This is a genomic window from Candidatus Hydrogenedentota bacterium, assembly GCA_035416745.1.
Classification (GTDB): domain Bacteria; phylum Hydrogenedentota; class Hydrogenedentia; order Hydrogenedentales; family SLHB01; genus UBA2224.
The window spans coordinates 73875-118982 of record DAOLNV010000004.1 but is presented as its reverse complement, the minus strand read 5'-3'; the positions used below and the strand labels follow the sequence as shown (position 1 = coordinate 118982).

The window sequence follows — 45108 nt, the reverse complement described above, 5'->3', positions numbered from 1 at the left end:
GGCGCGCGTGGATTCCGGCGAGCGCGCGGAGTGGCCGTTCCCTCCGGAATTCACCCAACAAGCCAAACGTATCGAGGATGAGTTCTACGCCACCCCGCTGGCCGAAATGGCGCCACAAACGCCACGCGGTCCTGATGAAATGGCCGAATCCCTGCGCCAGCTCGAGTCGCTCGCCGCACAAGTCCTCAAACTGCCGGATGCAGGCTGAGGCGGCCACCTGGCCGGCTATCGTCCGCCGCCGCAGTTGCTCCCTTGTTCCGACGGGGCGGGGCAAGGGAGCTAAATCGATAGCCGCCGGCAATTTACGGGGCTTGCGGGGCGCTTGATACTTCTCCCCCTGCGATGCGCCCATTAACTTATCTCAATGCATTGAGTAGGATGGCTCAGTGCATTGAGCAAATTGAAATAGGTGTAGGCCCAACCTGCGGGGTGACAATCATGCGCGCGACAATTTCATGCATTCTGTTGACGGGTGTTGCGGTGGGGGCGGCTGCCGGGGAAACGCCGGCGCCGCAGGCTCGCATCAAGGCTTTCTGCATCGACTTCAATTGGGCTGCCGAGGGATTCGCGCCCCCGGGCATGTACGCCCAGGCGTCGCCCAAGGCGCATCTCGAGTGGTACCGCGACATGGGCGTCAACACCATCCAGACGTTCTGCGTGAGTTGCCCCGGCTATGCGTGGTACCGCAGCGAAGTGGCCCCGGTGCAACCGGGCATACAAGGCGATTTCCTCGCGGAACTGACGCGGCTGGGCCACGAGGCCGGAATGCGCGTCATGGGCTATTTCTGCATCGGCGCTAACGCCTACTGGAGCAAAACGCACCCGGACGAGGTCCACGACCTGCCAAACGCCATCGCCATCCCGTTCACCAACACGTATCTCGATTACCTGGACCGCGTCATCCGCGAGGTGCTGACGAAGACCGGCATCGACGGGTTTATGATCGATTGGGTGTACAACGCGTCTCATTTCTATCCTGATAAACAATACACCTGGCTGGATTGCGAGAAGCAGATGTACCAGGAGCTGTTCAATGCGCCCTTTCCGGGTGCTGAGGCTATGGACGAAGCAGCCATCACCGAATTCAACCGCCGCGCCGTCGACCGCTGCTGGAAACGCATCCGTACCGCTGCCAAATCGACGAAACCCGATTGCGTCATCTGGCTGACCTGCTTCGATCTCCAGCATCCCCAGGTTGCTGGCTCGGCCATGTTGCGCGAGGTCGACTGGCTCATGAACGAACATTCGGACTCCAGCAAACTCCAAGCCGTCAAGGACGCCGTCGGGCCGAATACCCGGCTTATCCAGTGCATCTGCGGCTGGGGCGACGCGCACAACGCGGCCGCCGTGCTGGCCGACCCGGCATTCGCGGAAGCCGGCATGTACGGATTCGCGCGGCCCGACCCCGAGACCACCCTTCCGCCTGACGACGGTTCCGGCAACGCCCGCAACATCGCCGCCATGCGAAAGGCCTTTAACGAATAGGCAGGGAAGGCAGTGCGGTCAGGCAGCACTTTCGCCCGGTCCAGCTTGTCCATTGCGTCCACGCAACGAAAGCGAAGCCCCTAGGCGGGACAACGGTACTGCACGCGTGCCGCTCATCGTGCGGGTGCTCGTTTCCCGCGTCAAACGTTATTGCTCTGTTTGCATTGTCTTGTCTATGCTGAAATGCACAGGAGGAACCGCCCATGCGCGGTCACGGCGAAGTTGAGAATAAACAGAGAAGTCCCTTCTTCCGGGTTGTCTCCTGGCCATTCCGTCATTGGCGCTGGCTGGCGGTGGCGCTCGTCTGCCTGTTGGCGGTTTATGCGGCAATCGACCAGCTCCTTGTGAAGAGGCTTGCGGCGCAATTGGACCGCTTGCGCGAGGCGGGCAGGCCGGCTACTTTCGCCGAGTTGGGCGTGGGAAACCTGCCGCCCATGGAAAACGCCGCGCTCATCTATCGCGCGGCAGGGCAGAATATCGAGGCCGCGCTGGCGGCCACCGGCCGGGAGGAGCTGCGCGAGCGGTTCGCCGACGTTACCGCCTGCGCACGGCGCCGGAAGGACGACAACCGCAATTACGCCCCGCTCTCCGAAGATGAGTTGCGCGTGATTGAAGCTCACATGCTGGCCATGGAGCCCGAGCTGGCAAAGGTACTCGAGGCCCGTACGATGCCCGGATGCGAGTTCGGCAACTACGCCTCTCTGACGGGCCCGGCGGCAAACCCCGCCGCCGTCTTGCCCGACTTAGCCGTAGTGCGCGACCTCGCGCGCAACATAGCGTACAAGGCGGTCTGGGAGGCGGAACAGGGCAACACCGAGGAAGCGCTGAAATGGGTCGCCGTCAACATGCGGCTGGCAAACGACCTCAAAGGCGATCCCCTGCTCATCACGGGGCTGGTGCATGCGGCAGCCGCCTCCATCGCCCTGAACTCGCTCGAACGCATCCTGCACGGCCACGAACTGCCTTCAGCCGTGCCCAAGGAACTCTATGCGGAGTTGGAAGCGCTGCGAGAACGCGAAAACCTGGTGCGTTTCATTAACGGCGAGCGGTGTTTTGTGGCGGCATACTCGGGGCGCCCGCAGGCAGGACGCAACCTGCTCACCCGGGTATTTTACTATACACCCGGAGTGACCGCCCTGAACGGAGTCGCGTCAACTCTCGCCGAAGCCCTCCAGGAAGAAGACTATGCGAAACGGCGGGCGCTCATGGCGCCGCTCGAGGCCATTGACGCCAAACAAGGCCGTTTCGTGTTGCCCTGGAAAGCGATGGTGCAGATCACGGCGCCCGCACTCGTGAGAGCCTCCCAGGCATTCGAGCGCCACATCGCCCTCGCCGACTTGGCGCGAATCGCCCTCGCAATCAAAACGTTTCAGCGCGATACCGGCAAGTATCCTGAAATACTCGGACAGCTTGCACCGCAATACCTGGAGAATCTGCCCCTCGATACTTTCTCGGGGAATTCTTACATCTACAAGACCGACGAAAGCGGTTTTCTGCTTTACAGCGTCGGACCCAATGGCATGGACGATGCCGGGATGCCTCTGACCGGCAGCGGCGGTCTTCAAGGCGATATCGTCTGGTGCGGCGGTATCGAGCCCGCGCCATGAAGACTGTCGCAGGGTTCCCTGAAGGGATTCCGGCCGCCACCTCAGAATGCGGCGGATTTGCGCCCCGCCCCAATACGCGAGGACCTCGGAACGGCCTCCTTGGCAGCCGCGCCCCCCGTTCGTGGCAAAGCCGCTATGACAACGCGGCGGCCTCCTTGTCCCAGTCGACTTCCTCAAGGGCCCTTTTCAGGCGGGCGAACTCGGTGAGAAGTTCTTTGCCGTAGCGCTCCTGAGCTTCCGCCAAGCGGTCCTCTTTCGCGGCCGTCTCGATCTCCAGGGCAATCTCGTTGACACGGGCGCCGCCCAGAGAGGCCGCGGCGCTCTTGAGGGCGTGGGCCTTTCGCTGAACGAGCTCGCGCTGTCCTTCCGCAAGCGCGTCCGCCAGTTCTGCCACCTGTTTTGGGAAGTTCTCGAGGAACACGCTGGTAACACGTTTGAGGATTCTCGGGCTCCCGCCCGCCACGTCCAGCGCGCGGGATTTATCGAGCACCATCGGCTCATCTGCGGCGGATTCCTTTCCTCCCGCCGATTCGTTCTTCTCGGGCATGACGGTCTCCTTAATCGGCATGCCTTCCTCCGGCACGCCGGCAGGTTGTTTATAAAGCCAGCGCATGAGCAAGCCCATCAGCACGTGGGGTTCGACCGGTTTCACGATATGGTCGTCCATCCCTGACGCAATGGACTTGGCCTGTTCGAGGTCAGACGCGTGACCCGTCATCGCAATAATGGGCACGTGGCTCGCCTTGCCCTCGCCTTGCCGAATCGCGCGGGCCGCCTCGTACCCGTCCAGGACCGGCATTTCGCAATCCATCAAGACGGCGTCGAACTGGCCTTCGCGATATCTCTCGATGCCCTCGCGGCCATTGCCAGCCACGGTAACCTGGCATCCCAGCGCATTGAGCACCTCGATCGCGACTTCCCGATTCACCGGCTCGTCGTCAACCACCAGAATACTCGCGTTGATATAGGGTTTCGGCCGGGATTCCCTCACCTTTCCCGTTTCACGGGCCTCGGCGATGGTGTGGCGCGTGATGAGCCCGCCTTTCTTGCCGCTGGTATGGGCCGACCAGACCGCGCAGAGCATAGCATGCAATTCGCTGCTGCGCAGGATGCCGCTCAAGTAGGCGGCAAATCCCGCCGCGGCCGCACGGGCCGCATCTCCGCGCTGACCCGACCGCGAAAGCATCACCAACACGGTCTTCTCGATATCCGGCGACGCCTTAATGGCCTCGCCCAGCTCGATGGCGTCCAATTGGCCGGGTTGATGGCTGATGAGGGTCATATGAAAGGGATCGCCCTCGCGCTCCATGGCCCGCAACCCCGCCAATGCCTTTTCGCGGGTCGATGCCGTCTCGCTGCGAAGTTTCCAACTGCTTATCTGTTCATAGAGAATGTGCTGGCTTACCTGGCTCGGGTCCACAATGAGAATCCGCAAACCGGCCAAATCGCCGTGCCCGCCAACGGGAATGAGAGCGGCCTCTTGATCCAGCGCGAACGGCAGCGTCACCCGGAAACGCGACCCGCCGCCTTCCTTGCTCTTGACCCCAATCCGTCCGCCCATCATTCGTGCCAGCTTGTGCGTAATGGGCAATCCCAGCCCCGTGCCGCCGTAGTGCTGGTACGTGATGTTGTCGGCCTGAACGAACTGGCGGAAAATGTCGTTCATCCGCGATTCGGGAATCCCGATTCCCGTATCCTCGACGGCGATTCGGAGAATGGCCCGCTCCTCATCCATGCCGAGGCACTCGGTATTTACCAGGACATGGCCCTGGTGGGTGAACTTGATGGCGTTACCGATAAGGTTGGTCAGGATTTGACGCATGCGCCCCGCGTCACCAATCAGCCTCCGGGGAGCATTGGGCGCATAGCGCATGATAAGGGCCAGGCCCTTTTCTTCCGCGCGGGGCGCCAGCAGTTCCACAACATCCGTGATCGTCACCTCAAGGTCGAAGGGGATTGGAGTGATGGTGAGGCGCCCCGCCTCGATCCGCGAGTAGTCCAGAATGTCGCCCACCAGCGCCAGCAAGGCGCGCCCGGAACGCTGAATGGTCTCGACGTAGCGCCGCTGGATTGGAGTCAGACCGGTATCCAGAAGCAGGTCAGTCATGGCGATCACGCCGTTCATGGGCGTGCGGATTTCGTGGCTGGTGTTGGCCAGAAACAGGTTCTTGGCGCGGCTGGCCTGAATGGCGGCTTCTCTCATGGCCGCCATGTTGTGATAGGCAGCTTCCCTTTCCTGGACCTGCCGCTGGTACTCGTGCACCTGGCGGTGGAGCGCATTGGTGCGAAGCGCGATGCGCTCCTCGAGTTGCGACTGGGCCTCCTGAAGGTCCCTGTCGCGCCGCCGCACTTGCTCGAGCACGTCGATCAGGCGCTCGAAGAACAGGCCCATCTGCCCGTCGGTCTGGTTCGCCATTTCGTAGGCGTGGCGCTGCATCTCGTCAATGACGGCCGCGAATTGCGCGTTGCGCTCGCGCATGCACGCCGGGCACAACCGGCGATAGGCCGTCTCCCGCACGTGCTCGTGACAGATTGCTCCCCCGCAATTGGCGCAGGTCTCGGCGCAGTCTTCGCAAAGCAGTTTCTTGCACTCGACGCAGAAGCCCACGGAACCGTGGACCCCACACCACTCGCACTTCATGAATACCGTGTTCTCCCTGACCAGAAAAAAGAAAGAGGCTGGCCTATCCCTTCTTCTTCCCCCACAACGTCACATTATCAACGATGCCGGTATCGTCAAACGAGCCGAATCCCACCTTCCCGTAAAGGAACGTCTTGTCTTCAGCGGTCATGATCGGCTTGCTCATGTCGTCGAAAAACACCTTGATGGAGCCGGACGTACAATCGCGCTCGACGCGCACCTTGTGATACACGCCGGAGCCCCAATCCGTGCCATCCGTGCGCTCTCTGGCGATCGAGAGGCGCGGTTCGTTATTGACGATGAACACAGAATTCGCGTGCTCGTCGGCTTTGGTCGCAATGTGCACGTAATAGAAATGGGAGGGATCCTGATATCCGAAGAAGATGCACATGTCCCGATGCCCATATTCCGTGCCCGTCTGTTTCATGTCCGCCTGAAGAACGAAATCGGTCACATCGAGTGTGGTGAGAAGCGAGATGTTTAGGGGAGACCGTACGGGCGGGTTGTAATCGCTCTTGCCCTGCAAGGCATAGGCGTGGCCTTGCTCCGTCTCGACGATGGCCCACGCCTTGGGATCAGTCGGTTTCCACTGGTTCAGTGTTTCCGCGGGGTCTTTTTCGAACGCCTCGAAATGCAGCAGCGGCAAACCCTTCATTTCCGCGGGGGGCGATGCCGTCGTCTCGCCATCGGCGCTGTCTCCTTCGGCGCCCAGTGCCGGAAATACAAGCGCGATCCATACCATCGCCCCACAGATAAGCCGCGCGGCCCAATACGTTGAACATCGCATCCGAGAACGCTCCTTCCCTTGTCCGACAGATAGAATGACGCTATCGGCACGCTGTGCAGGCCCGCCGGTTCTACTCTTTTCGATGCGTCACAGCCTGACTAATCGTAACGCAACGGTCACCCTTGACGCAACGCCGTTGACCCGTCGTCGCCCCGGGCCTTTGCGCGCATCACCGTCACAAGCGCTTGATAAAAAAACGCTTATACATTAGGATCTCAGTGCGCAAAACCCCAAAACGTGCTGCGAAAGAAGGAAGAACCGCTGTCTTCTGACCAGGGAGGCCCGCAATATGCGAACCATCGTTGCCTTAATCGTGATATCGAGCCTGTGCTGGGCCGCCTCGGAAGGATGGGCGCAGTCCCCGGCCGCGGTAAGGTGCCTGCCCTCGACGGTGCGCCTCCGTCCCACCGATACGACCCAGGGTGACGCAACCGCAACCATCAGCGCCGCGAAAAACGAGACGGAGTCCTTTCAGGTCGCGGTCTTCGCCGAAGGAACAGTGCTCACGAATGTCCAAGTGGCCATAGACCCCCTGAAGAACGGCGACTACGTCATCCCCGAAGCCAACGTGCGCCTGTTTCGCGAAGAGTGCGTGCCCATTCGCCGTGGAGGGTACAAGGCCACCGAGGGACCGGGGCTCGTGCCCGACCCGCTTGTTCCTTTCGTGAACCCCTATACGGGAGAAGCGCTCGGAAAACCGCGCTGGAACGGCGAGGAAGGCACGTTACAGCCTGGACGTTTCGGCGGCAACGGCTTCGACGTCTGGCAAGGCCGGAATCAGGTAGTCTGGGTGGACGTGACCGTTCCCAAGGACGCCCCCGCCGGAGCCTATACCAGTGCCGTGCGGGTTTCGGGAGCGGGGATAGCCGGCGTCGAGCTCCCCGTCGCGCTGACGGTATGGAACTTCGCGCTTCCCGACGGGCCCACCCACGAAAACCATTTCGGCGGCGTTGACGGTGTGGCCTCATATCTCGGCATGGACCGAAACTCGGAGGATTTCCGGGATATCGAGGAACGCTGCGAAGCCATGCTGGCGGAACACCGCATCAATCCGGCATTCCCCCGTCGTTTATGGCCCGCGGTTCAGGAAGACGGTACGGCGGACTTCTCGGCGGTGGACGCCGAAATCACTGCTTTCGTGGAACGTTATCACGTGACCAATCTCGAGATTCCGCGCGCGCCCTTTGACGACGTGACGGGCGCCAACCGCGACAAGGCACTGAACTTCTTCCGGTCCTGGTACGCCTATCTGAAGAGCAAGGGCTGGGCGGAACGCTCGTACCACTACATGCTCGATGAGCCCAACACCCCCGAGGAGTACGAGAGGGTTCGCACCCTCGGTGCGATGGTCCAGGAAGCCGAACCGGGTATCCGCCGTCTCGTGGTCGAGCAGCCGTACACCCAAAATCCTGAATGGGGCATGCTGGACGATGCCATCGATATCTGGTGCCCCCTGTTCGGTTTCATCCATGAGCCCAGTGTCAAGGAAAAACAGGCCCAGGGCGACGACGTGTGGAGCTACACCGCTCTTGTCCAGCGCGCCCCCGCCTACCATCCCGAATACGAGCAGGTAAAGGAAAACGATCCGCCGTATTGGCAGCTCGATTTTCCCCTCGTGAGTTACCGCATCGCGCCATGGCTCAACCGGCGGTACGGCATCACGGGCCTTCTCTACTGGTCAACGTGCTATTGGGGCAGCCCGGAGCGCAATCCGTGGGACGAACCCGGCTTTCGCGGCTACTGGAACGGCGAAGGCGCACTGCTCTATCCGGGAAGTGATGCGGGCATCGAGGGGCCTGTAGCTTCCATGCGCCTCAAGAGCCTCCGGGACGGCATGGAAGATTATGAATACTTCGTTCTCCTCGAACAGCGCGGCGGCGCAGCCGCGGTCGAGGAAATCGTGCGGGAAGCCGTCCCCACATGGGCGGCATGCACCCAGGATCCCTACGCCCTCCCGCAACTGCGCCAAAGGCTCGCGGAAGCGATTCAAGCCCGTACGCCATAACGGCCGAAGGAGAGTCCCATGCCGAACGAGAAACAAGTCCTCGACTCGATGCGTCACATCATCGACCCTGACCTCGGACGCGATATTGTGTCCTGCGGGTTTATCAAGAATCTTCAGATCGACGGCGGCAACGTTCGTTTTACCTTGGAGCTGACGACGCCCGCTTGCCCGATGAAAAGCCATTTCGTGGAGTCGTGCAAAAAGGCGGTGGGCGCCCTGCGGGGCGTCAAGAACGTCGACATCGAGATGAGTGCTCAGGCCCCGCGGCGTTATCAGGGGCAAGGCGCGCCGCAGGTCACCGAGAACCTCAAGAGTGTCGAGACCGTTATCGCGGTGTCTGCGTGCAAAGGCGGGGTCGGCAAGTCGACGGTGGCCGCCCACCTCGCCATGGCCATGGTGCGCGAGGGTCATGCCGTCGGTCTGTTGGATACCGACATTTACGGGCCGTCATTTCCCACCCTGTTCAATGTTCATCGCCCCCAAGTAAGGGGCCGGAACAACAAGATCGTTCCCTTGGACATTCACGGCATGAAGGTGATGTCGCTCGGGTTCGTGCTGGGCGAATCGCCTGCCGTTATGCGCGGGCCCATGGTTTCGAACTACACGTCCCAGATTCTCGCGATGACCGATTGGGGCAAACTCGATTACCTCATCATCGATATGCCGCCCGGCACCGGCGACGTGCAATTGACCATCGTGCAACGGGCCGCCCTCGACGGCGCGGTAATCGTGAGCACGCCGCAAGCCCTGTCGCTGGTAGATGTCGCGAAGGGCATCCTCATGTTCGAGACGGTCAACGTGCCCGTGCTCGGCGTGGTCGAGAACATGTGCTCGTTCACGTGCGACGAGTGCGGAAAGACCCACTACCCCTTCGGCCGCAGCCAAGGGACGTTGCAGGAGCGCTTCGGGCTCCAGACGCTTGCCGAATTGCCGATCGTGCTGGGATTATCCGACTTGTCGATGCCCGACGCCGGCGCCGGCCTCGAGGTGATGGCGCGACTGGCCGAGAGCGTCCATAGGGCGGTCGGGGCGAGCCGTGCGGGCAAACAGAAGATGCCGGACGTCATCGAACTCGAGCATGCGGTGAAGATCGCGTGGCCGGACGGCTTCGAGGCGACGGTCCCGAACAAGGCGTTGCGGGCGGCGTGTCCCTGCGCCGTATGTATTGACGAATACACGGGCACAAGACTGCTCGATCCCGGCACGGTCCCGGACGATATCCGGTTCTCGAAGATCAACTACCTCGGCAACTACGCCGTGTCGTTCGAGTGGTCCGACGGCCACACCACCGGCATCTATTCGTGGGATTACCTCCGGAATCTCGCGCAAATGGTCCGGGCGGAGAACGAAGGGTAGCGGGGACAGCTGCGGTTCTTATTCAGGGAGCATACGGACCCCCAATCACGCTGAAAACGCGAGGCAGCCGTTCGCGGCGGTCAAAGCAACGGCCCGCCGCCCGCCGAAAAAGACCACGGCTCCCTGCGCCACACGGGCACGGGGAGCCGTAGCTGGTCTTCTGGCCGGATGTCTAGCTTATCTTCACGCGGATACTGCGCGTCTTAGCCTCCGCAGTCTTGGGCAAGGTCACCGTAAGCACGCCCTTCCTATACTTGGCCGTGCTCTTGCCCGCCTCGACGTCGCAGGGGAGAGGCACCGAGCGGTAGAATGAACCATAGGCGCACTCGGAATAGTGATACAGCCGCCCCTTCTCCTCGTGCGAGGCTTTTCTTTCGCCGCGCAGAATCAGACGCTGCCCCTCGACCTCGACGTTGAAGTCGCTCTTGTCGAGTCCCGGCAATTCCGCGGTTACGACGATATCGTCATCGGTTTCCTCGAGGTCGATAACGGGCCCGCGCCCGGCAAAAACGCTCGAGGGCCGGTTGCGCAGGTCCACGGGCGATTCGCGGCGCCAGTTCTCGGGCAGCCACCGGTCGAACGTGTGCATGACGCGGTCTCTGAGTTCGTCGACCGAACTGCGCCAGTTTGCCGGAAGCAGTTTCGTCATGTCGCGTCACCTCCTTTTCTCGGGTTCATCGCGCGGACGGGCGGCGCGTGCCGCCGCGCCGCCCCGCTCTGCCGCGTATCACGATACCTGCACCGTAATCTGCTTGGGCTTGGTCTCCTCGCGCTTCGGCAGGTTGATGATCAACACGCCGTGCTTCATCTCGGCCTTGATCTTGTCCTGGTCGACCTCTTCGCTGAGCTGGAACTGGCGGAAGTAGTTCCTCAGTTCATACTCGTGGCGGAGCGGTTCCCCGGGCAGCTCGCTCTTGGCCGCGGCTTTAAGCGTGAGGATGTTGTTCTCGACCCGCACGTCGGCGTCTTCCTTCTTGACACCGGGCAGGTCCGCCACCACAACCAGCCCATCCTTGTTCTCGAATATATCCACCGGGGGCGCCAGCGTACGCGATTCTTCGCGCGTGTCAGGCACCTCGGGGTGCTGCTGGGTCTTCTCCGGGACAGTTGCTTCTTTCATGGTCAACACCTCCTTGCTGAAAACATGCCGCCGTCACATTGCCCGCGGTCAGCCCACCGAAACCTCGATCTGTTTCGGCTTGGCCTCCTCTGCCTTTGGCAGCGTAATGGTCAACAAGCCGTTCGCGTATTTCGCCTTCACCTTGCCTGCGTCCACACCTGTGGGGAGGCTCAGCGTCCGCACGAACCGTCCCGCGCTGCGTTCATTGCGATGGAACGCCTCTGCCTCGATATCGGGGTTCACGGACGGCTTCTCGCCAGCGATACGCAGCACGTCATCACGCACGGTGATGTCAAGCGACTCGGCATCCAGACCCGGCGCCAAGGCTTCCACGTAGACGTTGTCGGCATCTTCATTGACGTTTACCAAGGGATACCCCCGCGCGGCCAATCCCGGCAGAAACGCCGTGCGCGAAAACGGCCACCGGCCGCCGCGGTAATCCTCAAATACCCGTTCCACCTGGTGGCGCAACGCCTCCAATTCCTGGAAGGGGTCCCATGTCCAACGAGTCATAGTCAATCCCTCCTTTGGCATGCGCTTCGAGCGCTTCTACTACTCCCTCGTTTACTGTGAATTGCCACCAATGGCCTCTTCTTTCCAGAGGAGCAAATCCAGTGCCAAGACGCCCGCAGATACCCTGGCTGGCCCGGATCGCATAACCCCCGCAAATTCAATCACTTGCGCCACAAGGTTTCCGCACTCCCGCAAGCCCCTGACCAGGATGGCCCGAGCCATCGCAACCCGCAACGGCAAACCGTTTCAATTTGAAACGATTTCACCCGCGATTGGCCCTTTTTCGGCGGCCGCCGCGCACCTGGCGACGGCACACGTGAAAGCCCCGGACAGGTCATCCTGCCCGGGGCCGAATCTATAGTAAGCGCCCGAAGCGCGTAGAGCCGGTCAGCTCTTCAGCCGCCGCTCGAAAGCCCGCCGCTTCGGATACATGGCGGGGTCGTCGAGCGCCTTGAGTCTCTTTACAATTTCCCGCTGTTCGCGCGTGAGCCGCTTGGGCACTTCGACCACGACGCGCACAATCTGATCGCCTTTGCCCGTTCCATGGATTCCGGGCAGGCCCATCGCGCGCAAACGGAACGATTGCCCGGACTGCGTTCCCTCGGGAATCTTGAGGTCGGCCTTGCCGGTCAGCGTAGGAACCCGCAGCGTGGCGCCCAGGGCCGCTTCAGCGAATGTCACGGGCACTTCACACGTGATATCCCGGCCGTCGCGCTCGAATATCTCGTCGGGCTTGACGGTCACGACGACATACAGGTCTCCGTTCGGGCCGCCGCGCACGCCGGCATCGCCCTGGCCGGCAAGGCGGAGCCGGGTGTCCGTGTCGACTCCCGCCGGGATGCCCACCGTCACGGTCCGGCTCCCTTTCGTTACGCCCGACCCGTGACAGGATTCGCAGGGGGACCCGATCGTCGTGCCCTCGCCCCGGCAGTGCGGACAGGTCTGCGAGATGAAGAACGCGCCGCCGCCGCGGGAAACCTGGCCGGTGCCGCCGCAGGCCTTACACGGTTGCGGCTGGGTGCCCGCCTTCGCGCCCGAACCGCCGCACGACGAACACGCCGCCGTATAGGGCACGCGGATCGACTTGCTGACGCCCGTGGCCGCTTCGAGCAGCGTGATTGTCAACCGGCCCTCGACATCGTTGCCAGGAACGGGACCTTGGCGGCGGGGCCGCTGCGCCCGCGCCCCAAATATGCTGCCCAATCCGCCGAAAATGTCGCCCAGATCGGCCGTGAACCCGCCCGGGCCGCCTCCAAACCCGTGAAAATCAAATCCGGGGCCTCCTGCCCCGCTGGCATACGGGCCGCCCGCGCCGCCGAACGGCGAGGCCCGCATTGCGTCATATTCTTTGCGCCGTTCGGCGTTCTTGAGCGTGTCGTAGGCCTCGTTGATCGCCTTGAGCTTCTCCTCGGCGGCCTTGTCGCCTCCTGTCTTGTCCGGATGGTACTTCTTGGCGAGCTTGAGATAGGCCTTGCGGATCTCGTCCTGCGAGGCTTCGGGCGAAACACCCAGGAGTTCGTAATAATCTCTTGTGGCCGTACCCGGCATCGTTACTGTTCACCTCCTCAAACCCGTCTGCTCCGGCCGGAAGGCCGGGCACGGGCCGTTCCGAACCCGCGCCCGGAGAATATGCCCTTTCCGGACCCGTCTATGTGCTTCTTTCGAAGCCAACCGGCGCGAACGGCAGACGTATTACGACTTCTCGTCTTCGTCCACGACCGTGAAATCGGCGTCCACCGAGTCATTGCCGGGACGCGCGCCCGCGGGACGGCTCTCGGCGTGAGGACCCGCCTGGGACCCCGCCTGTTCCTGTGCCGCGGCCTTGTACATCGCCTCAGCCATCCTGTGCGACGTCTCGGCCACCTTCTTTGTGGCGGCCTCGATGGCGGCCGTGTCCTCGCGCTTGAGGGCGTCGCGGAGCTCGTCCAATGCCGATTCGACGGCGCTTCTGGACGCCGCATCGATCTTGCCGGCATTCTCCTTGAGCGTCTTCTCGGTGGTATAGAGCAGCTGGTCGCCCATGTTGCGCACCTCGATCTTGCGGCGGCGCTCCTTGTCTTCCTGGGCGTGCGATTCGGCGTCCTTGACCATACGGTTGATTTCCGCCTCGTTCAGCCCGGAAGAAGCTTCGATACGAATCTTCTGTTCCTTGCCGGTCGCGAGGTCGCGGGCGGAGACGTGCAGGATGCCGTCGGCATCGATGTCAAACGCCACTTCGATCTGGGGCAACCCGCGCGGCGCGGGAGGAAGCCCCTCGAGGTTGAAGCGCCCGAGGGTCCGGTTGTCGGATGCCATTTCGCGCTCGCCCTGAAGTACGTGCACGGTCACCGCGGTCTGGCTGTCCTCGGCCGTGGAGAAGACCTGCTTCTTCGACACCGGGATCGTGGTATTGCGCTCGATCAGCTTGGTAAACACTCCGCCAAGGGTCTCGATGCCCAGCGACAACGGGGTGACGTCGAGCAACAGCACGTCTTTCACGTCGCCGCTCAACACCCCCGCCTGAATGGCCGCGCCAACGGCTACGACCTCGTCGGGATTCACGCCGCGATGCGGGTCTTTCCCGAAGATTTCCTGCACCACCGTGCCCACGGCCGGCATACGGGTCATCCCGCCCACCAGGATCACCTCGTCGATGTCATTGGGTTTCAACCCGGCATCGGCGAGCGCTTTCCGGCAGGGCTCCTTGGTGCGGTCCAGCAGATCGCCGCAGAGCTGTTCGAGCTTCGCGCGCGTCAGACGCATGTTCAAGTGCTTCGGCCCGGAGGCGTCCGCCGTGATGAACGGCAGGTTCACGTCGGTCTGGAGGGCCGTCGAAAGTTCGCACTTGGCTTTCTCGGCGGCTTCTTTCAGCCGCTGGAGAGCCATAGGGTCTTTCCGCAGGTCCATGCCCTGCTCTTTCCTGAATTCGTCCGCGAGCCAGTCGATTACCCGCTGGTCGAAGTCGTCGCCGCCAAGATGGGTGTCGCCGTTCGTGCTCAGCACCTCGAAACTGTCCTCTTGAATCGACAGGATCGAGATGTCGAACGTGCCGCCGCCAAGGTCATACACCGCGACCTTCTCGTTCTTCTTCTTATCGAGCCCGTAGGCCAATGCGGCCGCGGTTGGCTCGTTGATGATGCGCGCCACGTCCAGGCCCGCGATCCTGCCGGCATCCTTCGTCGCCTGGCGCTGCGCGTCGTTGAAGTACGCGGGGACGGTAATGACCGCCTTCTCGACCTTCTCGCCCAGGTACTGCTCGGCCGCTTCCTTCAACTTCTGTAGAATCATGGCCGAAATCTCGGGCGGCCGGAAACTCTTGCCCTGCGCCTCCACCCGGCAGTCGCCCGACGAAGTCCGGGCAACTTTGTACGGCACCAACCTGATTTCTTCGCCGACTTCCTCGTGCCGCCGGCCCATAAAACGCTTGATCGAGAAAATCGTATTCGCCGGATTAGTCACCGCCTGGCGTCTAGCCGCGGCACCCACCAACCGCTCGCCGTCTTTCGTAAACGCCACAACCGACGGAGTGGTCCGGCTACCTTCCGGATTTGTAATGACGGACGGTTCGCCGCCTTCCATCACCGCGACGCACGAGTTCGTCGTTCCCAGGTCTATTCCTATCATCTTCTTCGCCATGTCCAAAGCCTCCAATACAGTACGCCGGGCGAATGAAATACTCGGCAACCCCGCCCGGCAGGATTTCCCATCTCTACCTACTCTCATTCGCCTTTGAAAAAGCACCTTTCATGCCAAGACAGCTGACGCGGCTCGCCGTCGGGCATCTGCGCATAATCTCTTTCAACGCAATGAGTTAGGGAGCTGTGAGCGCATCAGGCAAGGGGCGCCGAACCGGGATGGACTGAAGAACTGTTCTGATTTGAAACGCCTCTTTCCAGTTTCAAACGCGCCAAGGAGGGGTACCTGGGCAACTGGAGACGGGATGAGCTTGTGCGGGCGGACCGGAACCCTTGTCCCTCGTCGTGGGACCGGGGCCCTTGGCGATCGAAACCAGCAAAGCATCGCCAGCGCCCTGCAGCCGCCGAATGTATCTGTCTTCGTGACTCCCGGCATGACCCAAGTTTGTCAGGCGTGACCACTTTTGATTGGTCAGTAGTTTGTCACCGGTGAATAACCACGAGAAGATACCCGCTGCCAAACTCCTCCTTCCAAGGGGCACGGACTTCGTAAGACTGTGCTATGGGCCGTATTACAGTGGCCTCTCAGAATTGGCCCGGTTCTTGCTCTCTTCACGTCGGCTGGTAAACATCATTAGGGCGCAAGGGGTGCATCACTTACCGTCAATGAGGGGAGTGGAACCTCAGCAAGGAGTCACTATGGCAAAAAGACTATGTGCAACACTTTTGGCTTTGGTCTTGGCGGGCGGAGTTGCTTCGGCTCTAGACCTGGGCAACAACATTACTATCAGTGACGGAGTGGGCACGGGCACGGGGTGGTATTCCATTAATCGCGAAGACCAGGAGGTCGAACCCAACTGTGTGGCTGCCCAGATCTGGGATCTCGAGGGCTTTTTCCTCGACGCCAACATGCTGAGTCTGGTCAGCGGCTACGACCTCGAGAACGGCGAAACGGGCAACGGCATGTTGTTCGAGTACGGGGACCTGTTCATCGACGTGGATGGCAATGCGGTGTACGGTCCGGCCGCTTCCGGGAGCGGCGGGGACCAGAGTTATCCTCTCATTGTCGCCAACACGTTTGGCTACGATTACGTTCTGACATACGCAGGGGCGTCCGATCCCGTAACGGGAGATCCGCTTTTCAACGCATATGCGCTGAATACCGGTGACACCACCCTTCGCGTATATTACAACCAGAACGACGAGTCGAACCCGTGGCGCTACAACGCGGGCGGCGACCTGGTCTACTCGGGCAGTTTCAGGTACTTTTCGGGCCTGGCCGATGCCGAGGTGGCCAACCTGCAGGGCGGCTCTCACTACGCAGCGCAGGTCGACCTGGGATTCCTGGCGGACTTGGGCGTCAGGGACTTCATCAGTCACTTCACCTACGAGTGCGGCAACGACAACCTGATGGGCGCGGGGACGTTGATCATTCCCGAGCCAGCTACCATGACCTTGGTGGGTCTGGGCATCGCCGGGTTCGCGATTCGGCGCATGCGCAAAGCCGCCTGATCCCGCACATTCGGAAGAGCGAACAGTGAAACGGCCGGGGGCCTGGCTCCCGGCCGTTGTGTATATCTCCGCGGGAAACCCCGTTAATCCTGTCTCCCCTCGATGGCGCACATCAGAACCGCCGCGGCGAACGCGAGCCGCCGGTCTAAAATGCGGTCCCGGTCCATGGAGAAATCGAGGTCGAGCTTCAGCACAAACGGGTTGAAATGCTGCGCCAACGTGAACACCTCGCGTCCATTCACCTCGGCGTGGAACTTTTGCGGCACCAGGGCGGTGAGGAACCGGCGTATGAGCGCGAGCGCGGTGCTGTCCTCAACGATCTTGCCGATTTCTTCCTCGGCGGGCCCCAGAATGACCCATTCGTCGCGTATGAGGGATTTCAAGCCTTTGCGGCGCAACGCGCCCACCCGCTGGCCGGTCTGGGCATCGATGACGTCGTACGTGGAGGAGATGTCCAGAATCTTGCGGGCATGAATAGTCAGGAGCTCGGTCTGCATGTCCTCGCCCGTGTAGAGTCTGATGTCTTCCTTGAGCTTGAACGCCTTCAACCGGGAATACAGGATGAGCTGGCCCGAGGCGTCGTAGATGTGGAATGCGCCGCCAAACAGTTTGAACACCTTTTTGCGAACCAGGAACTTGTCGCCGATTAATGAGGGCGGCGGCCCCTGAACCGGTTGCGTCATGATAGATATCCCCCTTTTGTATCTCCGCGGCTATTCTATAGCGCTGCGTCAAGAGCCATCTTACCACATGTCTCTGTTTTCACGGCTCCCGCGAAGAGCGAGCAGGGGAGCTGCCGCAAGGCAATCATCCCCCCGTCTGGGCTTTGATCAGGTTCAATGCCGACCCCGCCCTGAACCACTCGATCTGGGCCTCATTGTAACTGTGCTTGACGGGGAACTCGTGGGCCGAGCCATCGGCGTGATGGAGCACTACGGTCAACGGTTTCGAGGGCGCGAATTCGGTCAAGCCCACGATGTCGAGCACGTCGTCCTCCTGCACTGCGTCGTAATCGGCGGGATTCGCGAAGGTGAGGGCCAACATGCCCTGTTTCTTGAGGTTGGTCTCGTGGATGCGCGCGAACGATTTGACCAGGATTGCCCGGACCCCGAGATGGCGCGGTTCCATGGCCGCGTGCTCGCGCGATGACCCCTCGCCGTAGTTCTCGTCGCCTACGACGACCGTGCCGATGCCTTCGGCCTTGTAATGGCGCTGCACCTTGGGCACTTCACCGTATTCGCCAGTGAGCTGGTTCTTGACTTTGTTCGCCTCGCCGTTGAACGCGTTGATCGCGCCGATGAAGCAGTTGTTCGAGATGTTGTCGAGATGCCCGCGGTACCGCAGCCAAGGCCCCGCCATCGAGATGTGGTCGGTCGTGCACTTGCCTCTCGCCTTGAGAAGCAGCCGCAGCCCCGTGAAATCGTTCCCTTCCCACGGCGCAAAAGGTTCGAGCCGCTGCAAACGCTCCGAATCCGCACGGATAACCACCTCGACGACGCTGCCGTCCGCTGCCGGGGCCTGGTAGCCCGGGTCCTCGACGGCGAACCCGCCCGGCGGCAATTCCCGGCCCACGGGCGGGTCGAGCTTGACTGCTTCGCCGTCTTCGTTTACCAGCGTGTCGGCCGCCGGGTTGAACCCGAGTTCTCCGGCCAGCGCCAGCGCCGTCACCATGTCTGGCGATGCCACAAACGCGTGGGTCTTCGGGTTGCCGTCGTTGCGTTTGGCGAAATTGCGGTTGAACGACGTGACAATCGTGTTCGGTTCGTCCTGGGGTCCCGTCCGGTGCCGCGCCCATTGTCCAATGCAGGGACCGCACGCGTTGGCCAGCACGACGCCGCCAATGGCCTCGAAATCCTTGAGCAGGCCGTCGCGTTCGATCGTGTACCGCACGGTCTCGGAACCCGGCGTGATGATGAACTCGGACTTTGCCGCAAGCTTTTTCTCGCGGGCCTGGCGGGCTATCGAAGCCGCCCGAGTCATGTCTTCGTAGGACGCATTGGTGCACGACCCGATGAGGCCCACCTCGACTTTTGCGGGCCAGCCGTTCATCCGGGCCGTCTCGCGCATCTTCGAGACCGGCGTGGCCAGATCCGGGGTGAACGGGCCGTTCAAATGCGGCTCAAGGGTCGAAAGATCGAGTTCGAGCACCTCGTCGTAGAACTTCTCGGGATGCTCGTACACCTCGGGATCGGGGCGAAGGTGGTCGCGCACGGCCGCGGCGGCATCTGCGACCTCCTCACGGCCGGTCGCCTTCAGAAACCGCACCATCGAGTCGTCAAAAGCGAACGTGGACGCGGTTGCTCCGATTTCCGCGCCCATGTTGCAGATGGTGCCTTTACCGGTGCACGAGATGCCCTCGGCCCCTGGTCCGAAATATTCGACGATGCTGCCCGTGCCGCCCTTGACGGTCAAGATTCCCGCCACCTTGAGGATCACGTCCTTGGGAGCGGTCCATCCGCTCATTTCGCCGGTCAGTCTCACGCCGATGAGTTTCGGAAACTTCAATTCCCAGGCCATGCCTGCCATCACGTCGACGGCGTCCGCGCCGCCGACCCCGATAGCTACCATGCCCAGGCCGCCAGCATTGGGGGTGTGCGAATCGGTGCCGATCATCATGCCGCCGGGAAATGCGTAGTTCTCGAGCACAACCTGGTGGATGATTCCCGCGCCCGGTTTCCAGAAGCCTATGCCGTACTTGTTGGAGACCGACGCCAGAAACTCGAAGACCTCCTTGTTCATCTCCAGCGACGCCGCCAGATCGGCTTTTGCGCCGGATTTCGCCAGGATCAGGTGGTCGCAGTGGACCGTCGAAGGCACGGCCGTGCGTTTCTTGCCCGCCTGCATGAACTGCAGCAGGGCCATCTGGGCGGTGGCGTCCTGCATGGCCACGCGGTCGGGACGGAAATCGGCGTACGACTTGCCGCGCACGAACGGCTTCTCCGGAAGCTGGCCGAAGAGATGGCTGTAGAGCACCTTCTCGCTGAGCGTCAAAGGCCGCCCGAGGAGTTTTCGGGCGGCCTGCACCCCCTTCGGCATCCGCGCGTACACGTCCTTAATCATGTCGAGATCGAACAGCATGAGATTCCCTTTCCCTGTGATTCCGGGCCGCCTGGGAGCCGGGTGCTTACTTCTTACCTACGTATGCGCACCCGGCAATTGCAGCAAACGCGAGCACAACCGCTCGTGTGAAGGCTTCAATGATACAATGCTTCTGAAAGGCCCCGCAATTCCCGCGAGCGGTATTTCCGCCTTCTGCCCGGCAGAGAATCCGCTTTCCGACAAGATTATAAGGGGCCAGTTCAGTTTTTCGTGCCCGTATACTCGTACGCGCCAATGTCGGGGGCGCTGCCCTGTGGAACGGGCGTCCCTTCGAAATCCGCCGTGCGCGGGAAAAGCGCCTGCACCGCTTGAGCTGCATCGATGCACGGCGATTCGGGCGTGAGGTGGAGATCCGGGTCTTGCATGCCTACGAGGCCGGGTATCGCGACAATGGAATGCGGTTCGAGGCCAGTCAGCGCCTGGTATGCCGCGAACTCGGCCATTGAGAACGGATGGTCCTTCAGCGCGACCATGGTTCCCTCGGCCTGGTACCAGCAGTTGTTGTCCATGATCATGCTCTTCACTTGCTCCAAAGGCCACGCCGGGGCATAGAACGCATTCGTCTTGGCTTCGTAGAAGATGTTGTTCATGATGCAGACGCCGGATTGCCGGGCCGGGCTGGTGTAGAAGCAGAGGTGGCGCCCGCTCGGGTCGGGCCGCTGGGCATGGCCCCAGCCGTGCCCGGCGTTGATGCAGGTGTTGTTGATGAACCAGATGTCGCGGGTGGTCGAGGTCTCGGGGCGGTTCCAGTATTCGAACGAGTATTCGCAGTTCCACACCAGGTTGTTCTGGTACACGATATTGTACTCCTGGACGTCGCCTCCGCTGCTCTGGTGGGTCATGGCGGCGTCGTAGACTTCCCAGAACCGGCACCGTTCGACGAGGCAGTCGTGGGCAGGTCCCCAGAACTCGACGCCGTTGCCGAAGCGTACCGTGCGCTCGCCTCCCATTTGATCGCCGCCGCCGATGTACCCGAAATCGCAGTCGCGCACAATGATGTGGTGGGTGCTGCCGCCGCCTACGCCATGGGCCGCGCCGTACAGGCACGCGAGGTTCTCGTAAATCACATAGTGCTGGTTCTGCTGGTTGATGATGTGGTCGCGGATGGCGCATTCGATGGATTCGTAGCGGTCTGCCGGGTTGGCATCTGAAAAGACGTAGAGGGCGAATCCCGCTTCGTCGTACCAATACTCGTCCTGCTGGTCGAGGTCTTCGCGGTTCCACACCTTGACTCCGCATACGGGGCCATGGTTGAAGATGATGTTGCCGACATCGTGCGGGATCAGGCCCGAGCCAAGGCGTTCCAGGCGGATGCTGTCAAGATAGAGCGTGACGCCCGCCGGCAACGCGCCGCCGAGGATGATGTTGAGCCGTGCGTCTTCGGCGGTTTCCGTGGCGCCGTAGAGGAACGTGTGGACCGCCCATTCGGCGGTTACGGAGATGTTCCGAGGATCGCGCGGCTGGGCGTAACGCGACCACGGGGGCCCCTGTTTCATGATCGTGGGCTGGTACATCTCGAACGGTGCGGAAGCCCGCGCCGCGAGCGTAAGGCGGTAAATGGCGCCGCGCGCGACGGCGAATCCGCCGGTGTAGAACTGGATGTGGTACGGCTCGGCGCCCGATGACGTGCAGGCAATTCGTAATGCACCCGGCCCCGTCTCGAATTGCTCCGTATCGATCCCCTGCGCCGCTTGTGCGCCCTGTTCGGTGTGGAGCGCCCAGCCGTTGGCATCCGAGTCGAAGTCCGAGTTCGCAAGCAGGTTCTGGACGCTGTTGGTGCCGGAAAGCTCGATACCGCCCGTTGACCAGATGTTCCCGCCCTCGTCTTTCCAATCCTCCGGGGCGTCCTTCGCGAGCGAGCCCAGCAGCAGGGGTTTGGGCCCTTCGCCGTACGCGCCGTACGTGATGAATCCGCCTTCTTCACTGCCGCTCTGGGACACGAGTTGCCCGCGCCAGCTGTCGCCACGCCTGAACAGGACCGAATCGCCCGGCGCCAGTTGGTGCGCGTTGACCCGGGTCAGCGTGGCCCACGGCTCCTCGGCGGACAGGCCCGAATTCGCGTCGGCCCCCCCGTTCGCCACGTAGTATGTCGCCGCCAGCGCAGGGGGGGACGCGGCAAACCAGAGAATCGCCGCACACAGGGCTGCGCGGCACGGCAACTGGATGCGGCGAAGAGACGCTGACTGCATAGCGATCGGACTCCTTCGGGCGGGCCCCACGGCCCGATGTCGGGGGAAAGCACGGCGCTGCCGGGGCTATGCCAGCGCTCTCCCGGTGCTGCTCATCGACAACGTGGCGTGCAACACGCCTTTGAGCTGGTGGAGGGCGTCGGCCAGCGCGCGAATCTGCTTGGCCCGTCCCCGCACCATGATCATCTCCGCGCAGAGGTGGTGCGTGAGATGCACGTGTGTGCTGGCCATGATGGTTCCTTCGAAATCGTGCTGCAACTCCAGCAGCTTGTCGGTCAGATTCCGCGAATGGTGCTCGAACAGGATCGTGACGGTGCCGAGGGCCTCTTCATTCTTTTCCCATTCCTCGGCGACGAGCCGGTCGCGGATCATGTCGCGAATGAACTCCGAGCGGTTGCCGTAATTGCCCTCGGCTATCATGCGTTCGAGACGGTCCAGCAGCGGTTTCTCGATCGAAAAACTCAAGCGCGCCAGCTCCGACATCACCCTTCTCCCCGTAACGCGGCATCTGCGTCTTCTGCTTCCAGACGCCACTCCGAACGCAACTGGACCACTCCTTCGCGATGAGGCAACTCGTCGCCGGCTGTTACTGGAGCCACGGTCAGGGGGATGCCCTCGATGAAATCGACGTTTTCGGGGCCCGCATCGACCCGGATGTCCAGGCGGTACTGTCCGGGGCTGAACACGTTTTTCAGGCGCGCGGTAAGGGCGTATACGCCGCCTTCCTGCATGTCCAGACGGTCGAGGACATAGGTTGTGCCGACCGTGCCGAGGACAAGTCCGTCATCGCGGCGAAACTGGATGCTGACGGCGTAATCCGGCCGGGCTTTATGCGCGCGGCAATGCAGTTGGAGGCCAAAAGGCTCCTCCATCAAGACAAACCCCGCGGGATTGCCGTGACGGTTCAAGACATCTACGCGGAACACCTCGAGGTCGCACGGGTAGCGCCGGTGGCAGCTGGGCGGAATTTCCGTGCCGGGTTCGACGGCCGTTGCGCGTGCAAGATACGCCTCGACCACCTCCCCGATGGGACCCCGCTGTGCGATACGCCCGTGCTCGAGCAGAATGCCCGAGTCACACAGCGCTTTGACCGCTTGCATGTTGTGCGAGACAAACAGGACCGTGCGCCCGCCTCCGGCCACGTCTTTCATCTTGCCGATGCATTTCTTCTGGAACTCGGCGTCGCCCACGGAGAGGACCTCGTCCACGATGAGGATTTCCGGTTCGAGGTGTGCGGCGACCGCAAACGCCAGGCGCACCCGCATGCCGTTGGAGTAGCGTTTCACGGGAGTGTCGAGAAACTCGTCAACTCCCGCGAAGTCGACGATGGCGTCAAACTTCTGGCGGATCTCGGCTTTCCGCATGCCCAGAATCGCCCCGCTGAGATAGATGTTCTCACGGCCGCTCAATTCGAGATGAAAGCCGGTGCCGACCTCGAGCAGCGACCCCACGCGTCCGTGAATCTCGGCCCGCCCCTTGGTGGGTTCGGTGATGCGCGCGAGGATCTTGAGGAGCGTGGACTTCCCCGCGCCGTTGCGCCCTACAATGCCGAGCACATCGCCGTCGTGGATGTCGAGATCGATGTCCCGCAGCGCCCAGAAAGTGCCCGGGGGCGTCTCGGGGTCGCAGGCGCCGCTGTTTGCCGCGCTGCGTTCGCGCGCCTTGTGGCGCAGCCACGCGGGCAAGGTCACGAGCGTATCGCGGAAAGTGCGGTATACCTCGTGGGTCTCGCCCAAGCGGTACCGTTTGCCCAACCCGCGAACTTGAATGGCAATGTTGTTGGCGTTCATCCGTCCCGACTGCTGCACTCGCCGCATTGCAACGCCCGCGGACACCTGGCCGGGCCCGGCTCGTTCAGACAATGTCCGCGAAGGTGCGTTCCATGCGTTTGAAATAGTATATACCAACGGCCAGCATCACGATGGTGACCGCCGTTCCCAACACGAAGAGGTCCCACGGCGGCCCAGCCGCAATGGTGACGGGCTGGCCTTCCACCAATTCGGCACCATTCAGATGGCGGAACAGCGCCCACCGCGAGCCTTCGACTACCGCCGCCATGGGGTTCAGGCCATAAACATAGCGCCAGGGGCCAAGGGCGTCTTTCACGGCGCTGTACGGCGTGATGACCGTGAGAAACATCCAGATCTGGACGAGGAAAGGGATGATGTGGCGCACGTCGCGGTATTTCACGTTCAACGCCGCAAGGAAAGACCCCGCCCCGAAGGCCGACGCACAGGCCAGCACCATGAACACCGGCAGGAGGAACCATGCCGCGCTGGGAATAATCCCGTAGAAAAAGGTCAACACAAGAAACATGGCCAGCGCGATGGCGAAATCCACGAACGCGGCCGCACACGGCGTCGCGGGCACCAGTAAGCGGGGAAAATAGATCTTCGTGAGCATTGGCGCATTCTGCACCATGCTGTTGCTCGCCTGGGTGATCGACGAAGCGAAATAGTTCCATGGCAACAGTCCCGCGAAATAAAACAACGGTCCGGGTAGCCCATCAGACGAGAAGTTGGCCACCCGCTGAAAGAGGATGGTGAATACGGCCATCTGGCACAGCGGCACGAGTACAGCCCACGCGGCCCCAAGAAGCGTCTGCTTGTACTTGATCTTGATGTCGCGCCAGACCAGATACCCGAACAGTTCGCGGTTCTGCCACAGTTCACGCCAGCGGATGTGCATCCAACCGCGCGACGGTTCTATAACGTATACTTCGCGGGGCGCGTCGTCTGCGGAATGGTCCATGACTCTCCCGGGGCCTTTGCTGGTGGCACTGCTCGTTAACGTGATTGTATGCGCTGGGTCGGAGGCGGCGCAAACACGCACCAGCGAAGGGACCAACGCCAGCGCCAGTCCATCGTGTGTCTCACCTTGTCTCGGGGACCCTGAACCTGAAATACTGCGGGGAAAAGAAAAGGGATTCGAATCATGCGTTGGCGAAATGCGCAACCGGTCCTCTCAACCGCCGTGGTGCTCATGCTCCTGCCGTGTGCAAGCGTCCGCGCCGCGGGTACGGAAAACCCGGCGCCTTTCCCTTGTCTTCACCTCACTTTTGACGGCTGCGATGACGGTCTGGTGTGGGACCAGTCCGGCTATGGCAACCTCGGTTACGCGTCAAATGCTGCAATTGTCCCGGGGGTGGAGGGGGCTGGGCTTGGGTTCGAGGGGCGCGGCTCATCTCTGCGATGTGCGCCCGTCTCGGGCCTCGGCGAGCGGACCGCTCTCACAATCGCCGCATGGGTGAAGCTGGATTCCCTGGACTTCCGCCTCTTTCCGGCCATTGTCCGGCAGGAAGGCGCGTTTGCCCTGCGTTTTGCGGAAGACCGGGTGGGTTTCGTTCTGTGGTTTGACACGAAACCCCTCGGCGTCACCGCCAAGAAGACGGACTGGCAAACCGGCACGTGGTATCACGTCGCCGCGACGTACGACGGTGCGCGCGCGCGGATCTATGTTGACGGCGCTCTGGAAGGGGAGTTGGGGGAACTCGCGCACGGCGGTTTCGATTTTTCGCCTGACCCATGCTGGCTTGGCGCGTGCGGCGGCCTGTACCCGTTGCAGGGGGTTCTCGACGAGGTCCGCCTGTACAATGCCGCATTATCCGCGGCAGCCGTCGCCGAACTCCATCGCCAGGGGCGCGCGGCATTGTCCAAAGCGCCGCCGGAGAATATCGCGGAAACGGCCGTAGACTTCTCCCGCAAACCCATCAAGAAACCCGCACGGGATATCGTTATGGTGGAAGACGGGTATCTCTGGATCGATGCAGAAGACTTCATTGACTACGGCGAGTGGACCTGCGATACCCAGTTCATACACCTCATGGGTTCCGCGTATCTCATTGCGGCGGGCGCAGGCAAACCCCTCGCCGACGCCTGGACCACGTTCGAAGTGCCGAAACCCGGCCGGTACCGGTTGTGGGTGCGCGCGCGCAACTGGTTCCTGCCCTATTCCCCCGGAACGTTCACCGTAGTGATCAACGATGCGCCCGTTGGCCGGATTTTCGGTGCGGCAGACGTGCAGGACTGGGCCTGGGAACAGGGCGGGGAATTCGAGCTTCCAGCCGGCGAGATACGCATGGCGCTGCGCGATCTGACGGGCTATTACGGCCGATGCGACGCGCTTCTGCTGACCACCGACCTCGATTACACCCCGCCGAACGCGCTTGACGCGGTGCGCCTCGAACGCGCGAGGCTGACCGGCCTGTCCCTCGAACCACGCCAGGCGGGCGATTTCGACGTGGTCGTGGTCGGGGCCGGCGCGGCGGGGTCGGTCGCGGCACTGGCCTCGGCACGGTCCGGCGCGCGCACGGCGCTAATCCAGAACCGGCCTGTCCTCGGCGGCAATGCGAGCGACGAGTTGGGCGTGTCCATCAATGGGGCTGCGAGCGCTCATCCCAATGCCCGCGAGACAGGCATCATCGAGGAGGTCGGCCGGATCAAGGCCCGCTATGGCTTCTCGAAGATGAGCGAACCTTTCCGCCTCGCGGCCGGGGACGAACGGAACCTCTCCGTCTTCCTCAATCAGCACGTCGTGGCGGTAGACAAGGACGGCGACGCGCGCATTCGTTCCGTAACGGCCGTGGATACTCTGACCGGCGCAATGACCACCTACGGGGGCCTCGTGTTTGTCGACGGCACGGGCGACGGCTGGGTGGGCTATTATGCGGGCGCCGATTGCCGCACCGGCCGCGAAGCGCGCAACGAGTACAACGAAAGCCATGCCCCGGAAACCGCGGATTCGCTGACCATGAGCGGCTGTCTCATGGGGGGAGACTCAGTATCGTACCGTGCCGCGGACCTGGGCCGTCCCGTGGCCTACCAGGCGCCGGAATGGGCCATCACGATGCCCCCGGCGGGGGAATTCGGCCGAACGCCGCGCAATATCGTCACGGGCGAATGGTGGCTCGAACACCCCAACGACATTGATGATGTCTGGAACGCGGAATGGGCCCGCGACACGCTCATCCGCATCACTTACGGCTATTGGGATTTCATCAAGAACGCCTGGCCCGAGCGGGAACGCGCGGCGAATTTCGCGTTGATCGAAGTGCCGATCATAGACGCCAAACGGGAGTCGCGCCGTCTGCTCGGCGATTACGTGCTGACGCAGAACGACGTGCAAGCCGGGCGCGTTTTCGAAGACCGCATCTCGTACGGCGGCTGGCCGCTCGACGTGCATCATCCCGGGGGGATCCTGTCGGGCAAAGAAGGGCCGTTTCACAGCAACGACCGGCTGCCCATCTACACCATCCCGTTCCGGTGCCTTTACTCGCGCAACATCGACAACCTGCTATTGGCGGGACGCGATATGAGCGTTACGCACATGGCTCTGGGCACGGTGCGCGTGCAGGGCACGCTGGCGGCCCTCGGCCAGGCTGCGGGAACCGCCGCCGCCGAATGCGCCTTGCACCACATGACCCCGCGTGACATCTATCGCGGCCAGATGGACGCCTTTCAGCAGCGGTTGCTCAAGGACGACCAGTACATCCCCGGACTTCAGAACGAGGATCCCGAAGACGTGGCCCGGACCGCCACCGTCACTGCGTCGAGCACGCGCACCTTCGACGAATTCAGCAAGATGGAGGTCCAGCCGGGAGAAATGCATCCGCTCAACATGCCCCGGGCGGTCCAATTCCCCACCGGAACCCAAAGGACCATCGGCGTGTTTTACGCCTTGCTGCGGTCCGAGCGCACGGAACCGGCCGATGTCGAACTCCACCTGCGTGGAGCGAACGAGACAGGCGATTTCTCGTCTGCTTCGGACCTTGCCGCGGTCACGGCCACGGCGCTGCCCGAGGTGGAGACCTGGGTCGCGTTCCCGCTGGATGTCCCCGCGGAATTCCCCTTCGCGTGGGTGTGGCTGGCTCCCGCTAAAGGCATCTCCTGGCGGCTCATGTCGAAAGCGCCCCTCGGAACCTGCCGCGCCTACGGCGGCGACGGACGCTGGACGGCCGTTCCCGGCGAACAGTACGCGTTCCACACCGAACCGCCCATCGCGGTCCCCGCGCGGTACGATGCCGGCAATATTGTCAACGGCGTGACGCGCATCATCGGCGGCGCACGCAACCAATGGGCGTCCGACCCCTATCAGGCCCTGCCGCAATGGCTCGAACTCGACTTGGGCGATGCGAAACGGTTCACGGCCGTGTACCTGACCTTCGATACCGACCTGAACGAGAAGTGCCATACCGTGCCGCTCGTGCCTCAATGCGTTCGCGACTATGAACTGGCCGCATACGATGACGGGGAATGGCGCACGCTCGCGACGGTCCGGGGCAATTTCCAACGCCGCCGCATCCACCGGTTCGAACCGGTTACGGCGCAACGCCTGCGACTCACGGTCCACGCCACGAACGGCGACCCCTCGGCCCGCGTGTTTGAGATGCGGGTCTACGGCGAATAGGGAAGGACGCCGGCGCGGGGGCCGCGCAAGAAGCCGGGTCACTCCGCGGCGAGGTCGGCGCAGACCAATTCCTGGTCGTTTCGCGCGAAGACGCAACGGTTGGCATACGCGGGGTGCGACCAGCACACGCCGTCCCCCCGGCCAAGCTGTCCGGTGGTGGGTCCGATGAGTTGCGCCCGGCTGATTTGCCGGCAGCCCTCAGGCGAAAGGGTGGCGATGATCAGCTCGCCGGTTTCGTTGAACATCCAGGTGGTAGCGCCGTTCTGGACCATGTGAATCGTGCCCCAGCGCCGTTGCGGCACAAGGGTCAAATCTTCCCACACCCGGTCGCCGTTTTTCGGCTCGAGACACCGCACCTGGCCGTAACAGTCGACCCCGTAGACGTATTCTCCGAGCATCAGGGGCGTGCTGATCATGGCGTGGATGGCATCGCTCTTGATCTCGCTTTCGCCTGCCCTGTGCCAGAGGAGCTCGACCGTTGGCGCGTCCTGCCCGAGACGGAACAAGTACGAGCCCTCATACACCGATGTCAGGAACATCCGGTCCCCCGCGATGACCGGCGTAGGAACGTTAATGACATCCCTCGAACGCGGCGTGGCAACCTTCCAATAGAGCTCGCCGGTCAGCGGATTGAGGCCCGCGACGTTATCGCCCGTCCAGCAGATCACCACACGCCGTCCCGCCTGCTCGGTTACCACGGGGGCCGAGTAGGAAGCGGGGTCGTCGAGCGCGCGCCAGCGTTCCTGGCCGGTCCGCTTGTCCCATGCCATGAGGCATCCGCCGTTTCGCGCGCCGATCTGGGCGATCACGAGCTCGCCATCGACCAGCGGCGCCGCCGCGATGCCCCAGGTGGGCAACTCGACCTCGTAACCGGCGCCGGGGTCTTTCTTCCACACCAACTCGCCGCTGGCCGCATCGAGGCATCGGAGGTGTCCGACCGCACCAAGCGAATAGGCCAGCCCGTCCGCGATCGTAACGGACGCCCGGGGGCCGTCCTTGTAACTGAGCGGACCGTAAGGCGCCGCATAGGCATGGACCCATACCGGCGCGCCGGTTTCCGCGTCGAAACAGAGTACGCGCTCGGTCTCTTCGGGGGCTTCGACGCGATCCGTGACGTAGACGCGCCCGGCTGCGACGGTCGGCCCCGAATAGCCGTTCGAGACGGTTGCGCGCCATTTCAGGGGAATCTGGGGGGCCGAGAAGCTCGAGACAAGCCCCGTTTCCGCCCAGGCGCCGTCCCGGTTGGGCCCCCGCCACTGCGGCCAGTCGCTGGCAGCTGCGTGCCATCCGCCAACGGTTAGAATTACGAGTGCGAATGCCTGTCTTAAACTGGAACCGTTCCCGTGCATGCCATTCTCCGTGTGCGAAATGCCTGTATCCGGCCTCATTATTGCCAGTCGAAACGGGTGCCGCAAGTCCGGTATGCCTGAACTGCGGTCCCGTAGACATTCCGAGGGTCTCGTGCTAGACTGAAGTTGGAGACCGCAATCGGGAAGGAAGAGGCAATGGAATGTTCCAAGTGCAATTTCCGGAGTGCCATAGGCTACTGCGGCATTACGCACGAATTGCTCTGCGAGGAATGCGGCGTCCATTGCGACCAGTGCGGCATGTTTGTGGGCGCCGAACATGTCTATGAGACCCGCAAAGGCGTGAAACTCTGCCCCAAATGCCAGGACGAGCGCAGAGCGCGCAAGTCGGACAAGCACAAGAAGCATCCTCACGATCGCGAGCCTGCCCCGGCACAGAAGGGAAGCGACACGAGTCTGGCCGCGCTTGAGAGTGAAGCCCCTCTGCCCGGCGAGCTCGAGGACGAAGAGGTGGCGGCTGACGAGGTGGTGCTGAGCCGCAGCGGGTACCGGAAATGGCAGCCCTGGCAGTTCAGCATGCTTCTGGCCGTTTTTGGCGTGATTGGCGCCACCCTGATCATCGTCTTTCCTTCGTTTCGGGGTATTACGCTGGGCGATGGGTCCTATTTCCCCATGGCCTATATCGTGGTTTTTCTGCCCATCCTTGCCTTTGTGTGGGCATTCATCGGCCTGACCTACGCGAAGTTCTGGGAAGACCGGGAAAAGTGCCTGGCAAGCTCGGGGCTTGGCATTCTGGCCATCATCATGCTGTTCGGCTCGTGGTTTACGGACCCTGTTCGATATGTGGAGCAACAGACCGAAATCGCCGTCAAAACGCGCGACGACATGAATTCCAAAGAACTTGACCGATGGCGCGAAGGCGTTCTGGACCGGTACCGCTAGCCAGGGGCATCGACATGACTTGGATTGCGGAAGTCTACGACTTCTTTCTGGCAAATAAGTGGTGGTTGGTGGCCTTGATTCCGCTGGTGCTGGCGGTTCTTGCGGTCAAGCTCTCGCGATAATGCATCTTCCCATCGGGCGGCGCTTATCCAGGGGTGCTTCCCGCTGACAATTCTCTCATCGCGGTTGAAACACGACTTGAGGAGCAGGGTATCCGGATGAGACGCACCGTGTTTGTTCTCGCGGGCATCCTTTTGTTGGGCGCGTTCTTTGGAATTGCATCCGTACGCACGCAGGAAGGTTCTGTCGACTGGCCCGCAGCCGCCGTTCGCGCGGGCATCGCGACCGCCGCCATGGCGGTGTTCTTTCTCCTGTTTCCGCGCTGGTTCAAGCTTCCCACGCAGATCTTCCTGGCGATGGCGGCCGGCGTGTTCGCGGGATGGGCTTTCAAGGTCATGGGCGCGGAATCGTTTGCTGTCGACTACCTCAATATCTTTGGCACGATATTTATCCTCTTGCTCAAACTCGTCGTTACGCCGCTCATTTTCGTCTCGATCATATGCGGCGTTTCGGGGATCGGCAACCCGCGCAAGCTCGGCTCAGTCGGGTTCAAGGCTATCGCGTACTACCTTATAACGACATGCATAGCGGTCCTGATAGGGATGGCGTGCGTAAGCGTGATCCGCCCCGGGGCAGGCAAGAGCGAGCTGCAATTGTCGCAGGGCGCGCTTTCGCCGGCTCCGGGAACATCCGCGGAAGGCCGTTCCGTGGGCCGTCTCATCCAGGAAGAAGCACTGCCGGCGGTCATCGAAAATCCCATCATGGCGGGCCAGAATCCGTTGGCCGTGATTTTCCTCGCCATCCTGCTTGGGGGCGCCCTTGCTTCGCTGGGCGCTCGCGCTCGGGCCGCTCTCGATGTGTTTCGGGTGCTCGACAAAGCCCTGATCCAGCTTGTGCTGGGGATCATGTATCTTGCGCCTATCGGCGTGTTCACATTGATGAGCAAAGCCATCGCTGAACTCGGCATCGACTATGTCGTATCCCTCGCCTGGTACGTGGTGACCGTGGTGACGGGTCTGGGACTGCATTTCGCGCTTCTCGTATGCGTCGTGCTGCCCCTTGCGGCACGCGTTTCGCCGTGGCGATTCATTGCAGGCTTTGCCCCGGCCATCGAACTTTCGTTCAGCACCTCGTCGAGTTCCGCAACGCTGCCCGTTACAATCGATTGCACGTCGCGGCGCATCGGCGCCGATGAGAACATCGCCAATTTCATGCTCCCCATTGGCGCCACGGTAAACATGGACGGTACCGCTCTTTATCAGGCCGTGGCGGTTTTGTTCATTGCGCAGGTTCTCAACAAAGACCTGACAATTGCCCAGCAGTTCGGTGTATTCTTGTCGGCGATCATGGTCTCGATTGGCACTGCGGGCATACCGGGCGGCAGTATTGCGTTGATGCCCCTGGTGCTGAAACAAGCCGGCATCGGCGCCGAGTACATAGGTATCATTATCGGCGTAGACCGGTTTCTCGACATGTGCCGGACCGTAGTGAACATCACGGGTGACAGTGTGGGCGCACTCGTCGTGTCGCGGTCGGAGGGCGCAATCATCAAACCCCGCTCCAGCGGTGGCGCGTGTGAAGACGGAGACTGCCTTGCGGATTAGACATATCGTTTGGGACTGGAACGGCACGTTGCTCGACGACCTCGAACTGTGCCTGACGGCCCTGCATGAATTGAGCCGGGCCAGGGGAATTCCGCTGGTCGATCTGGCCACCTATCGCGAGCGATTCACGTTCCCGGTCATCGAGTATTACAAGGCCCTCGGTTTCGACCCTTCGCCCGAAGCCTTCGAACAAGCTGCGCGCGAGTGGATCAAGATGTATAGCGAGAATGTCTATTCGGCTGCCGCCCTGTACGACGGCGCCGTCGAAACGCTCGCGCGGCTTCGCGATGCCGGGTTGCGCCAATGCCTGATTTCGGCGCACCAGCATGACATGCTGCTCCACGCCGTCAACCATTTTGGCGTGACGCAGTACTTCAATACGATCCGCGGCCTCCACAATCACTATGCCGAGAGCAAGGCCGACTTGGGAAGGCAATGGCTGAGCGAGACCAATCCGCTTCAAGACTCCGTGCTCATGATTGGAGATACCCTGCACGATTTCGAAGTGGCCGGGGAATTGCGGGTCCGATGTGTCCTGGTCGCTCAGGGTCACCAATCGGAAAGCCGCTTGCGCGCAACCGGAGCGCCTGTTCTTGCCTCGATCCGCGATGTCCCCGCCTTCTTGAACATCTGACGCTCTGCGGAGACCGTTCACGCTACGAATCGAGAATGCTGCGCACCTTCTCGGTCAGGGTTTGGACGGTGAAGGGTTTCTGCAGAAAAGCGGAGTCAGCTCCCGGGCTTGAGCGGTCGGAGACGATCTCGTTCAAATAGCCGGACATGAACAGCACCTTCATCCCGGGCTGACGGGGCGCCAATTGCTCGTACAGTTCCCGTCCGTTCATCCCAGGCATGACGATGTCGGTTAACAGGAGCTGGATAGGCTGGCCGCAGCTTGCCGCCACCGCAAGAGCTGTTTCTCCATCCTCGGCGGTCAGCACCACGTAGCCGTGCCTTTGCAGGACGTTGCTGGTCAGATCCCGCACCATCTCCTCGTCTTCGACTACCAGAATCGTCTCTGTGCCTCGGGCGTCAGTGTCCGGAACCTTGGGTTGCGCATCTCTTTCCGGTGCTTGGTCTACGGCAGGGAAATACACCTGAAAACGCGACCCCTTCCCCGGAGTGCTCTCCGCGGAGATGTACCCGCCATGCTGCTTTACGATGCCGTATACGGTTGCGAGACCAAGCCCCGTGCCTTCTCCGGCAGCTTTCGTAGTGAAGAAGGGGTCAAATACGCGGTCGAGTACTCCGGACTCCATGCCTGTTCCGGTGTCCGAAACGGATATCGTGCTGTACTCGCCCGGCGCGGGACAATTGGGCGGTTGGCCGCGGTCGGGCTTGTCGATGATGGCGCAACGCGTGGCGATGGTCAGTATCCCGCCGTCGGGCATGGCGTCGCGCCCATTGACGACCAGGTTCATCATGATTTGTTGAACCTGAGAGGCGTCCGCCTGCACGGGCCGCAAGCTATCATCCAGTTCCAGACGCAGTTCGATGCGCTCGCTTATCAAGCGCTCGAACATCGGCCCCATTTCCCGAAGAACCGCGTTCAAGTCGATCACGCGCATTTCCATGATCTGGCGCCTGCTGAACGCGAGCAATTGCTGCGTCAGATGGCTCGCCCGCTCGCCCGCTTGCCCGATCTCATGAATCATCGCGTACTTCGGGTCGCTGGAGTCCATGCCGCGAAGGAGCAGATCGCTGTACGATAGAATAACCGACAAGATGTTGTTGAAGTCATGGGCGATTCCGCCCGCGAGAAGCCCCACCGACTCCATGCGTTGTGCCAGCATCAACTGCTGCTGCAGTTGCTTTTCTTCGGTCACGTCCTGCACCGTTCCCAGGACTTTGGAGATGCGCCCCGCATCGTCTTCGACGCCTTGCGCAAGCGAATGCACGGTACGCGTGGTCTTATCGGTTTGCCGGATGATGCGGTATTCGACATCGTAGGTATCCACCGCACCACTCACAAAATCGCCGAACGCCGCCACGATACGGTCTCGATCGGCCGGATGAATCACCTCGCTGAGCTCCGTCAACGTCACTGCTTCGATGTCTTCGGAGAATCCGAAGATCCGGCTTGTCTCAAACGACCCGCGCAGCTTCCCGTCGGAAACGTCATAATCCCAGCTCCCCACATGAGCAAATTCCTGGGCGCGCCTGTATTGTTCCTCGCGCCGCTGCACGGCCTCGATGAAGAAACAGCGGGTAATGAAGGTCCCTGTTTCCGACGCAACGGCCGTTTCCGCCTCGAGCGCGTCACGGTTCTCACGGCCGCTTGACGATGCCAGCACCAGATATCCTACGAGCCGGTCGCCGGACACGCACGACACCACGTGCGCGCCTTGATAGTTCCGCAGCTCGGGCACGGCCAGAAAGTCCCACGCCAGGGAACCGAGCGCTACGGGCCGCCCCGCGGACAGTGCCGCCAACACATCTTCTTCTTCTGTGGGCAGGCTTTCCAGGGCCTTTGCGGCGGCGTATGGCAAATGCTGGCGCGCGCGCAGAACCGGCCGCCCGCGGGTAACCACATAGACTGCGCCCTCTCGCCACCCCGCCATCTCCATCACTGTCTGCAAGGCCTCGTTAAGACCCGCATTCAGCGACTGCGCGCTATCGAGCGTCTTTGCCAGCCCCCGCATCCGCTCGTGGAGATGCGCCGCGCGGGCAAGTGCGGTCTCGGCTTCTTTGCGCCTCGTAATGTCCCGCAACGACCCCACAACCCGGGGAGGCGCGTCCTGCGTGCCGGCAACAAGAGTCGCCGAGATGCAAAAATCGGCTTCGCGGCCGTTGCCCAGCCGAAAATGCATATCAAGGCCCTCGACGCGGCCCTGTTCGCGGATACGTCGGCGCAATTCCGCGCGTTCCTCGGGGCGCGCATAGAAGTCATCGGCAATTCGTCCGATCACTTCTTCGCGGGACAAGCCTGTCACGCGCTGCACCGACGGGCTCACGTCCAGAATGCGGCCTTCGGGACTTACCTCGAAATAGACGTCGTCCACGTGTTGGAACATCCGTTTGTACCGGCCTTCATCGGCCACGCGGCCCCGGCGCAGGCGGACGGTCTCGAGCATGTCGCGCGTGAGAGCCTGGTCTATCAACAAGACCATGCCAAAATACGCGTACTCAATAAGGTAAATGAATTTATACATGCCCACGGTGACGGCCATATCGTTGGCGACACCGAACACAAACAGCAAGATGGCCCATAACAAAACCCGCGCCTTGGTCTTATGGCCGGCCCGGTAAAAACGCAGGCAAGCCCGTAGTATGTACGCCAGGAAAACAAGGCCTATGGCGCTGGTAATCTCGACCAGCGGCCCCGGCGCCATCTCTTGATACACCACGTGCCAGCCAAACGGAAGGTTTATATGCTTCACGGAAGGGCGATCGCCCGGCCAGGAAAGACCGCTGCGGTCAAACCACAACACCAGACTGCTCAGCGCGTAGTAAATCGAGAACGTGTTGCGGATGAAACCCGCAAGCTGCCCCGTGTACAGCGAGATGAACCACACGAACGCAATCGCTGCGTAGATGACCGCCGTGACCTGCAAGCGCTGCCAGAACTGGCCGTCTTCCGGTGACGCGGCACTGTACAGCCCTGCCGTGGCCGCGGCATACAGCGCGATAAACAAACACGTTACGGCAAACGCGAGGTGTTCACGCCGGTCACGAACGCGGAGATATACAAGGATGTTGTGGGCGCACATGCATACCACCGCGCCGGCCATAAATACCGCGGGTATTGAGACGATGCTCATGGCGTTCCCCTATCCTCGCACACCCGGCACTCCCACCCCTCAAGCTCGAACATCGCACATGTCACGGCGTCACCGCCTCGCCGATGAACGGTCAAACCTGCATCATTATGCCTCATGTGGCGAAATCATGCACTTACCATCGCAAATACTATACACGGCGCGGGGCAATCTGAGGGGTATTTGTGTCCAGAAAGAAGGGACCCCACGGACCGAAGAAACTCAAGAGGGCGCGGCCTGCTGAGAGCAGACTCCCCCCGGGACCGCCGGGGTCCAGCCCGGCGAATCCGGCATCCCCACCTCTGGCGCGCCTTGATCGGGAGCACCCGGAAGAGCCGGTTTCAGCCAACGGCGGCCGCGGCGCTCCTTTTTGTTCCCGGGGTCCCTTGGTCTCCGAATCCGTCGTTTTCGTCCGCGGGGACCAGACACCGGGGCCACGAAACGACACCATGCCGCCCACGCCACAGGGGCGGAGCCACGGGTCACGTCCCAGGCCTGACTTTCACAATGCGCCAGCCTCGCGGTATACTGGATTCCATAGATCCGGGGCTCGTTCTTCTTCGCATCATGAGCCTTGTTCTACCGCTGGAGGGATTAGCAGAGATGACAAGCATAATGATAGCGCTACTTTCAGGCGTCGGATTCGTCATTGCGTACCATACATACGGACGATTTCTAGCCCGGAAGATATTCCGTCTAGACCCCAACGCGCTCGTTCCCTCGAAAGGGATGGAAGACGGAGTCGATTACGTTCCCACGCGCAAAGAGGTCCTGTTTGGCCATCATTTCACATCGATAGCCGGGACGGGGCCGATTGTCGGGCCTGCCATTGCCATATTCTGGGGCTGGCTGCCGGCGTTGTTGTGGGTGGTGTTCGGGTCCATCTTCATAGGCGCTGTGCACGATTTCGGCGCTCTGGTGGTATCTGTCCGCTCGCGGGGCCAGTCTATCGGGGACATCGCCGGCCGAATGATATCCCCCCGGGCCCGCGTGCTGTTCTTGATAGTTCTCTTCTTTGTGCTCATGGTCGTGATTGCCATCTTCGGGCTCGTGATTGCCGTCATTTTCTCGATTTATCCCCAGAGCGTGCTTTCGGCCTGGGTGGCCATGCCCGTGGCGGTGGCCGTGGGCTTCTGGATCTACAGGTACGGCGGCAACTTGCTCTTGCCCTCGATCGGGGCTCTTATCATCCTGTATGCTGCCGTCGCAGTCGGCGTTTATCTGTTGCCCGTCGACCTCAGCGCGCTACTCGGCATCCCCCTGTTCGCAGGCACCGAAGTGGGCTTTTTCAGCGGGTTGAAATCGGTCGTGGTTATATGGACGGCCATCCTTCTCGTGTATTGCTTTTTCGCGAGCGTGCTCCCCGTCTGGACGCTCCTGCAGCCGCGGGATTACATCAATTCCCACCAGCTTATCGTGGCACTGGTCCTCCTGGTATTGGGGTTGGTGGTAGCCCAGCCGGAGATGGTGGCCCCCGCCATTAATGCCGACGTGCCGGGGGACGCCCCGCCCTTGTTTCCTTTCTTGTTCATTACTGTGGCGTGCGGCGCGGTTTCAGGATTCCATTGCCTGGTATCGTCAGGCACGTCATCCAAGCAGCTCCGCAACGAAGTGGATGCCCAGTTCGTAGGATACGGCTCGATGCTCATGGAGGGCGCACTTGCCGTGCTGGTGATTGTGGCGTGCGGCGCGGGGCTCGGCCTGGGTGTCATGCAGGATGGCCATGCGGTCACGGGCACAGCCGCGTGGTCCGCTTATTACGGCGGCGGGTGGGGGGCCATGAGCGGCCTCGCGCGCCAAGTTGGCGCGTATGTCGAAGGCGCGGGAAACCTGATTGCTGCTCTGAAGATCCCGCTCCCCCTGGCCAAGGGGATCGCCGCGGTCATGATCGCATGTTTCGTCACGACCACCCTTGATACGGCCACTCGTTTGCAGCGCTACATCGTGCAAGAACTGGCGGGCGTGGTTCGCGTTCCAGCGCTGCGCAACAAGTATGCCGCGACCCTGGTGGCGGTCCTCACGGGGGGAGCGCTGGCTATGATCCCGGGCCCGAACGGACCCGGGTCGGGCGGCCTGATCCTGTGGCCGTTGTTCGGCGCCATCAACCAGCTTCTCGCCGGACTGGCCTTCCTGGTAGTCGCCTTCTACCTTATCCGCCACAGCCGCCCGGCGTACGTGCTCGCAATCCCGCTTGCGATCATGGTAATCCTGCCGGCCTGGGCCATGGGCACGAACGTCGTCACGTGGTTGGGAAAATCGAACTGGCTGCTGGCCGCAATTGGCAGCGCCGTGTTGCTCCTCGAAGCCTGGATGATCCTGGAAGCCGCGCTCATGTGGCAACGCGCCAGAGGCGTCTTGCCCGAGCCCCTGCCGCCCATCGAAACCGCATCCGCCAAGGCCCGGGCAGCCAGCGAAGGCGGCAGAGGCTGCTGAACACGCCGGGCCCGTCGAAAAGGTCTTCGGCCAGACCCTGGAGAAAGATTGCGTCATGAAGCATGTTGCCGTTCTTGCAGTTACGTGTGTGCTGAGCCTTGTTGCCGTCGCGGCGGAACCCGAAGGGCCTCAGCGCGTCCTCGTCTTGTCGCCCGGCGCCGGCAATTCGCGCAATTCCGAAGGCGATTTCATCCAGTTGAACGACGGCCGGCTGCTCTTCGTCTACACCCATTTCACCGAAAGCGGGAGCGACCATGGCGCGGCTTTCCTGGCGGGACGCGTCTCGACCGATCGCGGCAAGACGTGGTCCGGCGAGGACATCGTTATTCTTGCCAACGAGGGCGGCATGAACGTCATGTCGGTGTCACTGCTGCGGCTTCAGACAGGGGAGATTGCGCTTTTCTATCTTCGCAAGAACTCGACCAGCGACTGCCGCCCGGTCATGCGCATCTCGAACGACGAGGCGAAGACATGGGGCGAGCCCATCCTGTGCATCGAGCCCGCAGGGTATTTTGTGGTCAACAACGACCGCGTGACCCAGCTCGAGAGCGGCCGCCTGGTGATTCCCGCCGCGCGCCATAGCCTGCCCGGCGAAACCTTCAACAGACGCGGCCAGGCGATGTGCTACCTCTCGGACGATGGCGGCAAGACGTGGGGCCCGAGCCAGTCGATCCTCGATGCCCCGAAAGACAGCCAGTCCGGCCTTCAGGAACCCGCCGTCGTTGCCCTCAAAGACGGGCGCCTCATGATGTTGTGCCGCACGGACCAGGGTTGTCAGATGCGGTCATTCTCGACCGACCAGGGGCTCACCTGGACTCCAGCCGAATTGACCAACATCATGAGCCCGGTATCTCCCGCCACCATCGAGCGCATTCCCGCGACAGGCGACCTGCTGTTGTTGTGGAACGATCACAGTAGTATTGATGCCTCTTTGAAAGGGAAACGCACTCCGTTTGCCGCGGCCATCTCGCGAGACGAGGGTCAGACGTGGGGAAACGTGCGCATGTTGGAAACAAACCCCGACGGTTGGTACTGCTATACAGCCCTGGAATTCGTGGATGACGCGGCCTTGGTCGCCCATTGTGCCGGCGATTCCACGGTTGGCGAACTCAACCGCACGCAGATCCTCCGCGTGCCGCTGGATTGGTTCTACGGCTAATAGCAACACGGAAAAGCAGGCGGTCAGGCGTTCGCTGCGGCGGCAGACGGCCGCAGCAAGGCACGCACCTCTTGCTCAAGGGCGCTCAAGGGCATAGGTTTCGCAAGTATCTTGTCAGCCTGGCAGCCTTCCGCCAAATCCGCCCGGGTCGCATACCCCGTCAACACAATAACCGGCACCGCCGGATTGAAGGCCTTGATTAGCCGGATAGCGTCGATACCGCCCATCTTCGGCATTTCGATATCCATTGTGACCACGTCGAAGAGCCGGTCCCTGCACTTATTGACGGCTTCCAAACCATCGCGGGCAATGTCCACCATAAACCCGCGGGCCTTGAACCACTGCGAAAGCACCTGCACGACGACCTCATCATCGTCCGTAACCAGAATAACCGGCATGCGTACCATTTGTCCGTTCACCATCTGAGCCAAGCCTTCACCTCTACGGCACCTCTTGGAGCCCCTTTTTCTTAACTCGGGCCGGGGGTCTATCAATATACGGTTGCCAATGCGCCGCATACCACTATATGCTGTAATTGTATCCACGCCGCCCGTGTTTGTCAAACAATATTTCGTAACTTATTTGATTTTATTGGATAATATATGTGTCGTGCGGATTGGCCTTTCTGCCCGTACTCCCGGGAATACCGCAGATACTGCACAGGGCACTGGAAAACCTTGTCAAGTTACGGTATGTTAAGAGTATAGGAAGGACAGAAGTGTTCCGTCAGCCTTGGAGCGCCCGCCGCTATTCTGTGTGCGAGCGTTGCTTGAGGCCGACGGGCAGGGGAGCGCCACATGGCCGATGAAATGTTCTTTTCTACCGACAGCAAATCGCTGCGCCGCGGGAAACGGGTAGCTCCCCGCACGGAAACCTGCCGCCCGTGTCTGGTTTGGCCCGAAGACGCGCCGGATGTGCACATGCGCGGCGTCATCCTGGACATCAATGCGTACGGGATGCTGGTGCGCATGATGGAATCGTTGCCGCCGGGCATGCACGTCCACGTCCAACTTATGCGCGATGACGAATTCCGGGAACCTCTTACCAAGCCGGTCATGGGTCTGGTGGTGCGCAATATTCTTCAAAGCGATGGTTTCGTGGAGCACGGAATCCAGGTTCTCCAGGATAAAGTCTCCCGTCAGGAAGCCAAGCCGTTGCGTAAACCACTGCGCAAAACGCGACTGCGGCAACACGAGCGAACACGTATGCATACACGCGACCTGCATGCCGCGGGCCTCAAACAACGCGGAAGGGAGTAGGACATTGGCCAAGCCGAAAATCCTGATCGTGGACGATGAGCCGGATGTGGTCAGCCTCATCGAGCGCGCACTTGAAAACGAAGGTTTCGAGAGCGTCGCGGCCTATGACGGCATCAGCGCCTTGGATATTGCAGAGTCCGAGGAACCGGCCCTTATCCTGCTGGATATCATGATGCCCATGATGAGCGGCTACGAAGTATGCCAACACCTCAAGGCAAACCCGCAGACCCACCATATCCCGGTTATCTGTGTCACCTCAGCCCACACGGCTGAGGCCATGGTGCGGTGCCGGCAAGCTGGCGCAAACGGCCTGCTTACCAAACCGTTTTCGCCCGCCGAACTGATTGCCCAGATCAAACGACAAATCGCCAAGGCAGAAGAACACGAGAAAACGTAACACCCGTGGCACCCAAGATTCCGCGAAGCAAGACCGGGTGACCTGTCCCAAGCGTATTCCCCGTGCGCGATCGTTAGGGGGCCCGCGAGGGGGCCCGCAAGGGGCATTGAACCGTCCGGGGGAGGGATGATATAGTCTGGCAGGCAACTTCCTGTTTCACAACCGTACAAGAATCAAGGGGTTGCGATTGCCTGGGCCCCGGGGCTGACATGGGGAATTACGGGCTGCATCGGTCCGGTCAGAGGCGCCATCGTGACCATCGCGAATTGGATCACCATCGCCCGGTTGTTGTCGATACCCTTTATTGGGTGGAGCGTCGTCGCGTATACGGCGGTCCAGCCGCACTGGCGGGTCGTCGCGCTGGCCGCGTTTCTGGCGGCTGCCCTGTCCGATGCGGTCGATGGGTTCATCGCGCGCGTATTCTGTCAGAAATCGCGGCTGGGCGCGATCCTCGACCCAATCGCCGACAAGCTGCTGATTAACGTCACGCTGGTGTTTCTCGCGGTGAATGAGACGTTTGCGCATCCCGTGCCCCAGTGGTTTCCGGCGCTCGTGCTTGGCCGCGATGTGGTGATCAGCATGGGCGCATATGTTCTGAGCGACTTTTTCCAGATATTGCGGGTACGGCCGCGGCTTACGGGGAAGCTTACGACGGTTTTCCAGTTGGCCTATATTGTGGCCGTCTTGTTGGCGTGTAATCTTGCAGGCGGCCTTCTCTATGCGGCCACTGCAATGACAATCATCTCCCTGATAGACTATTTCATTGAAGGCTTGCGTCAAGCACGGCGCAAAGGAGCAGCGTGATGGCGAAGGCCCCGGCATTGCCCCTTGTCGCCATTTGTGGCCGCCCCAACGTGGGCAAGTCCACGCTGTTCAACCGCATCGTGGGAAAGCAGAGAGCCATCGTCCATTCGGAGGAGGGCATCACCCGGGACCGCACGTACGGCACTGCCGAGTGGCTCGGAAAGAAGTTTCGCCTGGTGGACACCGGCGGGGTCGTCGAGAATCCTCTCGACCCCGTATCGCACAAGGTCCAGGAGCAGGTGCGGGCCGCCCTCGAAGAGGCGGATGCCATCATCTTCGTCGTTGATGGGCAGCAAGAGATTACCCGGACGGACGAAGAACTCCGCGACGAGCTCTTCAAGTATGGCAAGCCCGTGTTTGTGGCCGTCAACAAACTGGACAACGAACGCTTGCAGATTAACCTTGCGGACTTCTACGTCCTTGGGCTCGGGGAACCGCTGCCTGTTTCGGCCGGACATGGTTTGGGAATTGAGGATTTGGTGCGGGCTGTCATCGGAGTTCTTCCCGAAAACGCCCGAGCAGCCGCCGAAGAGCACGAGCCGGGCACCAAGGTGGCCGTGATCGGAAAACCCAATGTCGGCAAATCGTCTCTGGTAAACGCCATTCTCAACAGGGAGCGCACGATCGTCGACGAGAAACCCGGAACCACCCGCGACGCCATAGATATAGACTTTGTGTGGAATGATCGGGCATATGTTCTTATCGACACGGCCGGTATGCGCCGCAAAGCGGGCATCAAGGAGGCCGTCGAGCACTTCAGCGTGAGCAGGTCGTTGCGGGCGATCCGCCGCGCCGACGTATGCCTGGTGCTCATCGACGCCACCGAAGGCGTTACCGAGCAGGATAAACGCATCCTCTCGTATGTACGCGAAAATGGCGCCGGCATGGTGCTCGTGTGGACCAAGTGGGATTTGATCGAGGATAAGGACCGGCGTTTCAAGGAACTGGCCGAAGAGATGAACCTGAAAGCCCCGTTTCTGAACTACGTGCCCTCGATCACGATTTCCAATATCACGCGGCAACGGCTTTTCAAGATTTTCGATCTCGTGGATATGGTGCGCGCGGAATCGGAAAAGCGCATTACCACGCCCGACCTGAACCGCTTCTTCGAGGAGTTGCGCGGCCAAGAAGCCGCCGGCTCCCAGAAAGGGAAGCGGGCCAAGGTACTGTACGGCACGCAGACCGGGGTGAAACCCGCCGCGTTTTTGCTCTTCGTCAACCAGAAGCGGCTGTTTCATTTCAGTTATCTGCGTTTTATCGAGAACCGGCTCCGGGAACGGTTTGGGTTCCAGGGGGTGCCGCTCCGGCTTGAACTGCGCGAGGAAACGAGGGAACGCCGATGACGTGGCAGACGGGCGCAGCCATCGTCCTCTCCTACGTTGCGGGCTCGATACCTACGGGCCTGTGGTTCGGAAAGGCGCTTCGCGGCGTCGACATCCGCGAGCACGGCAGCCGTAACATCGGCGCCACCAATACTCTGCGTGTCCTTGGCAAGAAACTGGGCGCCATCGCGCTTGCAGGCGATGTTGGGAAAGGGCTTGTAGCGGTTCTAGTCATCGCCCCCTTGCTGAGTGACTGGCCGTATGCGCCTCTGGCTTGCGGCGTGGCCGCTATCGTGGGTCATATCGCTTCCGTATTCGTTAAATTCAGGGGCGGGAAAGGCGTGGCGACGAGTACCGGCGTATTCCTGGCCTTGACGCCGGTCGCCACCGTAATCGCCGCGGGCGTGTTTGCCGGTGTGGTGTATGCCACCCGAATGGTGAGCGCGGGCAGTCTGTCCGCCGCAACGGCGCTGCTCATCGCGGTGTATGTACTGCCTCACGAATGGGCGACGTACCCGACCCACGCCTTGCCCCAGGGATGGGCCCTGCGCGCCGTTGCAACCGCCGTAGCGGTGCTCGTTTTCATCCGCCACCGGGCCAATCTACAGCGCATTCTGAAAGGGGAAGAGAACCGTTTCTGAACCGGCTATTCGCCGTTGGAGGCCTCTTCTTCGTGGTTCGCGGACTGCGAATCCGGGGGTATATGCGGAATGCTCGATGGCATGTCTTTTCCGGCATGCCCCCACTTGAGCTTGTAGCGAAGACGCACCCGCGGTTCCCCGCTCTTGACGTCCACGTCCGCATGCAATCGGTCTTTCCCTACCTGGACCTTCGGCCGCCCTTCTTCGTCGGCGCGGACAGTCACCGTGTCGCTCTCATCTCCCAGGAGAATCTCTTGAGCCTGTTTCCGCGCCTTGTCTTCGGCCATTGCATCCCTGGTCTTGTCATGCCAGGTTTCGGTGAACACAGGAGGGGACTCCGTTGTGTGCACGCACCCAACGATGAGGAGAATGAACAGTGATATGGCCACCACCCTCGGCATCTTGACGGCGGTCCTCTCATTGACGAATAGCCGCAGCTTCTTATTACTAATTATACCGCGCGGAACCCGAAGTCTTAAGTTTCTCTTGCCTGTTTTTCTGAAACGGGCAAGCATTTCCAGGAGCCTGCTTCTCGTACCGCAAGGCGCTCGCCGCAAGCGGATTCGGCACGCCCCGCAATGGCTTCCGGGGAGAGCCTTTCGTTCGTGCGGTATGCAGAGCCTACTCGTTGGCTTGCTTCAGTTCCTTCACGAGAGTTATGTAGGCTTGCTTTGCCTCGTCCTGGCTCAGACCTTTCAGGGCTGTCCACGCGTCATGTTTGGCCTTACCCACGAAATCCGTCATGCCCGGGCGCGGCCTGGCGCAATCCCCCTCCTTGCCCTGCTTGTACAGCGCATACAACCGCAATTTCGTGGCACTGTCGGGTTCCTCAGAGAGCCGGGTCGCCTCCGCAGCCGCTTTTTCGAATTCAGCGTCAAGAAAGTTTGCCATCGCACCTCTCCCCATGGCTGACATGCTGCATCTCGTTCCAGCTCCATCGTTGTACCCCAACCACTTCAATCGTGCAAGCGGGGTGACATTGCCGGGTCTCGCGCGCAGTGCAGCTTCTTGAGGCCCCGAAATGCAGGTACTGCCGTCTTTCCTGTACGCAGACGTCTTCTGGAACAGCCACTCTCGCCCCCGGACGCA

The 45108-nt window shown here is 61.5% G+C and carries 35 protein-coding genes; 17 read left to right on the top strand and 18 right to left on the bottom strand.

The annotated features are described in order from the left end of the window. The 3 genes from PLJ71_03100 to PLJ71_03090 form a co-directional block, all read left to right on the top strand. A partial coding sequence (locus PLJ71_03100; protein ID HQM47644.1) for a hypothetical protein occupies positions 1-208 on the top strand: 208 nt, incomplete at its 5' end. A gap of 230 nt (positions 209-438) precedes the next feature. Then, positions 439-1485: a hypothetical protein gene (locus PLJ71_03095; protein ID HQM47643.1), complete on the top strand. Its 1047-nt coding sequence runs from the start codon at positions 439-441 to the stop codon at positions 1483-1485. 203 nt (positions 1486-1688) lie between these two features. Beyond that, positions 1689-3092 (top strand): hypothetical protein, encoded by a 1404-nt coding sequence (locus PLJ71_03090; GenBank protein HQM47642.1) that lies wholly within the window; start codon positions 1689-1691, stop codon positions 3090-3092. A gap of 133 nt (positions 3093-3225) precedes the next feature. Here the strand turns inward: PLJ71_03090 and PLJ71_03085 are convergent, their stop codons facing one another. Both PLJ71_03085 and PLJ71_03080 read right to left on the bottom strand, forming a co-directional pair. Next, positions 3226-5733, bottom strand: a complete 2508-nt coding sequence (locus PLJ71_03085) for a response regulator (GenBank protein HQM47641.1) — start codon at positions 5731-5733, stop codon at positions 3226-3228. 43 nt (positions 5734-5776) lie between these two features. Then, positions 5777-6520 carry a hypothetical protein gene (locus PLJ71_03080; GenBank protein HQM47640.1) on the bottom strand — a complete coding sequence of 248 codons (744 nt, stop codon included), beginning with the start codon at positions 6518-6520 and terminating at the stop codon, positions 5777-5779. 289 nt (positions 6521-6809) lie between these two features. Here PLJ71_03080 and PLJ71_03075 point away from each other — a divergent pair, with 289 nt between their 5' ends. Both PLJ71_03075 and PLJ71_03070 read left to right on the top strand, forming a co-directional pair. Further along, positions 6810-8525 (top strand): DUF4091 domain-containing protein, encoded by a 1716-nt coding sequence (locus PLJ71_03075; protein ID HQM47639.1) that lies wholly within the window; start codon positions 6810-6812, stop codon positions 8523-8525. 18 nt (positions 8526-8543) lie between these two features. Next, the gene (locus PLJ71_03070) at positions 8544-9881 is read left to right on the top strand and encodes a P-loop NTPase (protein HQM47638.1); all 1338 of its coding nucleotides are present in this window, start codon (positions 8544-8546) and stop codon (positions 9879-9881) included. A gap of 172 nt (positions 9882-10053) precedes the next feature. Here PLJ71_03070 and PLJ71_03065 read toward each other — a convergent pair whose 3' ends face one another. The 5 genes from PLJ71_03065 to dnaK form a co-directional block, all read right to left on the bottom strand. Beyond that, positions 10054-10530, bottom strand: a complete 477-nt coding sequence (locus PLJ71_03065; protein HQM47637.1) for an Hsp20/alpha crystallin family protein — start codon at positions 10528-10530, stop codon at positions 10054-10056. Positions 10531-10608: 78 nt separating this feature from the next. Then, entirely contained in the window at positions 10609-11001 is a 393-nt protein-coding gene (locus PLJ71_03060) for an Hsp20/alpha crystallin family protein (GenBank protein ID HQM47636.1), read from the bottom strand. A 48-nt stretch (positions 11002-11049) separates the two neighbouring features. Continuing rightward, positions 11050-11514: an Hsp20/alpha crystallin family protein gene (locus PLJ71_03055; GenBank protein HQM47635.1), complete on the bottom strand. Its 465-nt coding sequence runs from the start codon at positions 11512-11514 to the stop codon at positions 11050-11052. 387 nt (positions 11515-11901) lie between these two features. Continuing rightward, complete coding sequence (gene dnaJ, locus PLJ71_03050) at positions 11902-13062, bottom strand: molecular chaperone DnaJ (GenBank protein ID HQM47634.1); 1161 nt, start codon at positions 13060-13062, stop codon at positions 11902-11904. Between the two features lie 144 nt (positions 13063-13206). Further along, complete coding sequence (dnaK, locus tag PLJ71_03045) at positions 13207-15129, bottom strand: molecular chaperone DnaK (GenBank protein ID HQM47633.1); 1923 nt, start codon at positions 15127-15129, stop codon at positions 13207-13209. 698 nt (positions 15130-15827) lie between these two features. On the opposite strand from dnaK, the gene PLJ71_03040 reads away from it, so the two are divergent. Beyond that, a complete protein-coding gene (locus tag PLJ71_03040; GenBank protein ID HQM47632.1) occupies positions 15828-16640 on the top strand; it encodes a PEP-CTERM sorting domain-containing protein in 813 nt (270 codons plus the stop codon). A gap of 83 nt (positions 16641-16723) precedes the next feature. Here the strand turns inward: PLJ71_03040 and PLJ71_03035 are convergent, their stop codons facing one another. From PLJ71_03035 to PLJ71_03010, 6 genes are all read right to left on the bottom strand, one after another. Further along, the gene (locus PLJ71_03035) at positions 16724-17323 is read right to left on the bottom strand and encodes a hypothetical protein (protein ID HQM47631.1); all 600 of its coding nucleotides are present in this window, start codon (positions 17321-17323) and stop codon (positions 16724-16726) included. A gap of 124 nt (positions 17324-17447) precedes the next feature. Continuing rightward, positions 17448-19718 (bottom strand): aconitate hydratase, encoded by a 2271-nt coding sequence (locus tag PLJ71_03030; protein HQM47630.1) that lies wholly within the window; start codon positions 19716-19718, stop codon positions 17448-17450. A 221-nt stretch (positions 19719-19939) separates the two neighbouring features. Further along, on the bottom strand, positions 19940-21928 hold the full coding sequence (locus PLJ71_03025; protein ID HQM47629.1) for a choice-of-anchor Q domain-containing protein: 1989 nt from the start codon (positions 21926-21928) through the stop codon (positions 19940-19942). A 66-nt stretch (positions 21929-21994) separates the two neighbouring features. Next, entirely contained in the window at positions 21995-22411 is a 417-nt protein-coding gene (gene nikR / locus PLJ71_03020; GenBank protein ID HQM47628.1) for a nickel-responsive transcriptional regulator NikR, read from the bottom strand. After that, positions 22411-23718: an ABC transporter ATP-binding protein gene (locus PLJ71_03015; GenBank protein HQM47627.1), complete on the bottom strand. Its 1308-nt coding sequence runs from the start codon at positions 23716-23718 to the stop codon at positions 22411-22413. Before PLJ71_03015 ends, nikR begins: the two co-directional genes overlap by 1 nt. 64 nt (positions 23719-23782) lie before the next feature. After that, positions 23783-24679: an ABC transporter permease gene (locus tag PLJ71_03010; protein HQM47626.1), complete on the bottom strand. Its 897-nt coding sequence runs from the start codon at positions 24677-24679 to the stop codon at positions 23783-23785. Between the two features lie 183 nt (positions 24680-24862). On the opposite strand from PLJ71_03010, the gene PLJ71_03005 reads away from it, so the two are divergent. Continuing rightward, positions 24863-28333 (top strand): FAD-dependent oxidoreductase, encoded by a 3471-nt coding sequence (locus PLJ71_03005; GenBank protein HQM47625.1) that lies wholly within the window; start codon positions 24863-24865, stop codon positions 28331-28333. A 38-nt stretch (positions 28334-28371) separates the two neighbouring features. Here the strand turns inward: PLJ71_03005 and PLJ71_03000 are convergent, their stop codons facing one another. Further along, on the bottom strand, positions 28372-29682 hold the full coding sequence (locus tag PLJ71_03000) for a PQQ-like beta-propeller repeat protein (GenBank protein HQM47624.1): 1311 nt from the start codon (positions 29680-29682) through the stop codon (positions 28372-28374). A gap of 156 nt (positions 29683-29838) precedes the next feature. Between PLJ71_03000 and PLJ71_02995 the strand changes: the two genes are divergently transcribed. From PLJ71_02995 to PLJ71_02985, 3 genes are all read left to right on the top strand, one after another. Then, positions 29839-30582, top strand: a complete 744-nt coding sequence (locus PLJ71_02995) for a hypothetical protein (protein ID HQM47623.1) — start codon at positions 29839-29841, stop codon at positions 30580-30582. A 218-nt stretch (positions 30583-30800) separates the two neighbouring features. Continuing rightward, positions 30801-32246, top strand: a complete 1446-nt coding sequence (locus tag PLJ71_02990; GenBank protein HQM47622.1) for a dicarboxylate/amino acid:cation symporter — start codon at positions 30801-30803, stop codon at positions 32244-32246. Beyond that, complete coding sequence (locus PLJ71_02985) at positions 32236-32880, top strand: HAD family hydrolase (GenBank protein HQM47621.1); 645 nt, start codon at positions 32236-32238, stop codon at positions 32878-32880. The genes PLJ71_02990 and PLJ71_02985 overlap by 11 nt, the downstream gene beginning before the upstream one ends. A 22-nt stretch (positions 32881-32902) precedes the next feature. Here the strand turns inward: PLJ71_02985 and PLJ71_02980 are convergent, their stop codons facing one another. Continuing rightward, positions 32903-36007 (bottom strand): PAS domain S-box protein, encoded by a 3105-nt coding sequence (locus PLJ71_02980; GenBank protein ID HQM47620.1) that lies wholly within the window; start codon positions 36005-36007, stop codon positions 32903-32905. 600 nt (positions 36008-36607) lie between these two features. On the opposite strand from PLJ71_02980, the gene PLJ71_02975 reads away from it, so the two are divergent. After that, positions 36608-38437, top strand: a complete 1830-nt coding sequence (locus PLJ71_02975) for a carbon starvation protein A (protein ID HQM47619.1) — start codon at positions 36608-36610, stop codon at positions 38435-38437. A 55-nt stretch (positions 38438-38492) separates the two neighbouring features. Continuing rightward, entirely contained in the window at positions 38493-39596 is a 1104-nt protein-coding gene (locus PLJ71_02970; protein HQM47618.1) for a sialidase family protein, read from the top strand. Positions 39597-39619: 23 nt separating this feature from the next. Here PLJ71_02970 and PLJ71_02965 read toward each other — a convergent pair whose 3' ends face one another. Continuing rightward, the gene (locus PLJ71_02965) at positions 39620-40018 is read right to left on the bottom strand and encodes a response regulator (GenBank protein ID HQM47617.1); all 399 of its coding nucleotides are present in this window, start codon (positions 40016-40018) and stop codon (positions 39620-39622) included. Between the two features lie 375 nt (positions 40019-40393). Between PLJ71_02965 and PLJ71_02960 the strand changes: the two genes are divergently transcribed. The 5 genes from PLJ71_02960 (at position 40394) to plsY (ending at position 44019) form a co-directional block, all read left to right on the top strand. Further along, the gene (locus tag PLJ71_02960) at positions 40394-40855 is read left to right on the top strand and encodes a hypothetical protein (protein ID HQM47616.1); all 462 of its coding nucleotides are present in this window, start codon (positions 40394-40396) and stop codon (positions 40853-40855) included. A gap of 4 nt (positions 40856-40859) precedes the next feature. Beyond that, a complete protein-coding gene (locus tag PLJ71_02955; GenBank protein ID HQM47615.1) occupies positions 40860-41252 on the top strand; it encodes a response regulator in 393 nt (130 codons plus the stop codon). 252 nt (positions 41253-41504) lie between these two features. Next, on the top strand, positions 41505-42056 hold the full coding sequence (locus PLJ71_02950) for a CDP-alcohol phosphatidyltransferase family protein (GenBank protein HQM47614.1): 552 nt from the start codon (positions 41505-41507) through the stop codon (positions 42054-42056). Continuing rightward, on the top strand, positions 42056-43399 hold the full coding sequence (gene der, locus PLJ71_02945; protein ID HQM47613.1) for a ribosome biogenesis GTPase Der: 1344 nt from the start codon (positions 42056-42058) through the stop codon (positions 43397-43399). Before PLJ71_02950 ends, der begins: the two co-directional genes overlap by 1 nt. Beyond that, positions 43396-44019 (top strand): glycerol-3-phosphate 1-O-acyltransferase PlsY, encoded by a 624-nt coding sequence (gene plsY / locus PLJ71_02940; protein HQM47612.1) that lies wholly within the window; start codon positions 43396-43398, stop codon positions 44017-44019. Before der ends, plsY begins: the two co-directional genes overlap by 4 nt. Before the next feature lie 5 nt (positions 44020-44024). Here the strand turns inward: plsY and PLJ71_02935 are convergent, their stop codons facing one another. Further along, positions 44025-44345: a hypothetical protein gene (locus PLJ71_02935; GenBank protein HQM47611.1), complete on the bottom strand. Its 321-nt coding sequence runs from the start codon at positions 44343-44345 to the stop codon at positions 44025-44027. Positions 44346-44640: 295 nt separating this feature from the next. Beyond that, entirely contained in the window at positions 44641-44910 is a 270-nt protein-coding gene (locus tag PLJ71_02930; protein ID HQM47610.1) for an acyl-CoA-binding protein, read from the bottom strand. Positions 44911-45108: the final 198 nt, after the last annotated feature.

Coding starts and splice junctions, on each gene's coding strand:
- PLJ71_03015 (HQM47627.1), bottom strand. CDS start 23,718: ATGAACGCCAACAACATTGCCATTCAAGTTCGCGGGTTGGGCAAACGG.
- PLJ71_02970 (HQM47618.1), top strand. CDS start 38,493: ATGAAGCATGTTGCCGTTCTTGCAGTTACGTGTGTGCTGAGCCTTGTT.
- PLJ71_02930 (HQM47610.1), bottom strand. CDS start 44,910: ATGGCAAACTTTCTTGACGCTGAATTCGAAAAAGCGGCTGCGGAGGCG.
- PLJ71_03005 (HQM47625.1), top strand. CDS start 24,863: ATGCGTTGGCGAAATGCGCAACCGGTCCTCTCAACCGCCGTGGTGCTC.
- PLJ71_03090 (HQM47642.1), top strand. CDS start 1,689: ATGCGCGGTCACGGCGAAGTTGAGAATAAACAGAGAAGTCCCTTCTTC.
- PLJ71_03055 (HQM47635.1), bottom strand. CDS start 11,514: ATGACTCGTTGGACATGGGACCCCTTCCAGGAATTGGAGGCGTTGCGC.
- PLJ71_03075 (HQM47639.1), top strand. CDS start 6,810: ATGCGAACCATCGTTGCCTTAATCGTGATATCGAGCCTGTGCTGGGCC.
- PLJ71_02960 (HQM47616.1), top strand. CDS start 40,394: ATGGCCGATGAAATGTTCTTTTCTACCGACAGCAAATCGCTGCGCCGC.
- nikR (HQM47628.1), bottom strand. CDS start 22,411: ATGTCGGAGCTGGCGCGCTTGAGTTTTTCGATCGAGAAACCGCTGCTG.
- dnaJ (HQM47634.1), bottom strand. CDS start 13,062: ATGCCGGGTACGGCCACAAGAGATTATTACGAACTCCTGGGTGTTTCG.
- PLJ71_02990 (HQM47622.1), top strand. CDS start 30,801: ATGAGACGCACCGTGTTTGTTCTCGCGGGCATCCTTTTGTTGGGCGCG.
- PLJ71_03000 (HQM47624.1), bottom strand. CDS start 29,682: ATGCACGGGAACGGTTCCAGTTTAAGACAGGCATTCGCACTCGTAATT.
- PLJ71_03025 (HQM47629.1), bottom strand. CDS start 21,928: ATGCAGTCAGCGTCTCTTCGCCGCATCCAGTTGCCGTGCCGCGCAGCC.
- PLJ71_03095 (HQM47643.1), top strand. CDS start 439: ATGCGCGCGACAATTTCATGCATTCTGTTGACGGGTGTTGCGGTGGGG.
- PLJ71_03085 (HQM47641.1), bottom strand. CDS start 5,733: ATGAAGTGCGAGTGGTGTGGGGTCCACGGTTCCGTGGGCTTCTGCGTC.
- der (HQM47613.1), top strand. CDS start 42,056: ATGGCGAAGGCCCCGGCATTGCCCCTTGTCGCCATTTGTGGCCGCCCC.
- plsY (HQM47612.1), top strand. CDS start 43,396: ATGACGTGGCAGACGGGCGCAGCCATCGTCCTCTCCTACGTTGCGGGC.
- dnaK (HQM47633.1), bottom strand. CDS start 15,129: ATGGCGAAGAAGATGATAGGAATAGACCTGGGAACGACGAACTCGTGC.
- PLJ71_02980 (HQM47620.1), bottom strand. CDS start 36,007: ATGAGCATCGTCTCAATACCCGCGGTATTTATGGCCGGCGCGGTGGTA.
- PLJ71_03010 (HQM47626.1), bottom strand. CDS start 24,679: ATGGACCATTCCGCAGACGACGCGCCCCGCGAAGTATACGTTATAGAA.
- PLJ71_03035 (HQM47631.1), bottom strand. CDS start 17,323: ATGACGCAACCGGTTCAGGGGCCGCCGCCCTCATTAATCGGCGACAAG.
- PLJ71_03060 (HQM47636.1), bottom strand. CDS start 11,001: ATGAAAGAAGCAACTGTCCCGGAGAAGACCCAGCAGCACCCCGAGGTG.
- PLJ71_03040 (HQM47632.1), top strand. CDS start 15,828: ATGGCAAAAAGACTATGTGCAACACTTTTGGCTTTGGTCTTGGCGGGC.
- PLJ71_02995 (HQM47623.1), top strand. CDS start 29,839: ATGGAATGTTCCAAGTGCAATTTCCGGAGTGCCATAGGCTACTGCGGC.
- PLJ71_02965 (HQM47617.1), bottom strand. CDS start 40,018: ATGGTGAACGGACAAATGGTACGCATGCCGGTTATTCTGGTTACGGAC.
- PLJ71_03080 (HQM47640.1), bottom strand. CDS start 6,520: ATGCGATGTTCAACGTATTGGGCCGCGCGGCTTATCTGTGGGGCGATG.
- PLJ71_03030 (HQM47630.1), bottom strand. CDS start 19,718: ATGCTGTTCGATCTCGACATGATTAAGGACGTGTACGCGCGGATGCCG.
- PLJ71_03070 (HQM47638.1), top strand. CDS start 8,544: ATGCCGAACGAGAAACAAGTCCTCGACTCGATGCGTCACATCATCGAC.
- PLJ71_03065 (HQM47637.1), bottom strand. CDS start 10,530: ATGACGAAACTGCTTCCGGCAAACTGGCGCAGTTCGGTCGACGAACTC.
- PLJ71_02975 (HQM47619.1), top strand. CDS start 36,608: ATGACAAGCATAATGATAGCGCTACTTTCAGGCGTCGGATTCGTCATT.